Annotated in this window: 46 protein-coding genes and 1 tRNA gene (2 of these 47 cut by a window edge); 8 read left to right on the top strand and 39 right to left on the bottom strand. The window is 46.2% G+C overall.

Annotation, left to right across the window (positions count from 1 at the left end; translation table 11 throughout):
- Nucleotides 1-723 carry the beginning of a sodium-translocating pyrophosphatase gene (locus tag C0033_RS15625; protein WP_103228819.1) on the bottom strand. It extends 1,362 nt beyond the left edge of the window, so only the first 723 of its 2,085 coding nucleotides appear in the window; it begins with the start codon at nucleotides 721-723; its stop codon lies beyond the left edge, outside the window.
- Between the two features lie 240 nt (nucleotides 724-963).
- Complete coding sequence (locus tag C0033_RS15620) at nucleotides 964-1,386, bottom strand: hemerythrin family protein (RefSeq protein ID WP_103228818.1); 423 nt, start codon at nucleotides 1,384-1,386, stop codon at nucleotides 964-966.
- Between the two features lie 183 nt (nucleotides 1,387-1,569).
- Here C0033_RS15620 and C0033_RS15615 point away from each other — a divergent pair, with 183 nt between their 5' ends.
- The 3 genes from C0033_RS15615 (at nucleotide 1,570) to C0033_RS15605 (ending at nucleotide 5,805) form a co-directional block, all read left to right on the top strand.
- Nucleotides 1,570-2,946, top strand: coding sequence for a citrate transporter (locus C0033_RS15615; protein ID WP_103228817.1), 1,377 nt, complete (start codon nucleotides 1,570-1,572; stop codon nucleotides 2,944-2,946).
- A 64-nt stretch (nucleotides 2,947-3,010) separates the two neighbouring features.
- The gene (gene asnB, locus C0033_RS15610; protein ID WP_103228816.1) at nucleotides 3,011-4,864 is read left to right on the top strand and encodes an asparagine synthase (glutamine-hydrolyzing); all 1,854 of its coding nucleotides are present in this window, start codon (nucleotides 3,011-3,013) and stop codon (nucleotides 4,862-4,864) included.
- 107 nt (nucleotides 4,865-4,971) lie between these two features.
- Nucleotides 4,972-5,805 (top strand): undecaprenyl-diphosphate phosphatase, encoded by an 834-nt coding sequence (locus tag C0033_RS15605; RefSeq protein ID WP_103228815.1) that lies wholly within the window; start codon nucleotides 4,972-4,974, stop codon nucleotides 5,803-5,805.
- A gap of 101 nt (nucleotides 5,806-5,906) precedes the next feature.
- Here C0033_RS15605 and C0033_RS15600 read toward each other — a convergent pair whose 3' ends face one another.
- The 10 genes from C0033_RS15600 to uidA all read right to left on the bottom strand — a co-directional run bounded on the left by C0033_RS15600 (nucleotide 5,907) and on the right by uidA (nucleotide 20,761).
- Nucleotides 5,907-6,950: a ribonucleotide-diphosphate reductase subunit beta gene (locus C0033_RS15600; RefSeq protein WP_103228814.1), complete on the bottom strand. Its 1,044-nt coding sequence runs from the start codon at nucleotides 6,948-6,950 to the stop codon at nucleotides 5,907-5,909.
- Nucleotides 6,938-9,469, bottom strand: a complete 2,532-nt coding sequence (locus C0033_RS15595) for a ribonucleoside-diphosphate reductase subunit alpha (RefSeq protein ID WP_103228813.1) — start codon at nucleotides 9,467-9,469, stop codon at nucleotides 6,938-6,940. The genes C0033_RS15600 and C0033_RS15595 overlap by 13 nt, the downstream gene beginning before the upstream one ends.
- Nucleotides 9,470-9,789: 320 nt before the next feature.
- Complete coding sequence (locus C0033_RS15590; protein WP_103228812.1) at nucleotides 9,790-11,274, bottom strand: tripartite tricarboxylate transporter permease; 1,485 nt, start codon at nucleotides 11,272-11,274, stop codon at nucleotides 9,790-9,792.
- A gap of 13 nt (nucleotides 11,275-11,287) precedes the next feature.
- Nucleotides 11,288-11,752: a tripartite tricarboxylate transporter TctB family protein gene (locus tag C0033_RS15585; RefSeq protein ID WP_103228811.1), complete on the bottom strand. Its 465-nt coding sequence runs from the start codon at nucleotides 11,750-11,752 to the stop codon at nucleotides 11,288-11,290.
- Nucleotides 11,753-11,803: 51 nt separating this feature from the next.
- Nucleotides 11,804-12,817, bottom strand: a complete 1,014-nt coding sequence (locus C0033_RS15580) for a tripartite tricarboxylate transporter substrate binding protein (RefSeq protein WP_103228810.1) — start codon at nucleotides 12,815-12,817, stop codon at nucleotides 11,804-11,806.
- Between the two features lie 13 nt (nucleotides 12,818-12,830).
- Entirely contained in the window at nucleotides 12,831-13,652 is an 822-nt protein-coding gene (locus C0033_RS15575) for an MBL fold metallo-hydrolase (protein ID WP_180994761.1), read from the bottom strand.
- 353 nt (nucleotides 13,653-14,005) lie between these two features.
- A complete protein-coding gene (locus C0033_RS15565; protein WP_103228807.1) occupies nucleotides 14,006-15,064 on the bottom strand; it encodes a TRAP transporter substrate-binding protein in 1,059 nt (352 codons plus the stop codon).
- A 13-nt stretch (nucleotides 15,065-15,077) separates the two neighbouring features.
- Entirely contained in the window at nucleotides 15,078-17,300 is a 2,223-nt protein-coding gene (locus C0033_RS15560) for an AraC family transcriptional regulator (protein ID WP_103228806.1), read from the bottom strand.
- 219 nt (nucleotides 17,301-17,519) lie between these two features.
- Nucleotides 17,520-18,923 carry a glycoside-pentoside-hexuronide (GPH):cation symporter gene (locus C0033_RS15555; protein WP_103228805.1) on the bottom strand — a complete coding sequence of 468 codons (1,404 nt, stop codon included), beginning with the start codon at nucleotides 18,921-18,923 and terminating at the stop codon, nucleotides 17,520-17,522.
- A gap of 14 nt (nucleotides 18,924-18,937) precedes the next feature.
- Nucleotides 18,938-20,761 carry a beta-glucuronidase gene (gene uidA, locus C0033_RS15550; protein ID WP_103228804.1) on the bottom strand — a complete coding sequence of 608 codons (1,824 nt, stop codon included), beginning with the start codon at nucleotides 20,759-20,761 and terminating at the stop codon, nucleotides 18,938-18,940.
- A gap of 270 nt (nucleotides 20,762-21,031) precedes the next feature.
- On the opposite strand from uidA, the gene C0033_RS15545 reads away from it, so the two are divergent.
- Nucleotides 21,032-22,252, top strand: coding sequence for a helix-turn-helix domain-containing protein (locus C0033_RS15545; RefSeq protein ID WP_103228803.1), 1,221 nt, complete (start codon nucleotides 21,032-21,034; stop codon nucleotides 22,250-22,252).
- A gap of 58 nt (nucleotides 22,253-22,310) precedes the next feature.
- Here the strand turns inward: C0033_RS15545 and C0033_RS15540 are convergent, their stop codons facing one another.
- The 7 genes from C0033_RS15540 to C0033_RS15510 all read right to left on the bottom strand — a co-directional run bounded on the left by C0033_RS15540 (nucleotide 22,311) and on the right by C0033_RS15510 (nucleotide 33,296).
- Entirely contained in the window at nucleotides 22,311-23,918 is a 1,608-nt protein-coding gene (locus C0033_RS15540) for an extracellular solute-binding protein (protein WP_180994760.1), read from the bottom strand.
- Nucleotides 23,919-24,303: 385 nt separating this feature from the next.
- Nucleotides 24,304-28,053 carry a phosphoribosylformylglycinamidine synthase gene (locus tag C0033_RS15535; RefSeq protein ID WP_103228801.1) on the bottom strand — a complete coding sequence of 1,250 codons (3,750 nt, stop codon included), beginning with the start codon at nucleotides 28,051-28,053 and terminating at the stop codon, nucleotides 24,304-24,306.
- Between the two features lie 119 nt (nucleotides 28,054-28,172).
- The gene (locus C0033_RS15530; RefSeq protein ID WP_103228800.1) at nucleotides 28,173-29,417 is read right to left on the bottom strand and encodes a 6-phosphofructokinase; all 1,245 of its coding nucleotides are present in this window, start codon (nucleotides 29,415-29,417) and stop codon (nucleotides 28,173-28,175) included.
- 73 nt (nucleotides 29,418-29,490) lie between these two features.
- Nucleotides 29,491-30,729 (bottom strand): 6-phosphofructokinase, encoded by a 1,239-nt coding sequence (locus C0033_RS15525; RefSeq protein WP_103228799.1) that lies wholly within the window; start codon nucleotides 30,727-30,729, stop codon nucleotides 29,491-29,493.
- Between the two features lie 140 nt (nucleotides 30,730-30,869).
- Nucleotides 30,870-31,409: a sigma-70 domain-containing protein gene (locus C0033_RS15520; RefSeq protein WP_103228798.1), complete on the bottom strand. Its 540-nt coding sequence runs from the start codon at nucleotides 31,407-31,409 to the stop codon at nucleotides 30,870-30,872.
- 16 nt (nucleotides 31,410-31,425) lie between these two features.
- Nucleotides 31,426-32,361 (bottom strand): M14 family metallopeptidase, encoded by a 936-nt coding sequence (locus tag C0033_RS15515; RefSeq protein ID WP_103228797.1) that lies wholly within the window; start codon nucleotides 32,359-32,361, stop codon nucleotides 31,426-31,428.
- The gene (locus tag C0033_RS15510) at nucleotides 32,358-33,296 is read right to left on the bottom strand and encodes a M14 family metallopeptidase (protein WP_103228865.1); all 939 of its coding nucleotides are present in this window, start codon (nucleotides 33,294-33,296) and stop codon (nucleotides 32,358-32,360) included. Before C0033_RS15510 ends, C0033_RS15515 begins: the two co-directional genes overlap by 4 nt.
- 488 nt (nucleotides 33,297-33,784) lie before the next feature.
- Between C0033_RS15510 and C0033_RS15505 the strand changes: the two genes are divergently transcribed.
- On the top strand, nucleotides 33,785-34,660 hold the full coding sequence (locus C0033_RS15505; RefSeq protein ID WP_103228796.1) for a LysR family transcriptional regulator: 876 nt from the start codon (nucleotides 33,785-33,787) through the stop codon (nucleotides 34,658-34,660).
- Between the two features lie 959 nt (nucleotides 34,661-35,619).
- Here the strand turns inward: C0033_RS15505 and C0033_RS15500 are convergent.
- Both C0033_RS15500 and C0033_RS15495 read right to left on the bottom strand, forming a co-directional pair.
- Nucleotides 35,620-37,977, bottom strand: a complete 2,358-nt coding sequence (locus C0033_RS15500) for an ATP-dependent DNA helicase (protein ID WP_103228795.1) — start codon at nucleotides 37,975-37,977, stop codon at nucleotides 35,620-35,622.
- A 97-nt stretch (nucleotides 37,978-38,074) separates the two neighbouring features.
- Nucleotides 38,075-38,317, bottom strand: coding sequence for an HPr family phosphocarrier protein (locus tag C0033_RS15495; protein WP_103228794.1), 243 nt, complete (start codon nucleotides 38,315-38,317; stop codon nucleotides 38,075-38,077).
- A 391-nt stretch (nucleotides 38,318-38,708) separates the two neighbouring features.
- Between C0033_RS15495 and C0033_RS15490 the strand changes: the two genes are divergently transcribed.
- Nucleotides 38,709-38,779 (top strand) — tRNA-Trp (locus tag C0033_RS15490).
- A 236-nt stretch (nucleotides 38,780-39,015) separates the two neighbouring features.
- Here C0033_RS15490 and C0033_RS15485 read toward each other — a convergent pair.
- The 8 genes from C0033_RS15485 to C0033_RS15450 all read right to left on the bottom strand — a co-directional run bounded on the left by C0033_RS15485 (nucleotide 39,016) and on the right by C0033_RS15450 (nucleotide 47,399).
- A complete protein-coding gene (locus C0033_RS15485) occupies nucleotides 39,016-39,267 on the bottom strand; it encodes a hypothetical protein (protein ID WP_103228793.1) in 252 nt (83 codons plus the stop codon).
- Nucleotides 39,268-39,810: 543 nt separating this feature from the next.
- A complete protein-coding gene (radA, locus tag C0033_RS15480) occupies nucleotides 39,811-41,169 on the bottom strand; it encodes a DNA repair protein RadA (RefSeq protein ID WP_103228792.1) in 1,359 nt (452 codons plus the stop codon).
- An 86-nt stretch (nucleotides 41,170-41,255) separates the two neighbouring features.
- Entirely contained in the window at nucleotides 41,256-41,669 is a 414-nt protein-coding gene (locus C0033_RS15475) for an endosialidase (RefSeq protein WP_103228791.1), read from the bottom strand.
- Nucleotides 41,670-41,795: 126 nt separating this feature from the next.
- Entirely contained in the window at nucleotides 41,796-44,258 is a 2,463-nt protein-coding gene (locus tag C0033_RS15470; protein ID WP_103228790.1) for an ATP-dependent Clp protease ATP-binding subunit, read from the bottom strand.
- Nucleotides 44,259-44,273: 15 nt separating this feature from the next.
- Nucleotides 44,274-45,308: an ATP--guanido phosphotransferase gene (locus C0033_RS15465; protein ID WP_103228789.1), complete on the bottom strand. Its 1,035-nt coding sequence runs from the start codon at nucleotides 45,306-45,308 to the stop codon at nucleotides 44,274-44,276.
- Nucleotides 45,301-45,855, bottom strand: coding sequence for a UvrB/UvrC motif-containing protein (locus C0033_RS15460; RefSeq protein ID WP_103228788.1), 555 nt, complete (start codon nucleotides 45,853-45,855; stop codon nucleotides 45,301-45,303). Before C0033_RS15460 ends, C0033_RS15465 begins: the two co-directional genes overlap by 8 nt.
- A gap of 82 nt (nucleotides 45,856-45,937) precedes the next feature.
- On the bottom strand, nucleotides 45,938-46,321 hold the full coding sequence (locus C0033_RS15455) for a GntR family transcriptional regulator (RefSeq protein ID WP_103228787.1): 384 nt from the start codon (nucleotides 46,319-46,321) through the stop codon (nucleotides 45,938-45,940).
- Between the two features lie 337 nt (nucleotides 46,322-46,658).
- Complete coding sequence (locus tag C0033_RS15450; protein ID WP_103228786.1) at nucleotides 46,659-47,399, bottom strand: hypothetical protein; 741 nt, start codon at nucleotides 47,397-47,399, stop codon at nucleotides 46,659-46,661.
- Between the two features lie 153 nt (nucleotides 47,400-47,552).
- On the opposite strand from C0033_RS15450, the gene C0033_RS15445 reads away from it, so the two are divergent.
- On the top strand, nucleotides 47,553-47,867 hold the full coding sequence (locus C0033_RS15445) for a DUF6173 family protein (protein ID WP_103228785.1): 315 nt from the start codon (nucleotides 47,553-47,555) through the stop codon (nucleotides 47,865-47,867).
- Here C0033_RS15445 and C0033_RS15440 read toward each other — a convergent pair.
- On the bottom strand, nucleotides 47,864-48,706 hold the full coding sequence (locus tag C0033_RS15440; RefSeq protein ID WP_103228784.1) for a sugar phosphate isomerase/epimerase family protein: 843 nt from the start codon (nucleotides 48,704-48,706) through the stop codon (nucleotides 47,864-47,866). The genes C0033_RS15445 and C0033_RS15440 overlap by 4 nt on opposite strands.
- Before the next feature lie 15 nt (nucleotides 48,707-48,721).
- Entirely contained in the window at nucleotides 48,722-49,843 is a 1,122-nt protein-coding gene (locus C0033_RS15435; protein ID WP_103228864.1) for a glycoside hydrolase family 88 protein, read from the bottom strand.
- Between the two features lie 149 nt (nucleotides 49,844-49,992).
- Between C0033_RS15435 and C0033_RS15430 the strand changes: the two genes are divergently transcribed.
- Complete coding sequence (locus C0033_RS15430; RefSeq protein ID WP_103228783.1) at nucleotides 49,993-50,877, top strand: AraC family transcriptional regulator; 885 nt, start codon at nucleotides 49,993-49,995, stop codon at nucleotides 50,875-50,877.
- On the opposite strand, the gene C0033_RS15425 is transcribed toward C0033_RS15430, so the two are convergent.
- The 8 genes from C0033_RS15425 to C0033_RS15390 all read right to left on the bottom strand — a co-directional run.
- Nucleotides 50,874-52,181, bottom strand: a complete 1,308-nt coding sequence (locus C0033_RS15425) for a TRAP transporter large permease (protein WP_103228782.1) — start codon at nucleotides 52,179-52,181, stop codon at nucleotides 50,874-50,876. The genes C0033_RS15430 and C0033_RS15425 overlap by 4 nt on opposite strands.
- A complete protein-coding gene (locus C0033_RS15420) occupies nucleotides 52,182-52,649 on the bottom strand; it encodes a TRAP transporter small permease (protein ID WP_103228781.1) in 468 nt (155 codons plus the stop codon).
- A complete protein-coding gene (dctP, locus tag C0033_RS15415) occupies nucleotides 52,633-53,679 on the bottom strand; it encodes a TRAP transporter substrate-binding protein DctP (protein WP_103228780.1) in 1,047 nt (348 codons plus the stop codon). The genes C0033_RS15420 and dctP overlap by 17 nt, the downstream gene beginning before the upstream one ends.
- Nucleotides 53,680-53,959: 280 nt before the next feature.
- A complete protein-coding gene (locus C0033_RS15410; protein ID WP_103228779.1) occupies nucleotides 53,960-54,487 on the bottom strand; it encodes a chromate transporter in 528 nt (175 codons plus the stop codon).
- Nucleotides 54,474-55,049, bottom strand: a complete 576-nt coding sequence (locus C0033_RS15405; protein ID WP_103228863.1) for a chromate transporter — start codon at nucleotides 55,047-55,049, stop codon at nucleotides 54,474-54,476. Before C0033_RS15405 ends, C0033_RS15410 begins: the two co-directional genes overlap by 14 nt.
- A gap of 70 nt (nucleotides 55,050-55,119) precedes the next feature.
- Entirely contained in the window at nucleotides 55,120-55,926 is an 807-nt protein-coding gene (locus C0033_RS15400; RefSeq protein ID WP_103228778.1) for a MerR family transcriptional regulator, read from the bottom strand.
- Nucleotides 55,927-55,943: 17 nt separating this feature from the next.
- A complete protein-coding gene (locus C0033_RS15395; protein WP_103228777.1) occupies nucleotides 55,944-57,089 on the bottom strand; it encodes an amidohydrolase in 1,146 nt (381 codons plus the stop codon).
- 93 nt (nucleotides 57,090-57,182) lie between these two features.
- Nucleotides 57,183-57,671, bottom strand: the end of a protein-coding gene (locus C0033_RS15390) for a cadherin-like beta sandwich domain-containing protein (RefSeq protein WP_103228776.1). 1,110 nt of this gene lie beyond the right edge of the window; the window shows 489 of its 1,599 coding nt (coding positions 1,111-1,599); its start codon lies off the right edge, out of view; its stop codon occupies nucleotides 57,183-57,185.

The raw sequence follows: 57,671 nt of genomic DNA, 5'->3' as shown, positions 1-57,671 counted from the left end.
CTCATAAAGATCGGCTCCCATTCCGGCCACATCCCCTACGTTATCCCCCACATTATCCGCAATAACTGCCGGATTACGGGGATCATCTTCCGGGATTCCGGCTTCCACTTTCCCCACTAAGTCGGCGCCAACGTCGGCCGCCTTGGTAAAGATACCTCCGCCCACACGGGCGAATAAAGCCATGCTGGACGCGCCCATGCCAAAGGTCAGCATATTGGCCGTGATCTGTGCGATCCGGTCCGCTTCCGGCAGCGCGCGAAATACCGTATTCAGAATAAAATACCAGATAGTCAGGTCTAAAAGCCCCAGCCCGACCACAGTAAATCCCATCACAGATCCGGCCGAAAACGCCACTTTAAGCCCCCGGTTCAGGCTGTGGGACGCCCCTTCCGCGGTACGGCAGTTGGCCATGGTGGCCGTTTTCATCCCTATAAAGCCTGACAGTCCTGAGAAAAATCCACCTGTCAAAAAGGCAAAGGGCGTAAAAAAGCTTAAAAACCCGCCGGCAGCCATACACAGCAGTATCACAAATACCACGGCAAAGAAAATACCCACGCCCAGATACTGCCGCCTCAAATAGGCTCCGGCCCCCTTTCTCACCGCAGTGGAGATTTTGATCATCTCAGCGTTGCCTTCTGGCTGATGTTTCACCTTTATAAACATGCAGGCAGCGTAGATCAGAGCGGCTAATGAACCAGTTGCTACGACATACATAACATTCATGAAATCCCCTCCTCTTACCACCATTTGTATAATATAGTTACTTTCACTTCTATTATATTCTCTTTTCTGGGCAGATTCAACAAATGGAGGAGATTTATTTATTTGGTGAAGGATAAGCGTTACCGTTCACAGCCCTGGCGGCAGCGGCCGCCGGGAATATAAACAGCAACGGAGAAGCCGAGAAGAGGAAGCCGGCACTTTTTCTTGCCAGCTCCCTCTTCCGCCATAATATCATGAAATCTACAATCGGTCATTATTATCCCGCATATATTTATACTCCGCTACGGAACGGTCAAATCCCTGGATATGGCTGAGCAGCCACTCCAAAACCTTCTTTTTCACCTGCTCTACAAATGCATCCGTAGGGCCTTCCTGCTCTTCCAGCATATCGTAAAGCTCCTGTACCGACTGGCGCAGCTCCTCATGCTTCTTTAAATGTTCTGCCATTCCGGGATATCCGATTTCCTTCTGAAGGTTCTCTTCCTCCTTAAAATGAAACTCCGTATATTCCGCCAAATGGTCCAGCATCTTGATGGAATCCACTTTATCCGGCTTGTTCTCCGCCTTTATCAGCAGATTATTAATCCTCTCAATCAGCTCTTTATGCTGGGAATCTATCATCTTATTCCCCGTAATTAATGAATCATCAAAACTTGCATACATCAGACATTCCCCTTTCTGCTACTCCATTTTTCTTATTGCTATCTTATCATAGTCATCTCTTTTTTTCTGTGATATATGCAACACTGCTGGCATTTTTCGCAAAAAATACCGTTATTTTTACACGCAAAGTCCGGACCATGTCATATATATAAATTATATTCTTTCCAAACAGGAGTGACCGCCATGCTTGAAACCGCAACTGTGCTAACCCCACTTCACTATATCTATCTCGTTGGCGTTATCGTTATATTAGCTGTTATGATCTGCCGAAAAGATACGCCTTTAGTCTGCATCGCTTTTCTTTTTTTATTAGGATTAGTCGGGCTCGGAAGCGTCACCGGAGCCATTCAGGTGGTGTTTAATTCCATTCTCTATGCCGCAATTCAATTCATGGAGATTATCGCCACCATCGCTTTGGTGACCGCGCTTTCGAAATGCCTTGCCGATCTGGGAAGCGACTATCTGTTAATGAGGCCCATGTCAAAAATCATGAGCACTCCATCTGTGACCTGGTGGATTCTCGGAATCACCATGCTGCTGTTTTCCCTTTTTCTGTGGCCTTCCCCATCAGTCGCATTGGTGGGAGCAATTATGCTGCCGTTTGCCGTAAAGGCCGGATTAAAACCTTTGGCCGCCGCCATGGCCATGAACTTATTCGGCCATGGAATTGCGCTCAGCTATGATTTTGTCATTCAGGGTGCGCCGGCTGTTTCCGCCGGAGCTGCCGGCATCACGACCAGCAGCATTCTTTCTGAAGGAAGACCGCTTTTCATTGTCATGGGAGCCGCTACTGTGGCTTCTGCTTTTTTTCTGAACCAGAAATCCATGGCTGAACGCCCGGATGTAGTGGCGCTTTCAGGAAATGAAGTAAAACGCCATGCGCCTGTGCCGAAAGCCGCCGTCATTTTGGCAGTTCTCACGCCGGCCGCATTTATAGCCGATATCATTTTTATGCTGCTTCTGGACTTAAAGGGTGGAGACGCCACCAGCATTGTATCCGGAACCGCCGTTCTCTTAATGTGTGTGGGGGCGATTTTGGCATTCCGCAAACAGGCGCTGGAAAAAGTTACGGATTATGTTACGGATGGATTTCTCTTCGCAATCCGCATCTTCGCGCCAGTTATTGTCATCGGCGCTTTCTTCTTTTTAGGAGGGGAAGGCATCTCAACCATTATGGGCGGACAGTTTAAAACCGGCATTATGAATGACTGGGCAATTTGGCTTGCCAACAACGCTCCGTTAAATAAATATATGACTGCCTTCATACAAATGATTGTAGGCGGTCTTACAGGGCTTGACGGCTCCGGCTTCTCAGGGCTTCCGCTGACCGGTTCCCTGGCTCACACCTTTGGTTCGGCCATGGGCGTTTCCGTTCCGGTTTTAGCCGCTTTAGGGCAGATCACAGCCATCTTTGTCGGCGGCGGAACCATCGTTCCCTGGGGGCTGATTCCGGTAGCAGCCATCTGCAATGTCAATCCCCTTGACCTGGCGCGAAAAAATCTGCTGCCGGTTATGATAGGCTTTGCCTGTACGTTTTTAACTGCCTGTTTCTTGTTGTAAAAGCCCTGTGACAAAAAGCTGCAGGGACCACGACGCCGCAGTGCGGCGGGAACGGAGGTATTATATGTGTGGAATCGGAGGTTTTTACCACCCGCATACCGATTATGATAAACACCCGGAGTACTATAGGACAATATTGGAAAACATGAACAAGGTCCAGCGCCACAGAGGGCCTGATGACAGCGGAATCAGTCTGACCGCCCATTTCGGCCTGAGCCATGCCCGCCTTTCCATCATCGATCTCACCACAGGCCACCAGCCCATGTTCAAACGGGCCGGCGACTATCTTTACGGGATTGTATACAATGGAGAACTGTACAATACAGCCGAGCTGAAGCAGGATCTGATGGGAAAAGGATGGCATTTCACCACCACCAGCGATACGGAAGTCATTTTAACGGGATTTATTGAATATGGACCTAATTTTGTAAAACGGATGAACGGGATTTTCGCATTCGCTGTTACTGATCCCATCCATCAGTCCCTGTATCTGTTCCGGGACCGGAGCGGGGTAAAACCGCTTTATTACACTCACAGAGGCGAGGAAACCATCTTTGCTTCAGAGTTAAAGGGCCTGTTCGCCCATCCGGATATCAAACCGGTCATAGACCGCAGAGGCCTCAATGAAGTTTTCAGCATCGGCCCGGCAAAAACTTACGGCTGCGGAGTATTTAAAGGAATCGACGAACTTCTGCCCGGACACTATCTGCTGTGCACTCCAGAGGGAAATCATCTGACCCGTTACTGGCAGCTGAGCAGCCATCCCCACGAGGACAGTTATGATACCACAATTGAAAAAACAGCTTCTCTGATCTACGATTCCGTCAGCAGGCAGATGGTTTCCGATGTGCCCATCTGTACATTTCTTTCCGGCGGGGTGGATTCCAGTCTGGTATCCGCCATCTGCGCAAAAGAGCTGAAAAAGCAGGGAAAGCAGCTGAACACATTTTCCTTTGACTTCACCGGCAATGATAAGAATTTTAAAGCCAGCTCCTTCCAGCCGTCCCAGGACCGGCCCTATGTGGATAAGATGGTGGAATTTTTAGGTTCCAACCACAACTATCTGGAATGCCAAAGCGAAACCCAGGCCGATCTTTTATACGATTCCGTCAAAGCCCACGATCTGCCCCCAATGGCCGATGTGGATTCTTCCATGCTGTACTTCTGCTCTCTCGTGAAAAACTACAACAAGGTAGCCCTGACCGGAGAATGTGCGGACGAAATCTTCGGCGGCTACCCTTGGTTTCATAAAAAAGAATGTTTTGAAGCCAATACATTTCCATGGACCATGGATTTAAACGCCAGAAAAGTCCTTTTGAATGACGATTTTCTGGATCTGCTCCAAATGGATGACTACGTGGCCGCCACCTATGCCAAATCAGTGGCCGAAACGCCACGCTGCGCAGACGATACTCCGGAAGAAGCCAGACGCAGGGAAATCTCCTATCTGAACCTTAAATGGTTCATGCAGACGCTTCTCACCCGAATGGACCGCACCAGCATGTATTCCGGCTTAGAGGCCAGAGTGCCCTTTGCGGACCATCAAATCATTGAGTACGTGTGGAATGTGCCCTGGGATATTAAAACAAAAGACGGTGTGGTAAAACACCTTTTAAGAGAATCGGGAAGAGGTTTGGTTCCGGATGAAATACTGTTCCGCAGAAAATCGCCTTACCCCAAAACCTATGACCGCAATTATGAAGCTCTTCTGGTTCAGAGAATAAAAGAGATGATGCACGACGGTTCTTCACCTGTTATGCAGTTTTTAAGTAAACGGAAAATTCAGGAATTTTTGAATTCGCCTTCCGATTACGGAAAACCATGGTATGGACAGCTGATGGCCGGGCCGCAGATGCTGGCCTATATACTGCAGGTTAATTATTGGTTAAAAGAATATAAAATTGATGTGCAGTGTTGAGTAATTAAAGTAAAGGGTGAAGGCATTTTCGAAAATGCCTTCACCCTTGATGTAAATTAATAATAACGGTTACTTCATAAAATTTATCTTAAAGGAGGATTTACTTAATGTCATTTGATATAATCGAAATACTAAAAGTGATTTTTTTAGGAATCATAGAAGGAATTACCGAATGGCTCCCCATCAGCAGCACCGGACATATGCTTCTTGTCGACCAGTTCATTCACCTAAATATGAGCGGCTCCTTCAAAGAAATGTTTTTCGTATTCATCCAGCTCGGCGCAATCCTGGCCGTTGTATCTCTGTTCTGGGAAAAAATGTTTCCTTTTCAATTCCACAATAAAACGCAGCCCATCATTAACGCAGAAATCTTCTCCCTCTGGTTTAAAGTCGCCGCCGCCTGCATTCCCGGAGCCGTTGTAACGATCCTTTTCGACGATTACATAGAAGCCCGGCTTCACACCCCGGCCGTGATTTCAGCCGCTCTGATCGTCTACGGAATCGCCTTCATCGTTATAGAAAACTGGAACAGATCCCGGCAGGCATCGGTCGATACCTTAACCGGCATCACCTATCCTATCGCCCTTACCATCGGCCTGTTTCAGGTTCTGTCCATTATCCCGGGCACCTCCCGATCCGGAGCAACCATAATCGGCGCCCTGTTAATCGGAGTATCCAGAACTGCCGCAGCTGAATTCACCTTTTTCCTGGCCGTCCCCGTCATGTTCGGTCTGAGCTTCATCAAGCTGATCAAATTCGGCTTTTCCTTCACCAGCGCAGAGCTGCTCACCCTTGCCCTCGGTATGGCTGTAGCCTATGCCGTATCCGTGCTGGTTATAAAATTCCTGATGGCCTATATCCAAAAACACAATTTCAAACTCTTCGGATGGTACCGCATCATTCTGGGCCTTATCGTCCTGTTATACTTCACATTGATATAGTTTTACATGACCTCTGCACTTCTTTTTTCATCGGCCAAAAATCACGAAAAGGGGAGCCGCCCGTCGGAAATAAACTCAGGCAGTTCCCCTTCATTAAGACCTTACAAGTCGTCCACCAAAGCGCTGCTCTTGGCGTAAGCCGTACTCCTGGCCTCAAAGAAATCCGTTTTTATCATATTTGCATTGCTGTACTGACTCACCCAGCTCATAGACGCCGGTTCCTCTTCGTGGCCTTCATAGATCGGATCAAACCCGAGATTCTGGCATCTCAAATTGCCCAAGTACTGAATATAATCCGTAATCATCTGTTTATTAAGTCCCGGAACTCCGTCTCCAATGGCATAATGCCCCCAGCTTATCTCCTGCTCACAGCCCTGTTTTATCATATCCCGGTAAACATTTATCAGATCATCCGTAAACAACTCCGGCTCCTCCTTTTTCAGTTCCAGAATTATGCTTCGAAACAGCCACAGATGGGTGTTTTCATCCCGGTTAATGTATCTGATTTCCTGGGCGGAACCCGGCATTTTATGGTTTCGTCCAAGATTATAGAAAAACATAAAGCCGCTGTAGAAATAAACGCCTTCCAAAATGTAGTTGGCCACCACGGTCTTCATAAATGTGACCGGGCTTTTATCTTTCTGAAATTCATTGTACAGGTTTCCGATGAATGTATTCCGTTCCAGCAGATACGGATCATTTTTCCACTGATACAGTACCTCCATCCTCTTCTGAGGCTCGCAGATCGTGTCCAGCATGTAACTGTAGCTCTGGCTGTGAACCGCCTCCTGGAATGTCTGGATGGACAGGCAGAGGTTGATCTCATTGGCAGTCACATATTCTCCGATGGCAGGCAGATTGGCAGTCTGAATGCTGTCCAAAAAGACCAGAAAAGAGAGAATCTTGTCAAATGCCCTCCGCTCCTCCTCCCTGAGGCCGGGATAATCCTTAACATCCGTGCCCAGATTGATCTCTTCCGGCACCCAGAAATTGTTCATGGCCTGGCGGTACCAATCGCTGACCCAGCTGTATTTCATATTGTTGAAGTCATTGAGATTGGTGGTATTTCCATTGATCATTCTCCTGTTTCTCACATCGATGTCTCCATCCGGATTAAACAGCGGTTTTTTCTTTAACTCGAGCATACTTCACATTCCTCCACCTCCAGGCTCTTAGACCTGATATAATAAATCGTTTTTACCCCGCATTCCCAGGCCAGAATATAGAGATTCAGCACCTGACGGAACGTGTATTCATTGGTAATATATAAATTCATACTCTGCGCCTGGTCCACATGGCGCTGGCGCACTCCGCCTGCCCGGACCGACCATTCCTGGTTGATATAATGGGCATTTTTATACTTCCAGAACGTAGACGGCGATAAATCCGGCGCCACTCTTGGCATCAGGCCGTTTTTCTTTTCTTCCAGGAAATAGCGTTTCATAATCGGGTCCAGCCCCGCGGTGGTTCCGGCGATGATGCTGGTGCTGCTGGTGGGAGCAACTGCCATCAGATAGCCGTTTCTCATGCCCCAGCGGATCACCTTTTCCCGCAGACCGTTCCATTTTCCATCCGTATATCCACGGTCTTCAAAATATTCTCCTGTCTGCCAGGCGCTGCCCGGAAACAGGCTGTAGCTCCCTTTCTCCTTGGCATTCTCACAGCTGGCCGATATGGCCGCATAGTTGATGGCTTCAAAGACTTTGTCCACAAATTTTAAATGCTCATCCGACTCCCAGGAAATCCTGTTTTTAGCCAGCATATGATGATAACCGCTGACTCCCAGCCCAATGGGACGATAGCTTTTATTGGTCACTTCCGCATAGGGAACCGGAAAGAAATTCAGATCGATTACATTGTCCAAAGCCCGGACCGCGCTGGCTGTAATCTCAGCGATTTCCCGTTCGTCTGTCACATCAATTCTTCCAAGAGAAAGGCTGGCTAAGTTGCACACCACAAAATCTCCCGGCTTCGTGACGGTAACCACTACCTTTTCCCCGTCCACAGTTTCCACCCGCTGCTCCACCGAACTGATCGGGCTCATATTCTGCGCAATTTCCGTGCAGAGATTGCTGCAGTAGATCATGCCTTTATGTTTATTGGGATTCGCCCGGTTCACAAGATCCCTGTTAAATGTAAACGGAGTTCCCGTCTCCACCGCGCTTTTAATGACAAGCCGTATAATATCCTTAATCGGAATCACCCGCTTATGAATTCTGTGGTCTGCCACGCAGTCCAGATATCTCTGCTCCCATTCCTGTCCATAGCAGTCTTCCAGCGCATAGCCCTTCACGCTTTCGATCTCATGAGGGCACATCAGATACCAGCTGCCTTCGATATTATCCTTAGCCTGTTTCCAGAAGTAATCCGGGTAACAGACTGCCGGAAATACATCGTGGGCTTTCATCCGGTCGTCCCCGTTATTCGTCCGAATAGCCAGAAATTCAGGCAGATCCTTATGCCATACGTCCAGATAAACAGCCACCGCGCCCTGGCGGACTCCAAGCTGATCCACAGCCACAGCAGTATCATTGGCCAGCTTAATCCAGCGGATCACCCCGCCTGCCGCCCCTTTAAATCCCCGGATGGTGCTTCCTGCCGCCCGCACCTTGCCAAAGTAAAGCCCCATTCCGCCTCCGAATTTGCTGACTCTTGCAAAATTATCGATGCTGCGGTAAATTCCGTCCAAGCTGTCCGGCACCGTGTCGATAAAGCAGGAAGAAAGCTGGTGATAAGGCTTTCTGGCATTGGAAAGGGTTGGAGTTGCCATGGTTACTTTAAGGGAACTGAGCATTTGGTAGAAACGCAAAACCCACTGATCTCTATCCGCCTTTTCCTTCATCGCCAAATGCATGGCAATTCCCAAAAACATCTCCTGTGGTGTTTCTAAAGGCACATTTGCATGATCCCGGATCACATATCTCCCAAGCAAAAGCTCCAGTCCTGAATAATTAAACAGATTGTTATTTTCTTCATTCAAATATCCTTCGTACCGATCGATTTCCTGTTTTGTATAATTTTCCAGAATATAATTTCCATAAAGTCCTTCTCCGGTCAGGTAAACGATCTTATCATAAAACTTCCTGATCTGATACAGGTCCAGCTGGGGCTTCAGATTGAGTTTAAACTGAAACATTAAAAATCTGGCCGCGATCATCTCCCAGGCAGGAGCTTCCTGAGTTGTCAGCTCCACCGACGCCTGGATTAAAATCCCCAGATTTTCTTTGCTGGTCATTCCCTCTTTGTGAAACGCACATACCTTTGTCAAAAGATGTTCCAAATGATAGGTAAGATCCGTAAATTCTTTCTGAATCTCCTTAAAAATCGTATTCAGCTGCTCCATTCCCGGAAAATATCCCATCAGCTTCTGACGGACATCCCGTTCCTTACTCCGCTCATTGCGGTATAAAATAAAGCTTTTTACCGCCTCATAATAATTCATCTCGATCAAGGTTTTCTCCACCTGATCCTGAATCATCTCCACCTGGAGAGGCACCCCTTTTTCCATCAGCGCCGCAACTTTGGATTCGGCCGCCGATGTGATCCGGTCCATCTCCTCCTTCGCGCATTCCTGATTAACGCTGGCAAACGCAAGGGAGATCACCCTCCGTATCTTCTCCGGCATGTAAGGTTCCGTCTGGCCATTTCTCTTAACAATTTCCATTCTATATTACCATCCTGCATCATTATATTGATATTAGTTATCGTTATTAATCAATATACCACAAGATATAGTGTCACGCAACTATAATTTGTAGATATTGGTATGTTTTTTGACAATATACATATGCGAAAGATGGGATCGGAGAATTGGCCGGGGCCGGAAGGACTCACTCACTTGTCCTTCCAGCCCGGTCAATTCCCTGATCCCATCTTTCATGTTGGTTTTTAAACCTGTTTAAAACCAATCAGTCTCTCTGAAGTCATCAGTTATATTTATAGTATCGTCATTTCTATTTTTATCATTCTGCATCAATAAAGGATTTATGCCTTTTTATTTTTCAAGAAAAATGCCTTAACATACGGCATTACCACGCTGAGGACCGCAACCACGATGAACATGCAGGAAACCGGTCTCGTAAAGAAAGACATCCATCCGTTTGTGGAATAGCTCAGCGCCCGGCGCAGGTTCGTTTCCAACGTTTCTCCCAGCACATAGGCCAGAATAAACGGTGTCGGCGGAAGATCCGCCCAGGACATAAATACTCCCACAAAAGCCATTGCAACCGTACAGACCACTGCAAAAATATTGCCGGTGCTGATATAAGCTCCCAGGAATACGAGAACCAGAATGGCCGGATACAGATAGTGATACGGAATTTTTAAAATACTTGGGAAAATAGGCATGCCCACTATTTCAAAAATCAATACGCATGTTGCCGCAAAAATACAGGCCAGATAGATCATATATACGATATTCGTATAGTTTTTCAGCATCAGAGGGCCGGCCACCACGCCTTGAACGGTCAGCGCTCCCAAAAGCAATGCGGTGCTTCCGTCACCTGGAATGCCGAGAGCGATCATGGGCACTAAAGCCCCGCCTATGGACGCATTATTGGCAACTTCAGGAGCAATTACGCCGTCAATACACCCTTTGCCAAATTCTTCCGGATGTTTTGATGACCCTTTCGCCTTCGCATATGCCACCACATTTGACAAAGCCGAGCCCATGCCGGGCAGAAAGCCGATAACTGCGCCGATTCCCCAGGACTGGAGAATCGTCCCCACATTGTTCATCAGATCGCGGCCGGGCCAGCGGAATCTGGAAACCTTTACCAGTTCTGAAGCCGCCGCTTTTTCATCTCTCGCATATTCCATAAGGATTGTGCTGCCTGCAAATATTCCCAGCATCACGCAGGACAGTCCGATTCCTCCGGTCAGATAATAGCTTCCGCCTGCGAAGCGCTGTGTTCCGCAGATTGGAGCGGTTCCGATGCATTTTACAATCAGCCCCAGTCCTGCTGCCATCAGGCCTTTACACATGTTCTTTTTAGACAGGCTGATAATCAGCGTGATCGCACAGAAACCCAAGCCGAAATACTCCCAAGGCCCTAATTTAACGGCCACATTGGCAAGGAGGGGACAGCATACCATGGCAAGAATCAGGCTTGGAACCGTACCTATGTAATTTGCCACCACACAGGCGCTTAATGGCCTTACGGGATCACCTTGTTTTGTGAATTGGTAGCCGTCGTAAACCGTGGCTACGGAGCACACATCTCCCGGAATTCCCATCAGAACCGAACCAATAAAGGAACCGGAAGTTCCACCAACATAGATCGAACATAAAAACGCAATGGCCACAACCGAATTCATGGTATAAGTCAGCGGCAGCACCAAAGTCACGGCCAGACCTCCGCCCAGGCCCGGAATCGCTCCCATCACCACCCCAATGGCAATTCCCAGAAATACTAATGCCAGGCATGACGGGGAAAACAATGTTTGAAAGACGGAAAAAAATACGCTCATGACAGATTCCTCCTTACCATAATTTTCGAATCAGCCCTTTTGGCAGCCCCAGAGCCAGAACTTTATAAAACACAAAATAAATCGCTGCAGTTATTGCGATGCAGTAAACAAGCTTGATCCAAAGAGGCAGCTTTTTCTTCCCTGCAAACATTGTCATACTGACAAACAGCATGACCGGCGTTGCAATTATAAATCCGGCCAGGTATAAAGCCGCCGCATACAACACGAACAGTCCTGCAAGAAATACGAGACGCTTCGCCTGTTCCCGGTTCATAAAAGGAGCTGCCGGTTCCGCCTTTTGAACCAAAAGACCGATACTGCTCACCAATATAAGCAGGGTTCCAATCATAGGAAACAGCCTGGGCCCCGGTTCTCCGATATTAATGCTGCTCGCCGGTATCTTTATCATCAAAGTTGCAGCCAGCAGAAAGGCACCCAGAATCAACATGGAAACGCCGATTTTTTTATCCTTTTTCATTTCTCTTCACCTTCCTCCGCCTACAGCGGTGCATACAGATCGACAAAACGGCTATTTACTGCTCACGTCATAGCCCGCAAGCCGGCACATCTCCTTAATGATTTCGGAATCTGATTTCCAGTCGTTTGCAGAATCTTCCACATTTTTCCAGGTGTAGCCGTTCGCCAGATTCTCTCTGAGTCCTATGCATTCCTCGTCGTCCTGCATTCCCTTCAATGCAGCGTTAATGTTTTCTGTCAGCGTTTCATCCATGCCGGCCGGTCCGAATAAGTACATTCTGGTCTGCAGCGCCACATCATAGCCATTTTCTATAAAAGTTTCTATATCCGGATAATAGGCACTCCGTTCCTGATTACAGATTGCCAGAACCTTCATATCCCCTGATTTCACATACTGGTCCGCTGCCGAGGCCTGGATAAAGGAACATTGGATGTTGCCGCCTAACAATGCCACGATGGTGTCCGCCTGTGCTCCTGAGTCCACAAATTTAATGTCGATTCCGGCTTTGTCTGCAAACAGCAGTGTTTCCAGCTGTCCAAACCCTCCGTTTTGATTGCCGAAAACAACGCCCGGGTTACTCTTGCAATACTCCACAAGCTCTTCCAATGTGCTGTACGGAGCTTTTGAAGAAACCACCAGCACATCCCCGTCTCCTCCATTTTCCAGTTCTCCGATCACGGTGAAGTTAGCCGGATCTGCCGGATTTTTGTCATAAATTCCCTGATAATATTGTATCAGCATCGTGCAGTGGTACTGCATCAGCGTATTTCCGTCCGGTTCCGCCTTCCTCACCGTTTCATATGCAACGGTGCCGTTTCCGGTAATATCGTTTACTACGGTAAATGCCTGTCCTGTCGTTTTCTGCAGATAATTAGTGGTAATACGGGTAAAGTTGTCCGTACCGCCTCCCGCCGATGCCGGAACTTCCACAGTGACCGTGCTGTTTGGCCAGCTTCCCTGCTGCTTCGCATCTTTTTTATCATTTGTTCCTGCCCCCGCACTGCCGCATGCTGCCAGCGCTGCTGCCATCAATCCTGCTGCTGCCGCTACTACTATCTTCTTCATATTAATTTCCTCCCTATTCTTCTTCCAATAAGCTTACTTTTGTAACAATCTGATACCATTTTCCTTTTTCCGGGCGGATTACCATGGTGTCCGGCGCTCTCTGCCTCGTCTTTTCCACAACTTCTTCGATCCGAAGCAGTCCCTCTTCTCCCATCTCTAAAAAGGTATCATGATGGTGGGGAAAGATCGCTCTGCCTCCGATCGCCGCATATAAGCAGGCTATTTCATCTGTGCTCTCTCTGGGCAGCTGCGCAATTGAGATGTCGGGCCGGTACTCTTTTGCGTGCATAGCCGCATCCACATCGGCTCCGCCTCCCCAAACCAGAATGCGGAAACCGGAGGGCAGGGTTATAAGATAGGACAGATATTCATAACTCCCCGCAAGGTTCATCGCCATAGCATCCGGTTTTAAGTTCTCCTTCTGCAGATTCTCCGGCCAATTGGACGGCCGGTCAAACTCGCCCAGCTTCGTATGTTTTCCACGAAAACATTCCATTTTAAAATCTTCGGTAAAAATCGTATCCCCGGAACCGCACAGATTCATCCGGTATCCCGGAATGTCAAAGTATTTTGCCAGCTCAATTCCCGATAAATTTCCTGCAAATATCTTAGAATCAAACCTCCTGCTCACCTTCCCCAGGTCCATCACGTGATCAAAATGCGTATGCGATATTAATATGTAATCCGCAGCTTCCACATCATCGGAACTTTTTACCCGAAACTTGCTATCATCGATAAACGGGTCGATCAAAATCCCCTTTCCGTTTGGAAGCTTTATTTCATAACAAGCATCATTAAACCAGCGTATCCTGAGATTTTCTAATTGGTGTTCCATTTGTTTCCCCCTTTCGTTTTGCTGTGATGCCATTGTAAACGCAAGGAAACGGTACTGTAAATTTGCAATTCTTTCATTCAGGAACATATCTTTCATTTCCAAAAAGATGTTCATGATTAAAATTTGGGTTCATTCAGGCTGCAATTTGCGAAAGATATGCGCGGAGCCGGGAGGCAGAGCCAAAAGGCAAAGGTCTGAGGAAGCAGCCGGAAATAAGAAAAAAGCCCAGGCGGGCGGCAGAAGTAATCTGCGAATTCTGAATCTCATTTCGCTGATTGCTTCTGCCGTCCGTCCGGGCTTCCCCTTCTTTCCGGCCTGACTTAGTCCTCTGAATAAAATTTATTACAGACCTCTTATTGGCTTTTTCTAAGACTTTTGAACACTTCGATATTTTCTTCGATTCCTCTTCCGGCTATATACTCGCGGTTTGTCCGGTCAATTATGGCTTCAGCGCGTTTCCGTTCTTCCGCTCCCAATCGGCGGAATACTACGCCCTGTTCTTTGAGAAATTCGATATTGGCTTCCTGGTGCTCTTTGTATAACTGCTTTGCATAATCCCCGGCCTCTTTGGAGCTTCTTCTTAATATCTCCTGCTCTTCCTCATTTAAAGCATCCATAGCTTTTTGGGTGATCATAAAATTGCAGTCGGAAAACAGGTGCCTTGTTTCCGTGCAATAGGGAGCCGCATTATAAATTCTGTTGTTTACAATGCTTTCCATGTCATTTTCAACGGCATCGATGGCTCCGGCCTGAAGGGACGGATAGACCTCGTTCCAGGCGAGGGGTACCGGCTGGGCTCCCAGCCTTGAAAATGTTTGAAACAGCAGATCGCTTTCCGGCACACGGATTTTCAAACCTTTTAAATCGGAAATGTCTTCTATCGGCTCTTTTGACCAGATATTGCGGTATCCTTCGTAGACTTCTGCCAGACTGATCAGACCCGTCTTTTCTTCCAGCTTTTTCAATATCTTTTTGCCTGTTTCGCTTTCATAGATGGCCGTGGCATGTTCTTCGTCCTCAATAACAAAGACCGGACCTAACATGGAAAAATAGGGATCAAAATCTTCCAGAGTTCCCATGCTGACCAGACACATTTCCACCGTACCAAGCTCCATTCCTCTGAGGAACTGGGTCTGATCCCCTAAACTGCTGTCGGGGTAGATCTCGATCAGAATTCTGCCGTCCGTTTCCTCAAATACCAGGCTGCTCAGTTTATTTGCGGCTTTTACCATATCGCTGTCTTCATTTTTTGTCATCGCCAGCTTTAAAACCTTTTCCGGGCGTTTGTCCTCACTTCCATCATCAGAAGTCGCCTGAGGCTCTTCTTTCGGCACTGTCTCTGTCTTATTGCAGCTGCACATAACTAACAGCACTGCTGCAATCCATAAAAACTTTATCCATCTTCTGTTCATTTTTGTTTCCCCATCACTGCTTTTTCTTATCTCTGTACTGAGTGGGCGTACAGCCCATATACTTTTTAAATACCCGGTTAAAATTCTGAATCGTATTAAAGCCTGTTTTATAGCCGATTTCCTTAATAATAATATTGGTCTCTTCCAGAAGCTCCATAGCCCGGCCAATCCGGTAGGAATTTAAGTAATCCGTTATGCCGGTTTTCACGTATTCATTAAACAAGGTGCTCAGATAGGCCGCATTAATGCCCACCGCCTCTGCGATTCTGTTTAAGGACAAGCTGCTGTCGCTGTAATTGTCCTCCAGATATTCCTTTGCTTTTAAAACAATCTGATACTGTCTCCTGTCATACTGCTGCCTCAGATGGGCGAGGACACTCTCTTTTAAATTCATGAGATACGATTTTATCTCATTTTTATCCGTTAAGAGGGCCATTTTTGTATAAACATCCTCTTCTTCCGCCCCGAATACCTGGCTGGTTTCCATCTTAAATTCCAGGACTTCTTCCACAAACAGATCTAATATCTGAGAGCACCATCCATATACCACTTCTTTGTCTTCATCCGGTTCACAGATATCCGCGATCATCCGGTTCAGCAGTTCCGAAGCCGCCTCGAATTCCCCGGATGAAATATGTTTTGCCACATGGCGCAGTTTTCTATATAAATCCGCCTTGTTTTCCTCCGGCATAAGATTATTCTGTCCTTCTTCTTCCGGTTCTCCCTCCGAGTAATAGAGCTGATACTGAACTTCTTCATTCGCATCTTTATAGGAATAAAACAGATCGCTGATATGGTTGTACAGCTTTCCGCATCCGGTTACGCCTTCCAAAGACATTTTTCGTATATACCCGGACAATTCCTCTCTCAAACCCGAGATAAAGGACTTAATCTGAACGACTGATTTATCTTCACTGAATTCCATTACAATGACTCCGCTTCTTTCCCTCACCAGAAACATGGCGGTTCCATATCCGCTAAAGTCTTTTTGGCTGATCAGCCGCTGCATTTCCTTAAAGAAGATGCCGTACTCCAGATCGCCTTTCATCATCTGTTCCGGCCCCGTCACGCGGCATACCACTGCCATATAGTTACCCCTGACGGTAAACGGGCTCGATATATCGGCGAGCGTTCTCTCGATCCCGGCTTCTTCGATCTGCTGTCCATCCATAATCTCATTCATCAGACGTTCCGTAATTTCACCGCTTACATTTTTAATCACCTGTTTCATCTGGGCCGAATCTTTTTCCATAAATTCAAACGCATGGCTCACGTAGTCAATCTCATTTTCACGTTCTCCGTTTTCCTCCAGACCGGAGATCCTTCCTGAAATATTGGATACCATACGGCTGATGGGCTGATATAGCTTTGAGACTATGAAAAAGGAACAAATGACTGCGATCACCACGAATATGAGAAAAGAGGGAAAGATCCTATTCATCATATCCCTTACCGGAATTCCCGCCTGAGGCGATCTGCCGTACCGGTAGTTCCATCCGGTATAATCGGATGTCAGACTGATAACTTCCGATTTTCCATCGGGTTCAAACCCATTCCAGACCATTTTTCCGTTCTGGCCGGATATATTTACCATGACGGCACGGTTCAAATGATCGTAAAGCAGGGAATTGACAAGATTGCCGCTGTTTATCTTTATCACAAGTGTGGCCATCGGCTCATCCAAACGGTAAAATACATGTTGATACAAACAGAGGTCCTTCTCATCTGCCATCAGATAATTTCCGTGAATGGTCTTCTCTTCCTTGAGCGGGTGAGCCGTTTGGAAACAGTTTTCCAGTAATTCCGCCTGGCCGAACTGATCCCAGCTGTTCATCTCTCCATCCGCTGCGTAAACCAGCCCGCCTGTTCTTTCATAGAAATAAATATTATCAATTAAGTCCGATTTGGACGCCGTTTCTTTTAGCAGCTGTAATACTTTGGTATTCCTCTCATACTGTTCCTCGCCCGGAACAACCGCTGCATCCACAATCACGCCTTCCGATGCGATATCGTCCAGTTCCTGAGCCAACTGTTTCAGGGTCAGATCAACTGCCATTATCATCTTATCCAAGGTATTATAATCCGACTCTTCCAGCTGCTTTTCAAAATTTTCGCAGGTGCTTCTATAAGAAAAGATAAAGAAAGCACTGATCAAAATCAGTACCAAAAGCAGAATCCAAAGCGAAAATTGATAAAAAATACTTCCAATTCTATATTTAAACCGTTTTTTATTCATTTCTTCCCCTTTACGTTCACTCCACACGACCTAAAGATAATTTTATGTTTATTTTGGATATCTGTCAACAAAAGGTGGAATCGGTTTGATCCCATAGCCAGCAAAGTTGGTATAGAAGGGCTTTTTTATATCATAGGAGCACCTTCCTATAATATAAAAAACAGGTGAGAACTCAGATCACCGATCCGGTTCCTCACCTGTTTGTCTCTTAACTGTCCGTCAGCTGTTCCGACGTTTTTTCAGTTCCTGTACATTTAATTCCACTTTCGACTTATTCAGAGGATATACAACCCACAAAAAGAACGCCACAATCAGAAAACCAATGGCAGGCACAAGGGTTGAAGTAGTATAGATTCCATTAATAACCGCTTCAGTCTGAACTTTAGCTGCTGATTCATAGCCGATAAAATCCAGTGCCCAGCCTCCGATGCCTCCTGCCAGCGCCTGTCCCACTTTCCTGGCAAAAGAATATACGGCATATACGGTTCCGTCTTCACGGACACCGGTCTTAACTTCCTGGTCATCGATAACATCTGTGATATTGGCCCAAATGACCGTATTAAAATATCCAAGCCCCAGATATCCGATGCAGGTTATCAATAAAAATATCCACATATTTTTTATGCGAAGAAAATAAAGTGCTAAAAAGATGATTCCCGATGCCAGAACCCCTGTTGCAGCGGATTCCTTTTTTCCGAACCTGCTGCTGATTTTTACACTTAAAGGAGAGATAATCAGCAGAACGCCGCCTGTGCTCAGCATCGTAAAACTGGAAATACCGGCGGCATTTTTAAAATATTCCGGGTAAAGGAAATTGTTCATGGAGCTGATCAGCAATTGGCTCAGCATCAGGAAGATTGCCGCACCGATAATCCCAAGCAATGCCCGGCTTTTAAAAATCGCAGCAAAGGTTTCTATAAGTGTAATCTGTTTTTTATCCTTATCATGTTCAATATGCACCCGTTCAGTAGTCATCTTATAACAGATGAAATAACACAATACCGCGCAGATGGCAAATACGCCTGCGATCACGGTAAATGTACTTCCTCCGCGCACGATCTGATTTCCCTCCGCATCCGTTGTATAGATTAAAAGAGGGGTAGCCACGCCGATTACCAGTGAAGCAAGGGTTGCTCCTATGTTGCGGAACGTGGAAAGCGCGGTCCTCTCATCCGGGTCTGATGTTATGGCTGAGGCCATGGAACCGTATGGTATATTGATGGATGTATAAAATATGCTTCCCCATAAAAGATACGTAACATACATATACACCATCTTAATCCCCATTGGAGCTCCGGCCATGGCAGACTGGTACATCAGGAAGCTGGCTAAAGCCACGGGTCCGGCCATTCTTCTGAGCCAACAGCGGAATCTGCCGTCTTTGGCCTCTTTCACCGAATCCACAATGCGTCCCATGGTTACATCCGTAAATGCGTCCACGAACCGCGCCACCAAAAACAGGGTTCCCACCGCGCCTCCGTTAATTCCCAAAACCTTTGTATAGAATACCATCAAAAATGAACTGGCAAAAATAAACGTAAAGTCATTGCCAAAATCCCCGAACATGTATCCGATCTTATCCCGTAAACCAAATGCCCGTTCTGTGTTTTTATTTTTATCCATATGGCCGCTCCCTTCTAACAACCGCTTTTATAATTCAGCGGCAGGCTCTCCCAACGCTTTTTGTAAAAGAAAGCCGCTTCCTTTGGCTGGCGCTGGCGGGTAAAGATCCCTTTCTTATTACCATTTACCCTCATAATCCCTTCTGTTGTCTGAAAATCTGCAAAGTTCCATACCTGCTCTCCTCTGACAAACTCATAGGAATCGAATACGCGGTGGCACATCTCAAGATATTCTGTCTGGTATTCCTGGCTCCACATAACAGAAGGAAGCTTATGCTCCGCCACGTAAGTATCCGCTCCGTACTCGGTGAAAATAAATGGTTTGTTCAGGTTCTTCGCCTGCCACTGGTCCATTTCCCTGCGGAATGCTTCCTCCGCATCACTTATTTCATATCCTCCCATCTGATACCAGCCATAATACCGGTTCAGGGCGATCATATCCGCAAATTGATAGCATTTACATGTATCCGGCAAAGAATTCATGATCATAGCAAATGTACGCGGGCGTTTCTGCACATCCAGTTCATGTGCGGCCGCAAACACTTTTTCAAAATAAGGCACCGCCGACGCATCCGTTGTTTCAGGCTCATTTAAAAGGCTCCAGGCGATGACGCAGGCATGATTTTTATCGCGGGCGATCATCTCTTCCACCGCTTTAAGATGGTTTTCCAGCAGCAAAGGCGTGGTGTCTTTTTGGAAAAACGCGGTCTTTTTACCTGTGGACGCTTCCATAAAGTTCATCAGACTTTCAAACAGCCCCACAGCAGGCACTTCATCAATGATTAAAAAGCCTTCCCTGTCGGCCATTTCATAGATCTCATCGCTGTACGGATAATGGGACGTCCGGAAAGAATTGGCTCCAATCCATTTCATGCACTCAAAATCCCGTTTCATTACCCCTATATTGAATCCTCTGCCCACAATGTCACTGTCCTCGTGCTTGCCGAAGCCTTTCAGGTAAACAGGTTTTCCATTAATTAAAATATCCCTGCCTCTGACTTCCACGGTGCGGATTCCAATTTCTTCCCTGTACTCATCCACGATTCCCTCTTCATTCCGGATTCTTACAACAAAGGTGTACAGATATGCATCTCTCACCTGCCACAGGCGCACATTCCGGATATTCAGAATCCCGTCTTTGCCGGAAGCGCTTGCCGCCTCATTGCCCTCCTCATCATAGACCGTTACCGTGACGTCATTTGTGCCGGTTGTAACCGTTTTATAGGAAACCTCCGCGTCCGACCCCACAAGCTTATGATTTACTGTAAAATCGAAAATATATTCTTTCGGATATGCAGTCAGCTTTACCGGACGCTGAAGACCGGAATAATTGTAAAAATCGAAATACGGTTTGTTCATCTTTACACCGTTTTTCAACGTCACGGTCTGTCCGCACGGAATATTAGTTTCGCTCAATTCATTATTGACTAAAACCACAACCCGGTTCATCTCCCGATACCTGGCAGCCTCAGTTATATCTGCCGTAAACGGCAGAAAGCCGCCAATGTGGGAAGCCACATGAATTCCATTAACGAATACTTCCGCTTTGTGCGTCGCACATCCAAACCGGATTCCCACCATTTTTCCCTTGTATTCTTCCGGAATAAATACTTCTGTCTCATACCACATATCGCCTGCATATTCCCTAATTGTCTTATCCGTGTAAAAGTCCTGGAAGCTGGCCGGAACTGGAATCCGCTCTTTTCCCGGGATTCCCTCTGTCCACCCCTTTTCTTTTCCCTCTCCTTTTGGGTCAAGGCAAAATTTCCACATACCGTCAAGGCTTAACACACTCCTGGAAACCGTCTGTCTCGGATACAGCATCGAATACTTTAACATAATTTTCCTCCTGTTCTCTGTTTTGGCTTGGTTTGGGATTTCCTCGTTTGGAATTCCCTTGTTTTGCATATATTTGCTTTATCTGAATCAGAGATTACCATATTACACGTTAAACAATTCGTATTTTTTTCATCACAATTCGTATTTTTTTACTATTAACTTGATTTTAGCTAAATATTATACGATAATTGCAGAAGATAAATAAAAACCTGCCTGTGAGCTGCCGTTCCGGTCAGGCAGCTCACAGGCAGGAAAACTCAGGGGTACATTATGGCATCTTACGATTCGGTTTTATCATTTACCAGAAAAATATTGGACAACTTTAAAATTCCTTCTTATATATCCGACGGTGATTCCCTGCAAAATCTGCCCTTGGACGGCCATCTCAGAGAACAGCTGTTTCATGGATATGACTACAAAAACGCAAGCAGAAATACGATCAATTTATGCGGGGAACATATGGTTTGTTTTTCTCAGGATATGTTTTTCTGCCGGTATACCATTATGAGGCTTCCCAATCAGGAAAAACCGGTCTTTTTTCTGGCCGGCCCCTATATCTTTCAGACAGTGGACCAGCATTTTCTGCTGAATATCCAGCAGACCCTGGCAATTCCGTCAAGCCATATGAAATATTTACAGCGTTACTATTTATCCGTACCTTTCATTGAATTTGAGGATTATCTCCGTTCCACGTTACTTCTCTTAGCAGCCGAATTATACGGAGGCGCCGGACAGTTTGATATCAATTACTGCAAAGGATTTCTGGATGATGCGGAGACCTTTCACTATTCTCTTACTGCAGCCAATCCGGATGCTCTGGATCTTCTGGAAAAGCGGTATCAGGAAGAAAACCGCCTGTTAAAAGCGGTGACCGCAGGTAATTTTAACGAGGCCCAGCAGATGTTATCCCAAACGTCCCTTCTCCAGTACGAAAAACGCCTTCCGAATCATCTTCGCGACCATAAGAACCATCTGATTATTTTTAATACGCTCATGCGCAAATCTGCCGAGATAGGAGGGGTTCATCCCCTTTATTTGGATGATATTTCCTCCCAGTTTGCCCGAAAGATCGAACGGATCTCCAGCGATGCCCAATACTGCATGCTCATGCGGGAAATGCTTCGCAAATACTGTATGCTGGTCCGCTCCTATTCCACAAAAGGTTATTCTCCCATCATCCAAAAAGTGATGAACCATATTCCTTTAAACCTTGCGGAGGATCTCAGTCTCAAAACATTGGCCTCACTTTTTACGGTAAGCCCTTCTTATCTCTCTTCTCTTTTCAAGAAAGAGACCGGCAGCACGCTGACTGAATATGTTAATCATAAAAGGATAGAGCAGGCTTTGTTTTTATTAAATTCCACTGACCTTTACATTCAGACCATCGCTGTTTCCTGCGGAATTCCTGATCTTAATTATTTTACAAAGGTATTCAAAAAACAGACGGGAAAAACGCCCAGTGAATACCGGGCGCTGATTCATGAAAAATAAAGGGAGGACGCACGGAATTGGGCGGCGGGACTGGTTAAAAGCAATGTGCTATTTGCAGTTATTTTTTAACAGCCGCAACCTTTTCGGCATAAGCTTTCTGCACGGCTTTCTCAGCCACCTCTCCGCCGGCTTCCTTAAATTCTTCCACGTAGGTATCGAAATAATCGATAGGCTTAACTCCGGTAATAATATCGTAATAAGCCTGCTCTGTTAATGTATCCAGCGTTGCGATTACATTTGAAAATTCTTCTACAGGCGGCGCATTGAAACGGTAATAGCCGTTTCCGGTTACATCATGACCGAATTTTGTTTTCTGAGGTGTGATGTTTTCCGCCACTGTAACCGTGCTGCCGAATCCAACCTGCAAAACGCCTTCTTTTCTCAGTTCGGTACCGTTCATCAGACGGATCGGTCCGTGTTCAGACATCTCGTAATGCTTTCCTTCAATTCCGTAGTTTACTAACATTACATAATCCATATCGGCATAGTAAGCGTCCAGCATAGCTAAGAATGCATCCACTTTACGAGGGTCAGACACACCCTTTGTAGTTAAACAGGTTAAACGGCCTGTCAGGTTCCATCCTTCTGTACCTGATTTTCCCTCCGGCCCTACAGGAGGCGGCCCGATCACGATATCGGCGTCAGGATTAAGGCTTTTTAATTCCTTCATGCAAACGCTCCAGTTGCTTTCATCAGAGGTATCCGTGCTGGCCTGCAGGTAATGCGAAGGCTGGGCGGAAGTCAGGCCGATTCTGCCGTTCATAAAGGAATGGGACAGCCAAGTATAACCGCCATGATTTTCACCTGTGATAAATTCTTTATCCAAAATGCCTTTTTCATACCATTCATTTAATTTTGCCAATGCTTTTTTTGCATCTGGATGAATATATGGGAAGAACGGGACATTGTCGTCGCCAAGCTGCATCTCTTCCACTTTAAATCCAGGGCTCCCGCCGGTTACGCAGCGAAGTCCGTAAGCGCCGAACACTGCTCCAAAGGTACGTTCAGCCATACCCGCCGTATCCTTCCTTCCGTTCCCATCCGGGTCGTCCTCTACAAAAGCGGTGAGAACTTTTTCATAATCTTCAAGTGTTTCCGGCACTTCCAGCCCCAGCCGGTCCAGCCAGTCTTTTCTCCAGAACATAGCCATGGGAACTGCATCCATCGGGTTGGTTACTCCATAGTTTTTTCCTTTGTAAATCATAGTGCTCCATAACGTTCCGTCATCGTGTTCATCCGCCACAGCCGCATAATGGGGCGCTTTTTCGCGGATTAATTCAATCGGGATTTCACCAATAATGCCGCCGTCTACATAGGTAGGAAGCAGCGATAAATCATTTACCACCAGCACGTCCGGCATTTCTCCGCCGGCAAAACGCACATTCAGATTCTCCTGAAACTTATTGGCATCCACATACCATGTCTTCAGATCAATATTAAAACGTTCTTCTATCATTTTAACGACTTCCGCATCATCATCCACCTCTGCCGAAGTCTCTCCAACCAGCCATTCCATCTGAACCGGTTCTTCTTTTACATCTGCTTCTGTTACTTTTGCTGTAGTTGATGCCGCTTCCTTACCAGAAGATCCGCACCCTGCCAATGATGTAACCGCAATCGCCGATACCATGACGCCAGCCATAATCTGCTTTAATGACTTTCTCATACTTTCTTCTCCTTCTGCCACATAACAGCTAATAAGTCTGATAACCATCCCTCTGTTAAGGCCGTTGGCGCCTTCCCCTGCCTTACCACCCGGGTGATTACTCTGAATTCATGGTATCATACAGATTTTGCATTAGCAATTAGGAACATTTTGTGAAATACCACTTTTTTTAGCGTTGAAATTGCAAGGTTTTTCAAAGTATTTATAATACTATTTTGTAAAACTATGGTATTTTTCAAAATATTGTCATTAAACCAGTGATTTGTGCCTCTCCTTCTGTTTTTGTATATTCTGTCCGTTTATCCAACCGGTAACAGTCAAACAGGGCGCGGTAATCGCCCGCGCCCTGTTTGACTTCTCTGTACTCCCCGTTTCCGATGAGCCTTTATTTAAAATATTTTACGCCTGATTCGAAGATCTTCAAATCCTGCTCTCCATAGATATTCATGGCAACCGCTTCCCCTCTTCGTTCTGAGTGAGCCATCTTGCCGAGAATACGTCCGTCCGGACTGGTAATTCCTTCGATTGCCATGTAGGAACCGTTCGGATTCCAGAATTCATCCATCGTGGCATTTCCCAGATCATCCACATACTGAGTTGCCACCTGGCCGTTCTCAAACAGGGTCTTCAACCACTGTTCATTCGCCACAAAGCGTCCTTCTCCGTGGGATGCAGGGTTGCAGTACACTCCGCCCAGCTCTGCCCCGGAAAGCCATGGGGATTTATTGGAAACAACTTTTGTATAAACCATCTTGGAGATATGGCGTCCGATGGTGTTCATGGCCAGCGTAGGCGAATCCTTATGCTGTTCCACAATGGTTCCCTCCGGAACAAGCCCCAGTTTAATCAACGCCTGGAAACCGTTGCAGATGCCTAACATCAGGCCGTCTCTTTCATTTAACAGCTTTTCTATCTCTTCTTTGATCACTCCGTTTCGGAATACTGCGGCAAAGAATTTAGCGGAACCTTCCGGCTCGTCACCTGCGGAAAATCCTCCCGGGAACATGACGATCTGAGCCTTTTTAATTTCTTCTTTATACGCTTCCACAGAATCACGGATGTCCTGGGCACTCAGGTTCTTAAATACCTTTGTCACCACATTGGCGCCTGCCCGTTCAAATGCTTTGGTGCTGTCGTATTCACAGTTGGTTCCCGGGAATACAGGTATGAACACATTTGGCTTAGCCACTTTATTTTTGCAGACATAGATCTCTTTTGCATCGTAAAGCGTTTCGGATACCGGTGTCTGTTTTACGTCCGACTGGGTAGGGAACACATCTTCCAGTGTCTCTGTCCATGCCTTTAACGCTTCTTCCATAGAAATCACCGTATTGCCGTATTCAAATACGCCCTTATCGGTCACTTCACCGATTACGGTATAGCTGATAGCCAGCTCGCCCACTTTGCCGTCCGGAACTTCACATACGATATCGCCCCAGCCTGCCGCAAAGAAATCTCTCGGGTCCACGTTATGCTCAATCTTAACGCCCATCTTGTTGCCGAAGGCCATCTTGCTCACAGATTCTGCCATACCGTGACCTTCCACAGCATAAGCGGAAATGATTCTGCCCGCCTTAATATCTTCAAATAACTTTCCGTATCCATCCATCATCTGACTGTATACAGGAAGGTCATATTCATCCTTTTCAATCTTAAATACCACAATCTTGCTTCCGGCTTTCTTAAACTCCGGAGTGATAACATGTTTATGGCTGGCAATGTCAACCGCAAATGATACCAGTGTCGGAGGAACGTCGACATCGTTAAATGTTCCCGACATGCTGTCCTTGCCGCCGATGGATGGAAGGCCAAATCCGATCTGAGCGTTGTATGCGCCTAAAAGGGCTGCAAACGGCTGGCTCCAGCGGGTTGGATCTTCTGTCATTCTGCGGAAATACTCCTGGAATGTAAAACGGATCTTCTTATAATCGCCGCCTGCTGCCACAATCTTGGCAACAGAAGAAACGACTGCATAAACAGCGCCGTGATACGGGCTCCAGCTGGACAGATACGGATCAAATCCATAGCTCATCATGGTTACGGTATCCGTTTTTCCTTCCAGAACCGGAAGTTTTGCAACCATGGACTGCGTCTCGGTCAGCTGATATTTACCGCCGTAAGGCATGAAAACGCTGCCCGCTCCGATGGAACCGTCAAACATCTCCACAAGCCCCTTCTGAGAGCACACATTCAGCCCCTTTAACAGGCTGATCCAGGTTTCTTTCACGTCGGAAACTTCTTTGCGGTCAAACAGATTTCCTTCCCGTCCCGGAACCTCTAAAACGACTTTCGCCTCCTGATGGGCTCCGTTGGTATCCAAAAATGCCCGGCTGATATCAACGATTGTTTTTCCTCTCCAGCTCATCACAAGTCTTGGCTCTTTTGTTACTACGGCCACAGGAATCGCTTCCAGGTTCTCTTCTTTTGCATAGTCTAAAAACTGCTCCACATCCTTAGGATCGATGACAACTGCCATTCTCTCCTGGGATTCAGAGATTGCGATCTCAGTTCCGTCCAGTCCCGCATATTTTTTCGGAACCTTATCCAGATCGATCTGAAGGCCGTCCGCCAGTTCGCCGATGGCTACGGAAACGCCGCCTGCGCCGAAATCATTACATTTTTTGATGATTTTGCTCACCTCTGCACGGCGGAATAATCTCTGGATCTTGCGCTCAGTAGGAGCATTACCCTTCTGCACTTCTGCGCCGCAGGTTTCGATGGACGCTTCCGTATGTACTTTGGAAGATCCGGTTGCGCCGCCGCAGCCGTCGCGTCCGGTACGTCCTCCCAACAGGATGATGATATCGCCCGGGTCTGAAGTTTCACGGATTACATTTTTCCTCGGAGCCGCGCCCATCACCGCGCCGATCTCCATTCTCTTAGCCACATAGTTGGGATGATAAATCTCTTTTACATAACCGGTTGCAAGGCCGATCTGGTTGCCGTAAGAGCTGTATCCGCTGGCCGCTCCTGTTACGATCTTTCTCTGAGGCAGCTTGCCGTGAAGCGTTTCAGCCAGGGATTTCGTCGGGTCTGCGGCTCCGGTCACGCGCATCGCCTGATATACATAAGTACGTCCGGAAAGCGGATCGCGGATTGCGCCGCCAAGACAGGTGGCCGCGCCGCCGAACGGTTCAATTTCCGTAGGATGGTTATGGGTCTCATTTTTAAAGTTTACAAGCCATTCCTCTTCCACACCGTCGATCTCAACCGGAACCACAATGCTGCAGGCGTTGATCTCATCAGAAACCTCTAAATCCTCCAGTTTGCCTTCCATACGGAGTTTTTTCATAGCCATGAGCGCCAGATCCATCAGGCAGACAAATTTGCCGCTCTTTCCGCGCAGCACAACCTCGCGGTCGGCCAGATACTGATGATAGGTGTCTTCGATCGGCTTTTTATAGTCGCCGTCTGTAAACGTCACATCCTTTAATTCGGTCTGGAACGTGGTATGGCGGCAGTGGTCAGACCAGTAAGTATCCAGCACCCGGATCTCTGTCATGGACGGATCTCTGTGCTCTTCTGTTTTATAATAATTCTGGATATGAAGAAAATCTTTAAATGTCATGGCCAGGTTTAAAGAATCATAAAGTTCTTTTAACTGTTCCTCGGCAAAATCGGAAAATCCCCGGAATACAATCACGTCATCCGGTGTCTCAAATACGGTAACCAATGTCTCCGGCTTCTTTTCATCCGTTTCCCTGGAATCCACAGGGTTGATGCAGAAGGATTTGATCGCCTGAACCTGTTCCTCAGATAAGGAACCTGAGATCACATAGGTGGATGCGGAACGGATCACCGGCTCTTCATCCTCTTTCAAAAGCTTCACGCACTGCTCAGCGGAATCGGCTCTCTGGTCAAACTGCCCCGGCAGATATTCTACGGAAAATACCAGATCCCCCGCTTCTTTTGGAAATTCTTCCTCATATACAAAGTCTACAGGAGGTTCTGAAAAAATAGTAACCAGCGACTGTTTATAAACCTCTTCTGATAAGTTCTCAATATCGTAACGGATTAATACACGCACGCCGGTCACCGTGTCAATGCCGAGATAGCTGGCTATCTCCTCTCTCAATTCCCCGGCTTTTACTGCAAAATCCGGTTTTTTCTCTACATACACTCGTTTTACGCTCATTGTATCCTCCTTAGTTTGTGACACTTTAACAAATTTACCTGAATATAATAATACCATAAGATATATAAATAAGAGAAATTAATATATCTTATGGTATTGATTAGCTTGATTAATATATTCTATTTTTCTTTATCCGTGTAATACAGATGTCTCGGCAGGCCGTCCACCATCATCGGCGTCAATTCCGCCTGAATTAAAGGCCTCACATAATTCACAAACTCAGAAGTCACGAAATCGCCGGTTTCATTAATCCACTCTCTCGGAACTTTCTTTTCCACATTGGCTACTTTATGTACATCATAAATATCGGTTACGCAGATATACGGATCATCGGAAACACGTTTCAGAATAATCATCTTTCCCGTCTCTCCCTCAAACGCCGCCTTTACCGCAGCACCGCCTACCTGAAATGCCTCTGTAATGTCCACTCTGGACACGATATGGGATGCGCATCTCTGAAGAGAATTGAATTCAATGGCCCTTGTCTTGCATCCGACTTCACGCGAAATCTTCTCAGACAGATATCTGGCCGTTCCGGTCAGCTGCCTGTGCCCAAATGCGTCCACATAATCGATTCCTTCCCGCATCTCGCACACATAGCGCCCATCTGCCAGCTTCACGCCTTCTGAAATAGCCACCACAACGGATTTCTTCACCTTGTGGAGGTTGGATACCTTCTTCATAAATTCATCCACATCAAAGACTACCTCAGGAAGGAAAATCAAATCCGGCCCCTCACAGTCCTCTCCCTTAGCCAGCGCCGCCGCTCCGGTCAGCCATCCGGCGTTGCGTCCCATAATCTCCAATAAGGTCACGTTCTGCTGGTCATACACCAGCCCGTCCCGGATCACTTCTTTTGTAATGGAGCCGATGTACTTGGCCGCGCTTCCGAATCCCGGCGTATGGTCCGTGGCCGCCAGGTCATTGTCAATGGTCTTTGGAACACCCATGAAACGGATCTTGCTACCGTTTAAAATCGAGTAATCGGACAATTTTTTAATGGTATCCATGGAGTCATTTCCCCCGATATAAAAGAAATACTCAACTCCAAGTTTGTCCAGTATCGCAAAAATCTTGTCATAAATAGCCGTATCGTCTTTGATCTCCGGCAGTTTATAACGGCAGGAGCCAAGATAGGCGGAGGGAGTTCGTTTCAGCAGATCGATATCCAGATCGCTGGTAATATGGGTTGACAAGTCAACCACCCGTTCCTCCAAAAGCCCTTGGATTCCGTGGAGCATGCCGTAAACGGTCTTCGCTCCCCTGTCTTTAGCCGTCTTATACACGCCTGCAAGACTGGAATTAATTACTGCGGTCGGTCCACCTGACTGACCTACGATTACATTACCTCTGATATCACTCATAACTACTACCTCCTGAATATTATTCTTCCCCGAACTATGCCTTTGCCAGCATTCCCTGGAGGTTTTTCAGCAGTTATTTCTTCTTTGTATGATAAAGGTGGCGTGGTATTCCACCAACCATAACCGATGGATAGTCACCCTGAATTAAAGGCCTTACATAATCGATAAATTCTTCAGTCACATAAGTCCCCTCTTCGTTAATCCAGGATCTTGGAACCAGCTTTTCCCCATTCGCAATCTTATGTACATCATAAATTCCGGTAGCGCTTTGATAAGGATCATCCGAAACCCGGTCTATTACAACCATGCGCCCCGTATCCCCTTCATCTGCTGCCTTAACCGCGGCGCCGCCAACCATATAAGCTTCATTGATATCCACACGGGAAGCCAGATGAGAGGCGCTTCTCTGCAGCGTGCTGAATTCTACAGCCCGTGTCTTACAGCCAATACTGCCGCTGATAACATTAGCCAGATAATGTGCAGAGCCGGTCAGCTGCTTATGTCCAAATGCATCCACATAATCCGCATTGCCCGACAGCCCGCTTACATATTGTCCGTCAGCCAGCCGGATACCTTCAGATACCGCCACCACAACCGTGTCCTGCTGTTCCAAAAGGGAGTTCACCTTCTCCATGAACTTATCCATGTCAAAAGGAATTTCCGGAAGGTAGATCAAATCCGGCCCGTCGCAGTCCTCACCGGCGCTAAGGGCTGCCGCCCCAGTCAGCCAGCCGGCATTTCTTCCCATAATCTCAATAATTGTCACTAATTTCTTCTTATAAGAGAAACCCAGGCCGTCCCTGATCACTTCCTTGGTCGAAGTAGCGATATACTTAGCCGCGCTTCCATAACCGGGGGTGTGGTCGGTAAGAGCCAAGTCATTGTCAATGGTCTTGGGAACACCCACAAACTTCTGCGTCTGGCCGGTTAAAATCGCATAATCGGACAGTTTTTTTATGGTGTCCATCGAATCATTGCCCCCGATATAGATAAAGCTCTCTATCTCCAATCGGTTTAATATATCGAAAATCTTAACGTAGATTTCCTGGTTTTCATGAATGGCCGGCAGCTTATAACGGCATGTTCCCAGAAATGCAGACGGGGTTCGTTTTAAAATCTCGATATCCAATTCATTCTTAATGTGTTCAGATAAATCTATATACTGTTCATCCAGAAATCCCTGAATACCAAACAGCATTCCATATACCTTTGGTGCACCGCGGTCAATGGCCGTCTTATAAACACCAGCCAGACTGGAGTTGATAACCGCCGTTGGACCTCCTGACTGGCCTACAATAACATTACCTTTCACGCCAACTACCTCCCTAATTTAATTTTCCTTATACATCCCCTTTTTACTCTTTCGCAGCTAAAAATTGCCATGTATCTATTATATCCCAGATACATGGCAAACGCAACTTGATATTCATTCCATACGGCTATTGAATGCGGCTATTCCTGTTCTTCCGTCAAGTCCCCTGCGGACTGCATCACATTGACCGCGTCCAATGTTATTTTCATAATCTCCCTGATTTCATCCTCAGTCATCCTCATCCTGGCGGCCAATTCCGCCAGCGTAGCCTCCCGGCCAAGCTCCTCAGCCATGACCTGAGAGACCTTTTGAAGCACATTTACACGGGCCGCTATCTCTTCCTCGGTCCTGTTTTCCGCCATCTGCTCTTCAATAGCCATTTCCAGCGCCTTTTTGATCTCCTGTTCCAGATAATCCTGAAAATTACCGGTTTCAAAACTGCCCGCAGCCATGGTTAACGCCATGCTGGCTTCCTGTACCAAATCCCCCATGGGAAGTCCCTTGTTCTCATATTCTTTGGCATACTCCAACGCCTGTTTTAAATTTCCTTCAATCAACCGGGCTTTTGCGTCTTCCCTGCCTTGGCGGAGCTGATCTAAAAGAAGAATTTCCTCCTGTTTTGTACAGGGAATAATCTGCTCCAGCTCTTCCAGATACATTTGATAAAAATCGTGTTCCATTTTATTTTCCTCTCTTCTATTCGTGAAGGCGTCTGATTATTTTAAAAATCACTGCGCCTTCCATCACTAATGGGGCATTGTGGGAAAAAAATATGATTCCGTCTGTAGGCGACAGGATCTGGCTCAGAATCTCCCCCTCGTAGGGGTCCAGAATCTCCGCCAAAACGTCTCCCCGGCGCACTTCCTTTCCCGGCGCCGCCATGCTCTTGTATATTCCGGCCATATCGGTTTTCACGCTCATCAGGTCCTCTTCCCTGATCACGCTGGCGATATAGCCGCTGTGGCTGGTATACCTTAAAATTCCCATACGGGTCAAAAAACGCAGTACAGAAGCCACAGCCTGTCTGGCGGAAGCTTCATCAATATGATCCGTGGCGCTGGTATAAAGGGAAAATGCATTGGTATCCCAAATCTGCCAATTATAATTCAACGTAGCCGTATCATAAGGCCTTGGTTTTCGTATTACCACATAAGGGAGTCCGAATAAATTAGCCAGGCTCGCGCTTTGAAATCCTGTTTCCATCATCCTCACATGGGGAATAAAATCTCCTTTCATGTAAAAGCTGGTAAACTGGATGCCATAGCTGTATTTCTGAACCACGTCAAACACGCCTGCAGCGATCCTTTGGGTAGTCTCGCCCTGTGCCTGCCCCGGAAACATCCGGTTGATATCCGAATTATCCACGGTCCAGAACCGTTTCCCAATATTCATGGATGAATGATTCACGGAAGGAATCACCAGAATCTCGTTATTGGAGACAATGGCCCCCTTTTCTTCCAGTTCCTTGAGCGCTTTTACCAATTGGGAGCAAACGTAAAGCTGCTGTATCTCATTTCCCCGGATCGCCCCAACCACGCAGGCCGAAGGCTCCCCCTTACCAAAATGATACCCATAAACGTTCAAATCATCACGATAAGAACCCTTTAAACTGTAAATGATCTCTTTTCTCATCTGTAATCACCCCCTAAAATCCGGGCAATTAAAGATCCCGAGTTTACCACCGGATACTCCCTGAGCGTAAACACCATTCCGTCAAATGGAGCGTACAGAGTTTCCGCCACCGTACCCTGCAGAGGATTCAAAATCACACCGATAGCATCCCCTTTTTTTATATTATCCCAATGCTCCACATGGGGCATAAATATCCCCGGCTCATTAGCATTGATAATGCCAACCTGACCGTCGGTGGAAATGATAGGCTTCTTAGGTTCAATTACCTCCCCATCCCAGATTCCCATCTTCTTCATCACGCAAAAGATCCCGTCCGTCAGCTGATGGCAGTAATCTTCCGTAATCCTCATTCCAACCCCCATTTCCACAACAAGGGTGGGAACCCCTATGGTATTCAGACTGTGAGCCAGCGTCGCCTCCAAAACAGTGGCCGCCGCATAAACCCAGACATAATCAATATTCAGAACTTTTGCATATGGAAGCAGCTTCTCAGCCGTTCCCTCGCTCATGCGGACCTGGGGAATCTCCCTCAGAAAAATGTTGCTGGCATGGATATCGATGCACAAATCCGCCCCCGCAATGTCCTCAACAATCTTGGAAGCCACATATTCCGGCACCGACCCGCTCTCACTTCCCGGAAAAATCCGGTTCATATCCAGATCAAACATAGGAATTCCTCTGGTGACCGAATCAATCCCCAGAGGATTCAATGCGGGAAATATATCGACAATGCCTTTTAAATGCTCCTTGTTCTCATTAATTCTCCGGATCAGTTCATAGCAGACATACTGCCCTTCCAGTTCATCACCATGAGTTCCCGTCACAACACATATTCTTTTTTCATGTCCTGTCAGCGATTCCGGCATCAAGGAATTTTTTTTAACCTTCAGCTTCTCATCCACCGGAAGGCCTACTGAAACCACTGTTTTAACCATGGCAATCTTCCACCTTTTCTCTATATTTACTTCTGCCGGTCTGCCGATCCATGAAAGCAGGTCCTGTTTCAGACCCCTTTCCCAGTTCAGGTAATATTTTATCATATGAGATACAAAATAGTAAATACCCATTCACCGTCTTCCGGTTCCGCATCTATTTACTGCATAGTATCTTTACAATATAATAAAAAGGCACCCAAATGATCTTCGGGCACCTTTACCTTGTTTTGACTATAATGCATCCTTTCAATTTTGTCAATTCCTGCTATCATATCCAAACTGCCATTTCTGCAATTTTATCCAAACTGCCTCTGTAAAGCGTGGCGGAACCTCCTCAGCACAGATCCTCAGAAGTTACTATTCAGAGACCACCGGAGCTGTGAATCGTAACCCTTAGACGGCAAATATCAAAAGTCAAGTACGTTTGGGTATTTACAATTCATCGTTTTTCTGATAAAATGGCCTTGTTTTTATAAGGAGGACTAATAATGGACATTAACTACGAATTATATAAAGTTTTCTACCATGTTGCCATCACTTTAAGCTTTTCCGAGGCATCCAAACAGCTCTTTATCTCCCAGTCCGCAGTCAGCCAATCCATCAAAGTATTAGAAAAAAAGCTGAATCAGACCTTGTTCATCCGAAGCACCAAACGGGTCCAGCTGACGCCGGAGGGGGAAATCCTTTTAAAGCATATTGAACCAGCCATGAATCTGATCAAAAAAGGGGAGAATCAGCTGTTAGAAGCCAATACCCTGAACGGAGGCCAGCTCAGAATCGGCGCCAGTGACACGATCTGCCGCTATTACCTGATTCCGCATTTAAATCAATTTCATAAGATGTACCCCAACGTTCATATTAAAGTTATGAACCAGACCTCTATCGAATGCGCAAAACTGTTAGACAACGGCCAGGTTGATTTCATCATTACCAACTTTCCCAACTCCGCCTTGTCCAACAGCCTGAATACAAGGATCATCAATGAATTCTGTGATGTGTTTGTGGCACATAAAGACTATTTCCCTCTCCAGAGCAAAAAAGTGAGCCTGAGGGAGCTCCAGACATATCCGATTCTGATGCTGGACCGCAAAAGCACCACCAGCGAATTTCTGCATCACATGTTCCAAAAATACCAGTTGGATCTCGTCCCTGAAATCGAGCTCAGCAGCAACGATCTCCTGATCGATTTGGCCCGTATCGGACTTGGAATCGCATTCGTTCCCGATTTTTGCATTCCCGACAATGATAAAGATCTATTTGTCGTCAAACTGGACGAAAAACTTCCCGGACGCCAAATGGTTGTGGCTTTCAACGAAAATCTCCCAATCTCCCAAGCCGCAAAACAATTTATGGATATGCTCTAAAATTGTTATTTAACGGGGTTGCGAGAGGTACGCAGGGAATGGGGAGGCGGGGCCGGAAGGAAACGGTCTGAGAGGGAATCCGGGCCGGGGAAGGAAGATACAGCCAATTGGGATTCGGGATTCGCCCCTAAGAACTACTAAGGCCCGTAAGGACAGAACGAGGCAGGCCAGCGCCATTCGCAGTGAACTCTTGATGACTTCGCTGCTCAGCGGCGCTTTAAAAACTGAGACGGAAATCAGTTTTTACCTGCCTCGTTCTGTCCTTACGGGCCTAAGTAGTTCTAAAGGGGTTCCATACGATCCCAATTGGCTGTATCTTCCTTCCCCGGCCCGGATTCCCTCTCAGACCGTTTCCTTCCGGCCCCGCCTCCCCATTCCCTGCTGGTTTTCGCTAGCCTGGTTAAAAACAATATTTGTGCTTAGGTACTTACGTAGAGCCACATTTATATAGATCGTCAAATATAGATCGTCAAAGGTTTTTCAAAAATGCCTTCATGTTTTACTTTAAACGTCAAAGCTTTTCGCAAAAAGACCTCACCCTTTACATTAAATCCTCAAGGCTTTTCCGAAAATGCCTTCATCCTTGATGTAAAAACTTACTTACAATCCCCCCAAATCTTTTTTTCCTCAGCCAGCCAAGCAACAGCCGGAAAGAAGGGGAAACCTGGGCGGGCGGCGGAACTAGAGAAAGACAGGGGATCGTGTGCAGACCCTTAGTGATACTTGGTCGGCAAGAGCGGAAAAAGGCAGACAAATACTGAATTCCGAATCAGTATTTGAGGCGCCCTTGAACGATGAAGTCATAAAGAGTTCATCGTTCAAGGGCGCCGCGCTGCCTTTTTCCGCTCTTGGCGGCCTAGTATTACTTAGGGTCGAAACCCGAATCCCCTGCCTTTCTCTAGTTCCGCCGCCCGCCCAGGTTTCCCCTTCTTTCCGGCGTTTCTTAGTTAACTAAAGATTTACGTTTTCCAAAATTCTTTTACGGTGGATTCTACTTGGTTTAGGCGGACTACCTGATAGTGATCCCATTCTCTTGGAAATAGCTGTTGGTAATCCCTTTGGAGAAAGCGTTCGTCTAGGAGAGCGATCACCCCGCGGTCATTTACAGTGCGGATCACTCTGCCTGCTGCCTGCATTACTTTATTCATGCCGGGGTATTGATAAGCAAAGTCAAAGCCTTTTTTCTCATGTTCCTCAAAATATCCTTTTAAAATTTCCTGTTCGGTGCAGACCATTGGCAGTCCTGTGCCGACGATTATCGCCCCGATCAGCAGATCTTCCTTTAAATCGATACCCTCGGAAAAGATACCTCCCATCACGCAGAGTGCGGCCAAAGACTTTTCACGGCCTGATTCAAAAGAACTTAAAAATGTATCCCTTTCCGCTTCTCCCATATTGGTTTCCTGCACAATGTATTCAAATTCGTCCGATAATCCCGGCATCTGTTCCATGATCGATTCCACCGCATGCAGGTATTGGTAGGAAGGAAAAAACACCATGTAATTGCCGGGTTTGCCGGACACAATTTTTCTGATATATTCTACGATTTTCATGTATTCCGGCGCATTCCGGCGCTTATAGCGGCTGCTGACATCGGATGCAATCATTAAAAGCCTGTTTTCACGAGGAAATGGAGACATTGCATATACTGCATACTCTTCCAGATTTCCGCTTAAAAGCTCTTTGTAGTACAGAACCGGAAGAAGGGTTGCGGAAAAAAATACGGTGCTGTTTCCCTTATCCAGACAGTTCTTTAAATTATTCGCCGGATTGATGCAGAACAGCTTCAGCTTAAACTTTCCATCCGGCAGATATTCGGTATAAATCCGGTAAGAATCGTCCACACCTTCAAATAAGTTCAAAAAATCACGAATCTGAAAATAGAAGTCCAGCACTAGATCCCTGTCCTCAAATTCCGGATTATCTTCCATAAATTTTTCCAGCTCACCAAACATTGTCATAACCGCCATGACAAAATGATTAATTTCCGGTAAAATCACATAAGAGGGGCATTCCCGCTTCATCTCAAGAAGAATCGCATTGCACCGATCTAAAAGCTTAGAAAGTTTGGACGAACGCTCTTTGATAATACGTTTCACCAACAGCACATCTTCTTTTACAATTTCCGCACTGTACATCTCCCTGGCTCTGGATACGAGGTTATGGGCCTCATCCACCAAAAACAGATACTCCCCTGAAATTCCTTCTGAAAAATAGCGTTTTAACTTCACATTCGGATCGAAAACATAGTTGTAATCACATATAATTCCATCCACCCAGTTACTGATATCCAGGCAGAATTCGAATGGACACACCCGGTATTTTTCTGCATATTCCAATATTACTTCCCTGTTTATCCCTGTTTCCTGGTGTATAATATCGTATACAGCGTCATTTACACGGTCAAAATGTCCTTTGGCGTAAGGGCATGCATCCGGATTACATTCCGCTTTTTCCAGAAAGCACAGTTTGTCCTTTGCGGTGATCGTAACAGTTGAAAAACAGAGGTTTTTATTCCGAAGAATAGAAAAAGTTTCCTCTGCCACACTTCTCGTAATTGTCTTAGCGGTAAGATAAAACAGCTTATCCCCTTTTCCTTCTCCAATGGCTTTTAAAGCTGGAAAAACCGTGGACAATGTTTTCCCAATTCCAGTTGGCGCCTGGATGTAAAGATTCCGCTTCTGGCTGATTGCACGGTAAACGGATACCGCCAGGTCCTTCTGTCCTTCTCTGTATTCAAATGGAAATTCCAGGTCGTGTATGGATTCATCCCGCCAGACTCCATGCTGGTATAAAAATCTGGCCCATTTCACATATTCGTGAATCAGTCCATCAAACCACTGGGATAATTCATCAAAACCTTTCTCTTCCTGAAAGCGTTTAATCTCCTCTGTTTCAATATTACAGTAGGTCATCTGTATTTTAATAGAAGACAGCTGATGGTCATGGCACCAGATATAGCCGTAACACATAGCCTGGGCCATGTGCACAGGAACCGGCTCGGTCAAATACTGCAGATCCATATAAACGCCTTTAATTTCATCTATGATCACACCTGACGGCCGTTGAATCACTCCGTCAGCCCGCCCTTCCAATACAATCTCATATTCATCTTCATCGACCGTATGGCGCAGCGCCACTTCCGCTTTATAATCCGCGCCCATACGCTTTTGTATCTTTCGGTGCAGCTTGCTGCCAGCCTGCATCGCATCTTTTTGTGCTCCGGCTAAACGCCGGTTATCCAAATCTCCGCCTCGGAGGACAAATTCAACCAGGTTGCGGACAGATAATTTAATACTCTTTTTCTCTTTATTCATCCCATTTTCTCCTCCGATTATTTTACACTAAAAAAGCAGGAATTGTAACCCTCTGTTTACAATCCCTGCTCTCTTTTCACTTATGCTTTTCTAATTTCTATGCGGCTGTCTCTTTACCAGCTGACTTTTCATTTAAAAACTCTTCAAACGCTTCATTATCTCCGCTAAACTCTACAGTCAAAACCCGGGTTAAATCCAAGCTCAATACGCCCAAGATGGATTTTGCATCAATTACTACTCTATTATAGTATACATCAATATCAAAATCACATTTGGAGGCAGCTGCAACAAATTCCTTTGCATCTTTAATCGTTGGCAACATAATTTTTCTTTGTTTCATAAACAGGACTCCTTTATTAAAATAAATGCGATTTAAAAGTGTTGGCTTATTTATATCATGATTGGCAAATCTTGTCAAATTTCATTTCTTCGTCATTATTTTTAAACTTATTAGTCATTTTTTCTCATATATGGATTGTATATCAATTGTCATTGTGCATTTTGTTCTTCAACCGTGATATTGGTAAAAAAATATTAACTTTTTCGTTTTATTTCGTGACACTTTTCTACAAATGGCAAATGGTAAATTTATGTAAAATTTCTATTAGATTCTCGATAAATCTCCGTATGACAAGATTTTAAAATTTTTTTTAAAAAATATTTTAAAACAATTGACAATACTTTCAGAATATGATATTATTACCAAGCGTTGTTAATGACGCATCGCTCTTAGGGGAATAGTTCAATGGTAGAGCAACGGTCTCCAAAACCGTAAATGGGGGTTCGAGCCCCTCTTCCCCTGCTTCCTTTATGGGAATAGATGTAGCAATCTAAAAGTGTGGAAGATGCCTGTAAGCCTTTATTTATAAAGGGTTGCAGGCATTTTTGTTTTGTCTCTGTTTTATCTGCTTCCGTCAAATCAATTTCTCTGTTTTTGATTACCTTTTTATAAATCCTATTCTGTTAAAATTTCAAACAATATAAAGCACCAGCATCCTTAGCTCCGGTCTGCTCCCATAATTTTACTAAAAAAGGCATTTATAAGAATAATCTGCTCTGATTTTCCAAAATAAAATCTTGTCTTCTCAATCCCAGAGACTCCATCTCATTCAGACCTGTATTTCTTTTTCTTTCAATTCCCGCTTGTTTTAATAATCTTTTTAACTGAACAGATGTTATCTGAAACGTCTTCCTGACAAGTTCAAAATTCCCGCCGCTTCTTTGATAGACCCTCACCACTTCAGATGCAGTCCAGTCACAGATTATAATATCATCGAATTCTCTCATCATCCTATCAACTCCTGCTCATTCTATATAATATGGACTGTAGATCTTAGCCGCAGTCTCCAAGCTGATTTCCGCGTCACATGATCTCCCATCGTATCGGAATAGATCTAAGGGATTCTCATACCCTTCCGATCTGTTTTGACTGGCTTTAACCTTTATATACTCCTTTAGCGTCCTCATAAACTCCTTATCACCGTCTTATGCGATTTTTATTTCCTGATTGTGCCTGCTTTCTCTTATGCTTTCCGCATTCTCAAAACCATAAACTACAGTTTTCTATGGCTTTATTTTTTAATTAATCAATATTTTCAGAACATACGTTCGTCTATTTCTTATTTAATAGTAACACCACCTGCTTTTTCTGTCAAGAACATTTGTTCGCTCGTTTTTTCAAATTAAAAAAATACTGCTTCCAGCGCCAGTGCGAATATCTACGCAGAATCTGACACGCTGAAACCAGTATTTCTCTAGTCTGGCAACAATCTATTTGCATGATTTTTTACATCAATCCTCAAGGCATTTTTCAAAATGCCTTCACGTTTTACTTTAAAACAGCTCCATGGCCTCTCTCACGCTGCTGACCCCCAGCAAATTAATCTTGCCTTTTTTCTTCATCTTATCCAAGCACACCTGAGGCAGGATACAGGTCTCAAATCCCAGCTTGACGGCTTCATTCACCCTCTGTTCCGCCATGGACACCGCCCTCACTTCTCCTGACAGCCCTACCTCTCCAAAAACAATGGTTTTGCTGTCTAACGGTCTGTCCTTATAGCTTGAAACAAGAGCCATGACGATGGCTAAGTCGATTGCAGGCTCATTCATCTTCATGCCGCCTGCTATGTTGATATAAGCGTCCATATGGCCCATCTGGTAGTGACACCGTTTTTCCAGCACAGCCATCAGCAGGTTCACCCGGTTGTAATCCGTACCAGCTGCGGTTCTTCTCGGCATATTAAAGCTGGTTTCTGTCACCAGCGCCTGCACTTCCAAAAGAATGGGCCTGGTGCCTTCTAAGGAGCAGGCTACTACAGCGCCGGAAGCGCCCTGGGGGCGTCCGTTCAGCATGAATTCCGACGGATTCTCTACCTCAGCCAAACCGCTTTCCTGCATTTCAAAAACACCGATTTCATTGGTGGAGCCAAAACGGTTTTTAACCCCTCTTAAAATGCGGTAGGATGCGTTTCTTTCCCCTTCAAAGTACAACACCGTATCCACCATATGCTCCAGCACTCTCGGCCCTGCTACAACGCCTTCTTTGGTCACATGGCCTACGATAAAAATTGCAATTCCCATGCTTTTTCCGATCTGCATCAGCAAATTGGTGGATTCCCTTACCTGGCTTACGCTTCCGGGGGCGGCCGTGACCGCTTCGCTGAACATCGTCTGGATAGAGTCGATGACAACCACATCCGGCTTTACTTCCTTTATCGTCTCTTCTATGTTTTCCAGGTTTGTCTCACACTGGAACAGCAGCTCTCCCGTAATTCCGCCGATTCTGGCCGCTCTCATCTTGATCTGCTTTAAGGATTCCTCGCCGGATATGTATAAAATCTTATTGTTTGAAGCAGCCAGATTTCTGCACACCTGCAGCAAAAGAGTGGATTTTCCGATTCCGGGATCGCCGCCCACCAGCACCAGGGAGCCTGCGACAATTCCGTCCCCGAGCACACGGTCCAGTTCTTTGAATCCGGTGGGAATCCGGTCCTTTTCTTCCAGAGATATCTCATCTATCAGAACCGGCTTTGTTTTAAGCAGGCCTTTGCTTCTGGAAGCGGTTTCCTTTTTTGCAACCGGTTCTTCCACCAACGTATTCCATTCTTTACAGGCCGGACACTGACCCATCCATTTGCTTGATTCATAGCCGCATTCTTTGCAGAAAAAAGCGGTTATCTTCGCTTTTGCCATAATTTCCTCCTGATCTTCCGCTCAAAAAAGCATCATCTACTTTAAAAGGGGCCGCTGCAATGCAGCGCCCCCTGTCCTATCACAAACTAACGTTTTACAATCTTAACACTGGCCGCGATTCCCTCTTCCAGTTCTACGCTGGCAACCAGCTTACCGCTCATATTGGTTTTCATTCCGCCAACAATCACATCATCTACGTAAACTTCATATTCCGTATCGTCATCCAGCTGAACCGTTAACTGGGCGTCTTTGTTGCCTTCCACTTTAAATGTAACGCCGTCGTCGGTCACTTCAAAATCTTCCACTGTGGTTCCCGGCACTGATTCATATACAAATATTCCATTACGTTCCAGTTTGGTTATCTCATAGAAAGTTTTTACTTTATATAAATCACCATGAAAATCATAATCCTCAACTTTGGTCTTTTTCTCCAGCTTGTAGTTTCCAAAACTGATCGTTCCGTTTTCTCCTGTACGGATTAATTCTTCGATTACTGGCATGTGTTTGCCCTCCTGGTATTCTTTTCTATTACTTATCTTCCTCTTTTTAGCGGCCGGAATGAAAATCCCAGCCGCTGTCAACACCCATCGGCGTATCTATAGTATACATCATACGCCTTCTCTTGGCTAGTGATTTATCAAGACCTGAGTCGAAAATTTCAATCCGTTTTCCTCATCCTTATCTACCAGAACCGTATCCCCTGCTTTAACATTTCCATCCAGAATCTCTTCTGCCAGTTTATCCTCTAACTGGTTCTGAATCGTCCTGCGCAGAGGCCTTGCGCCGTATTTCTCATCATAACCTTTATCGATTAGGAATTCCTTAGCCTGATCCGTAACTTGTAATTCGATGCTCATCTGCTGCTTTGTCCGCTTCATGATGCTTCCCAGCATGATGGATACGATCTCCTTCATGTGATCCTTATTTAATGGATGGAATACGATAATATCATCAATTCTGTTTAAAAATTCCGGTTTGAAGATCCTCTTCACCTCTTCCATAACCCGGTCTTTCATAAACTTATACTTTTCATTCTCATCGGAAGCGGAACCGAATCCCAGCCGCTTCGGTGAGATGATGTTTTCAGCCCCGGCGTTGGAGGTCATGATCAGGATCGTGTTTTTGAAATCAATTTTGCGTCCCTGTGCGTCCGTGATATGGCCGTCGTCCAGGACCTGCAAAAGGATGTTAAATACATCCGGATGGGCTTTTTCCACCTCGTCGAACAGAATTACGGAATACGGGTTTCTGCGGACGCGTTCGCTTAATTGTCCGCCCTCTTCATATCCCACATATCCTGGCGGGGAGCCGATCATCTTGGAAACGCTGTGCTTTTCCATATATTCGGACATATCCACCCGGATCAGGGAGTTCTCCGTGCCGAACATGGCCTCTGCAAGCGCTTTTGTAAGCTCTGTTTTGCCCACTCCCGTAGGTCCTAAGAACAGGAAGGAACCAATAGGGCGTTTCGGATCTTTCAAGCCCACACGGCCTCTTCTGATGGCCTTTGATATGGCGGTGACCGCCTCTTCCTGTCCCACGACCCTCTGATGGAGAATGGATTCCAGTTTTTTCAGGCGCTCCGACTCTTCCTCTTCCAGTTTTCTTACGGGAATCTTCGTCCAGCCGGATACGACGTCAGCAATCTCGTTCTCACCTACTGTCAGGGTTCTGGTGGTCTTTTCCTTCTGCCATTTGGCGCGGAGCTTTTCGATCTTTTCCCTCTTTTTCTCCTGCTTTTTCTTAATATCACCTGCTTTTTCATAGGCTTCGGCCTTGATGGCTTCTTCCTTCTGCTTTTCTAAGACTTCAATGTCCTTTTCCAACGCTTTAATATCTTCCGGTTCGATAAAATTGGTCAATCGGATCTTTGAAGACGCCTCATCGATCAAATCGATCGCCTTATCCGGAAGGAAACGGTCGTTGATATAGCGGGCCGACAGCTTCACTGCGGCCTGGAGGGCCTCATCCGTAATCTTTACCTTATGGTGGTCTTCATAGCGGCCTCTCAAGCCTTTCAGAATCTCAAATGTCTGTTCTTCCGTCGGTTCTTCTACGGTTACCGGCTGGAAACGGCGTTCTAGCGCTGCATCTTTTTCAATGTATTTTCTGTATTCTTCAATGGTTGTGGCGCCGATCAGCTGGATCTCTCCTCTCGCCAGGGACGGTTTCAAAATGTTGGACGCGTCAATGGCGCCTTCCGCCCCGCCGGCCCCGATGATCGTATGAATCTCATCGATAAATAAAAGCACCCGGCCGTCTTCCGTCACTTCACTCAATACTTTCTTGATTCTCTCTTCAAATTCACCACGGTACTTGGAACCGGCCACCATTCCTGATAAATCCAGGGTAACCACCCGCTTATCGGCAATGGTTTCCGGAACGTCTCCTCCGGCAATCATCTGTGCCAGACCTTCCACCACGGCAGTCTTACCTACTCCAGGTTCTCCGATCAGACAAGGATTGTTCTTAGTACGGCGGCTTAGTATCTGCACCACCCTCTGAATCTCCGGTTCCCGTCCGATCACAGGGTCCAGTTTTCCTTCTCTGGCAAGCTCAGTTAAATCTCTGCTGTAGCTGTTGAGCACAGGCGTGCTGGACTTGCCTTTCGCGCTTCTGCTGCTTTGAAGCTCTTCTTTATTGGCCGGGGCATCTTCTCCCATGGCGGACAATACGTCAATATAGATCTTCTGGATATTCACGCCCATGGTGTTTAAAAGTCTGGAAGCCACGCAGTCATTCTCACGGATCATGGCGATCAGAAGATGTTCGGTTCCGATTAAAGGCGCTTTAAAGCGTACCGCCTCCCTATAGCTGTTTTCAATCACCCGTCTTGCGCTGGGCGTATATCCATTCTGCTCTTCCATGCGCACCATATTGTTGGGTGCGATCAGCTGGCTGACCAGTTCGATTACTTTCTCTTCTTTTACGTTGTTTGATTCCAGTACTTTGGCCGCCACTCCGCTGCCTTCCTGCATCAGGCCGATCAGCAGGTGCTCGGTTCCAATATAACTATGCCCCAGCTCTTCTGCAGCATCGACCGCAAGGGTGATTGCTTCCCTTGCTTTCGCTGTAAAACGGTCTATCATAATTTGTGTCCTCCTTTATAGAATGTCAGGTAATTCTCTTCGCAGATAGGCAGCTCTTGCCACATCTAATTCCTGCTTATCCAGCGGTCTGTCTGACAGCTTCTGTAAATTAGCCGGCTGGATTCCCAGCATCAGCCGGTAAATCGAGCACTCTTCATTGGTTTTAATCAGGCCGTCCGCAATTCCGGCCAGCAGCTGAGACAGAAATGTCATGGCATCCCGTCCTGACAGCCTTCTGGCATATTTTAACACTCCATAGGATTTATATGCCTCGTCTTCCCGCTCTAAGCGGTGATTTTTTAGCGCCATCTGCCTTACCTGGGTTTCCTGGTTATTCAGCTGTACCGCAGCTTTGCCGACCAGGTCAACGATCTCCTTTTCCGTAAGGCCCAAGGTCTTCTGATTGGAAATCTCAAACAGAGCACCGTAATTCTCCCTGCCTTCTCCGTAAACGCCTTTAATGCTGACGCCAAACCGGCTCAGATCGCTGATTAACGCCTGGAATTTTTTGCCCATGGACAGGGTCGGCAGATGGATGATTACAGAAGCCCTCATTCCTGTGCCCACATTGGTAGGGAAGGAAGTGAGATAGCCGTACTTTTCATCAAATGCATAATGAAACCTGGAGTTGATGTAGTCGTCCGCCTGATCCGCCTCTTTCCAGGCTTCTTCCAGGTGAAGTCCCGGCTTCAGCACTTGAAGGCGGATGTGGTCATCGCCGTTTAAGATCAGGCAGATATCCTCTTCCTGCGATATTATGATCCCCACCGGCTCTTTTTTAGACACCACTGAGGAATTCAGCACGCGGCGTTCCCTAAGGGCCCGCCGATCCAATTCGCTGAGCTCTTCCAGATCGCTGTATTCATAAGTTTTCCCATTTAATTCGCTTAAATCTCTAAGGCCGTATTCCAAACGCCGGATCATCTCCTGGCTCTGTTTTGCGGAAAGTTTCTGGGGAAATGCATATTCATCCCAGTTTCTTGCAAGCCTGACACGGCTGCTGACAACGTTGGGTTTTGCCTTATCCACTTCTTCAAACCATTTAGCCATCTGCGTTCCCTTCTCTCAATTCCTTTATTTTATCACGGCACTGGGCCGCAAATTCGTATTCTTCTGTTTTAAGCGCTTCCTGAAGCCTTGCATTCCAGGCCTGAATCTCTTCTTCCAGGCTGTCATATTCCACATCCGTCTGTCCGGCTGTGTTCTCATCCTTTTGAGACTGGTAAAGGGGACGCTTGCCGATATGGGTATCGCTTCCCTGAAGCTGTTTAATGCTGTCATTGATCAAAAGATCAAAAACTCCATAACAGTCAGCGCATCCAAAACGGCTGTTTTTCACAAACTCATCATAGCTGGTGCCGCAGGTGGGGCAGACAATCTGATGAAGCTTTTCTTCCTCCGGACTGCTCTGTTCATTCCCCAAAAGCCCTGACAAGAGCTTTGCAAGAGGAAATTCTCCGTCAAAAATGGCGGAATACTGTCCAAAATCCATCTCTTTCGCGCACTGGGTGCAAAAATTATGCTGTGTTTTCACTCCGCCTATCACTTCTGTATATTGAATGCTGGCTTCTCTGATTTTACATCTTTCACATAACATATTAACCTCGATTCCGCCGCTTGCCGCGGCATAAGTTTAATTGACAGGCAGCTTTAAAATACTGGTACGGCTGCTCTCAGGCTCACTCCTTGGAACTGTTGGAAAACAGGTCATATAATTCGTCGACCAGTTGATGAACCTCGTTCCGGCTGACATTTTTACAGATTCCTCTGGCTAAAACAACCGCCATATCATCCCGCATCTCACTGATCGCCTGCATCTTATCAATGTCCAGCGATATAACAGCGCCCTTGCGGCGGTCCAGCTTCACAAAGCCCTCCTGCCTCAATACAGAATATGCTTTGTTGACCGTATGCATGTTGATTCCTATATTGTCTGCCAGCTGGCGCACCGACGGAAGGGGGTCTCCTTCCCGAATCCGCTCTGTTGCTATCCCGATAATAATCTGATTGCGAAGCTGGATATAGATTGCCTCATCGCTGTTAAAATCAATATTTAATAGCATAGTTTCACCATCTTTCGTTATATCTGTTATAGTTATATTAGCACACCGTATTCTTTTTGGCAATATCTAAATTTTTCAAATTCCACAACTCCGCCGTTTTCCGTTGATACAGAAAAGAATTCCCCTCGTGGGATTCTCCTCCTGCGGCGGGTTGCCTCAGCAGCATTATACCTGATCGCCGCAGTATGAACCCGACCGGAGGGCTTTTTCTATCATAAGAGCGCTTTCTTATAACAGAAAAAACTCCGCCCCCAATCAGATATATAATTCTGCATTCTGATTGGGCGCGAAGCCTTTTTCCTATGTATAACTGCTTCTAAAACCATCACGGTTTCCTCTATCTGGATTTGCAAATCTCCCGGTAAAGCCCGGCCACTTCCTGATACTGGTACAACGCGTCATAATCCTTTCCGTTATAGCTGATTCTGCGCGTCGTTACTGCTCTCGGATTGCGTTTCGAGATTTCCCGGACAATCTCATTTCCCACATTTTCTTTCATAGAAACTGTCATTCCGTCGCCGCGGCTGTCCACTACAAACAGAGTGGGATTCAGACGCTCCCCGTTGACTATCGGTTTTGCCTCAAAAAAAATTGCGGCCACATCAACGATCCTATAAAGACCGCTGTATTTAATCGGCATCATAAGAGGCAGTTTAAACCAGTTGTTCGTGATTATACCGCTGTCAAACTTGGACTGTTTTGTCAGCTTTTTATCAAGACATGCGACATATGCTTCGCCGTTCAGAAATTCTCTGTCAAATTCATTCAGTTCCGCTTCCGTATAACCGCTTTTTTTCATATAATACTTCATATATCCTGCTGTATGCCTCTTATCCAGAAACACACCGGGAACGATGAAAACTGCGCCCAGCACCAAGCCCCCTGCCAGTAAAACGGCTACCGCTGACAGACCTAAAATCGTATATAATGCTGCCGCTAGTATAATCGCAATTACAATAAAGCAAACTCCCGCCGCAATCAGGCCGGCTCCTGCCCCGCCTCTTGACCGGGTGTATTTTAAATGGCTTCCCTCCCGGCTCATTTCCTTTTTCAACTTCTCATCCATCTGAACTATCATTCAAAGGCCCTCCGTGTGTGTATTTTCCTCTTGTATTGTATCAGATGGTTTCCAAAATTACAATTACGAGTTATACTTGAAGTATCAAACCGGAGGCCGCACATAGACCGAAAGGCTGGACGGTTACATAAATTCGCCAAGGAGGGATTGGATATGGGACTTACATTTGCAAGGCAGGCTTTTTCCAACATTATGGCACAGATTGACGCATTCCAGGAGAATCTGGACGATGATAAGGAAGTTGCGGTTCTCCTCGCATCCTTCGGTTCATCGCTTTTAATGACGGTAACCGGTATCGGCTTCCAGAATCCGGAACTGGTCTATTTCTATGGCTACGTGGACGGAAAACCGTCGCAGCTGATCCAGCATGTCACCCAGATTAACTTTCTGCTCACTTCCGTAGATAAGGAAGACCCGGAAAAACCGCCCCGCCGGATCGGTTTCATCGCACCTTCCGATGAAGCTTAACGTACCAAGTTCAGATATTGTTTTTCCAGAAATTCTCTGGCCGCAGCCGCATTGTCCGGAGTGGTATCTTCAAGAGTTGCATGGATATATGGCTTTTTCTCTTTCAAAAAGCCAAGGATTCTGTCGTAATTCATCACTCCGGTTCCGGCTGCCACAGAAACTACCTTACCGTCTTCAAATCGGAAATCCTTCATGTGCATCACTTCCACATAACTTCCCAGATCTTCTACCGCCTCTTCGATCACCTTATCATAATCCATATAATTTTCGCCGGAAAGGAGGTTGACCGGATCTAATATGACTCTCAGGTTCGGAGAATTGATCTCCTCCAAAACGCGCAGCGCCCGCTTAGAATTATACACAATATGGCACCATACCGGCTCAATTGCCACCAGAACGCCCATCTTCTCGGCACACTCCACCACAGGGCGCAGGTTTTTGATGAAAACAGCCAGCGCTTCTTCACTTTTACATGCCTCTTCATAGGTATATGTGGTATTGGGAGCTCCTGTTTCCGTTCCTACCACTCCGCATCCCAACTGGGCCGCAAAGCGCACGTGGGCCAGATAGGTTTCCTGGATCTTCTTTAACGCCTCTTCGTCCGGATTGGCCAGGTTTAAATAACATCCCAGCACGGCGATGTCCATATCATGTTTGGAAAATATCTTTTTCAAATGCATGGCAAGGCCGGGAGTGAGGGCTTCCGGCTCCACGGAATGCTGGGTTATGGTTTTGCCAAGGGCCAGATGGACGCAGGTAAATCCCTGTTCCTTAGCCATCACCAGGCGTTCTTCCAAAGTTCCCGGATTTGTATCATGTAAACGGATTCCTAACTGCATAGTTTTATTCTCCTCTCAAATCTCTAATGCCTGGGACAGTGCCAGAATTGTAAGGGACTGGCCGTAAGCCATAGGCGCGATCAGTATGTTCTTATAATGCTCTTTATTGTATCCCATTCCAGTTCCGCCGGATACATTTAAAACCGTTCCGTCCTCATCAATGTTTTTAAGGATGGCATTTACCGCCCGGGAAGCGCAGTCCAGGTAAGCGTCGTCCAGAATGCCCATCTTGATTCCCTTTAAAATTCCTGCCGTAATGGCTGCGGAGCCGGAAACCTCCTCATAGCTGGTCGGATCATCCAGAACGGTGTGCCATAAGCCACTCTTGCTCTGGAGTTTCTTTAAAGCTTTTACCTGCGCCTTATAGGTGTCCACGATATACTGCTTTAAGCCGGCGTTCATAGTGCCTTTGAACATCTCCACATATTCCAGAATTCCTGCTGTAAACCAGCTGTTTCCTCTGCACCAGAACACGCCGCCGAAGTTATTTCTTTCGTTAAATGTCCAGCCGTGATAGAATAAGCCGGTATTCTTATCATACAGGTATTTGATATGCATGAGAACCTGATGGCAGGCCTCTTCCACCCAGTCTTCCCTCTGGTATTTCAGTCCCATTTTGTTCAGGAACAGCACGGTCATGAACAGGGTGTCGATCCACATCTCATTTTCATTTAAACGCACGCCCTGGCGGTCGCCGTTGGCGCTGGTCACATGCTGGAAGCCGCCCTCTTCGGTTCTCGGAAGGCAGTTCATCAGCCATTCGGCCCAGCTGATGCAGAGTTTTTCAAATTCTTTGTCCTGATAGCTTTCGTTTAACTCCACCAGCGTGAGCAATGGGGTCGTGGTATTGATATTTTTAGAAGGAAGTCCCAGCTCCATGTTTTCTCTGTACCACTGGCAGAGAAATTCCTTGTATTCTTCACTTTTTTTCGCTCTCATCAGTTTCATGAGGCCGTACAGTCCTACGCCCTGAGGCCAGTCCCATTCCCTGATTCCAAAATCGCGTTTAAAGAAGCCGATCGCCTCTCCGCCGCCTTCTTCCAGTTCTTTTTCATTATCCGGTCCTTCCAGATTCAACAATTTATCCACTACCAGATTTAATTTCTTCTGAATTTCTTCACGGTTTAATTCCTGCATTTTTCTTTCCTTTCTGCCGGATGAGCGGCACCCTTTTCCTTTATTCCCTGAATTTATGGCATATAAAGCCAAATGTTTTATGCTATAGAAAAATAGTTCTGTTTCCTATATAATAGTCCTATCCACTACAGACAGGAGGACCTTACTTTATGGAGGCCGTTATTTATTTTGCTGAAACCGAAGGCATTGGCTTAGAGCGGATGATCCGCAAGGGCAAATTCAACATGCATGTCAAACATTTTCATAACCAGTACGAGATTTTTTACCTGATTGAGGGGGAACGCCGTTTTTTCTTCGATAACCGGTCTTATCTGGTAAAAGGGGGAACTCTGATCCTGGTGGATGAAAATGCCATCCATATGACCATGGCTAATTCCGATCAGGAATTCGGCCATGACAGGATTATCCTTTATGTAGACAGGGATAAGATGAAGGAGTATGACCAGATGTTCTCCAATCTGAACCTGGTAAAGTTCCTCCATCAAAACTACGGCGTGTTTCCGCTGAACAAAAAACAGCAGCAGGACTTCATCGATCTCTATCTGAAACTGCAGTATGAATTTGACAACAAAAACCGCAATTATAAGGCCATGATCGATATGGAGATCATCAAGTACTTCATTCAGTTCATGAGGGAAAACCACACTCCCGCCCTTCAGGATGAGGATATGGTCAGTTCCTCCAAATATAAAAATATCTACGCGGTAGCCGATTACATATCGGAAAATTTTGACAGGCAGCTGACCTTAGACGCCCTTGCCGGCCAATTTTATATCAGCAAATACTATCTCAGCCGGACGTTTAAAGAGATCACCGGCTATGGAATCAATGAATATATTAATATTCACCGCATCCAGCGGGCGAAACGGCTTTTAGAGGAAACGGACATGAGCATCTCTGAAATCTCAATCGCCCTGGGCTATGAGAGCATGACCTATTTTGAAAAGATATTCAAAACCTACATGACGCTGTCTCCACTGAAATACCGCAAAACGCTGAATACGGTGACTTATACCAACAATCTGCCCGGTTAGTCAAGCAGTCCCAGAACCCCAGGCAGCCACAGGCTGAAGGCCGGAATATATGTGATGAACATGAGCGCTGCAAAGATCACCAGGAAGAATGGAACGATTCGTTTTAACACGTCTTCCACTTCCAGCTTTGCCACACTGCAGCCGATAAAGAGCACGTTTCCTACCGGAGGTGTTATGGTTCCTACGGAAAGATTCATAACGATCATAACGCCGAACTGAACCGGTGTCATTCCAAGGGCCTGAACGATGGGCAGAAAGATCGGTGTAAAGATCAGAAGCGCCGGCGCCATGTCCATGAAAGTTCCCACGATCAGAAGGAAAATATTTAATATAAGGAGAATTACGTATTTGTTATTGGAAATTCCAAGGATCATTTGACTGATCGCTTCCGGAAGTCCTGTAAATGACATAACAAAGGACAGTACTGAGGAAGCTCCGATAATCAGCATGACGATGGTTGTCATAAGGCCTGCTTCCATCAGGATTCCCGGGATTTCTTTTAACTTAATTGATTTATACAATACTACCGACAGGAAGAACGCATAAGCAACGGCGACGCCGGAAGCTTCGGTTGGTGTAAAGTAACCGGATAAGATACCTCCGATAATAATAACGATCAAAAATAAGCTTGGAATGGCATCCCAGATAGTTTTTAACACAATCTGTCTTGTCAGAGTTTCCGTCTGGTAGATATAATTGTGCTTCTTTCCGTAGATAAATGCCACCACCATGCACAGCGCTGCCCATAAAAGTCCTGGAATCCAGCCAGCCATGAATAAGACGGCAACGGATGTTCCGCCGCTGGCAGCAGAATATACGATAAATGCAGTGGTTGGAGGGATCAGCTGGCCTACCGGAGCAGTTGCCACGTTAACGGCCGCAGCGAAACCGGGATCATATCCGTTTTCTTTCTCAAGCGGGTTGAGAACGCCGCCCATTGCCGTCGCTGCCGCCACACCGGAACCTGAGATGGAACCGAACATGGCATTTCCCGCAATATTGGTAAGAGCCAAAGAACCGGGAACTTTTCCCATCACCAGCATTGCCAGATTGATCAGCCTTTTGGCGATACCGCCGTTGCTCATCAGAAGGCCTGCCAGAATGAAGAACGGAACCGCTAACAGGGTAAAACTATCCATACCGCCTACAATTTTCTGAGCGGAAACAAACATTCCAAAATTCGGTGTTAAAAATGCCACAATCGTAATCAATGCGGAAGCGATAATACTGTAAGAAACAGGTATGGAATACGCCAGCATCAGGAAGAATACGATTATCAGCATGAGAGCTGCCTGAATTTCCATTTATTCTACCTCCTTTAATTTCTTAATAAATCCAATCATGCGGTTTGCACTGTAGATCAGAGTCAGGAACCCGCAGATCGGAAGCCCTACATAATAAAGAGGCATAGGCATCTGAAGGGCCGGTGAAATCTGTCCCATGGAATTGACTGTTACCATAATTCCTCCTGCGATAAATACGGTAAGGCATAAGAGGATGACGATGATTTCAATCACAATCTTGGTGAATATGGAACCTTTCTGTGTAAATCCCTTTGTTATGATGTTGATGGAGATATGGCGTTCCTGTCCATAAGCATAAGGAACTCCCAGCATCGTCATCCAAATCAGGGCGTATCTTAAAAATTCTTCTGAATATTTACTCGGGCTGTTCAGAATAAAACGGGTGATGACCTGCCAGCAGCAGCCAAGCACCATAATTCCCACCAAAGCGGCAATGGCATATCCTAATATTTTATTTACTGTCTTCATGGCTGTCCTCCCCTGCATATTTCTGAATATCATCATACAGTTCTTTGTAAAACTCTCCCTTTTGTGTATATTCCTGGTGAAGAGGCTGTACGGCTTCGATAAATGCGGTCTTATCGATATCGTAGTAGATGTTCATTCCCATTCCCTTCGCTTCTTCAATCGCTTCTTCCATCATATTTCTGTATAAGCTTTTGAAATTTTCATTGCTCCGGTTCAGACATTCCACCAAAAATTCCTGCTGCTCTTTTGACAGCTTATTCCAGGTCTTTGTGCTGATAATATATACGTCAGGCGTATACTGGTGCTCGGTGTATGTATAGGATTTCGCCACCTCTGCATGTTTATCCACAGTGAGGGCCAATTCCGTATTTTCCGCACCGTCTACAATTCCCTGCTGAAGGGCCGTATAAGTCTCGCTGGCCGCCATCGGTGTGGGAGATGCCCCCATCAGTTCCAGCATTCTCATGGATGTGCTGCTCGTCATGGAACGGATCTTCTTTCCCTTTAACACGGAAGGATTATCCGCTTTCACATCTTCTTTTAAGTAAATATTTCTGGAACCGTTGGCATAATAACCGATTACCAAAAATCCGTCTTCTTCGTTCATTTTAAATAATTCTTTTACTTTTTCGCTTTTTTCCATCGCTTCATAATAATGTTCCTCGCTGGTGAACAGATAAGGAAGGGAGAATATGGAATAGCAGTCGTTAAACTGTCCGATCATACTGGAACTGACTTTTGCCATATCCAGCACCCCCGCTTTTACCATCTCCACTGCGGACTGCTCGGTTCCCAGCACACCGCTTGCATAGATATCCACTTCCAGGTTCATGGAAGGGTCTTCTGCTGCAAACTCGGCTACTTTTGCAATACAATCTGCAATTTCAGAATCCTTCGACTGGTTATGAGACATTTTCAGCTGAATTTTATCACTTCTCGTTACTCCTGACACGGATACAAATATCGATCCCGCTACTGCTATGGCTGCCACCGTCACGACAATTCCAAGCGTTTTTTTGACATTCTTCATAACTATTTCTCCTTGATTTTGGAATCGTAATTTACAGGTAATTTTATAAATTACACACATATTGTACAACATTAAACTCGAGTTTTTTGTAATATATGCACTTCTCTTACGTTTTTTATTGTAACATAAAAAGAAAAAAGCATGTTGCTCAATATTGCTCAGAACATGCTTTTTTCGAAATATATTGCGGTTTTGGATAACCGAATCACTGAATTTATAGTTACTATTTACAAACCCGGCACGGACGGCAGAGACCACCGGGGCTGTGAATCGTAATAATTTATATCAAAATAACTCCTAAAAGTGCACTAACTAACAAAACTTTTGGTATGCTCACCTTACATTTCACCAATAAAAATAAATCCAACACCCCGATACCAACCGCCACATAGTTCACTGCCGAATCAATATAATAATTGGTCATGGACAGGGAAACCATCACCGCTAAGATCAGACCGATGCAGACCGGCCGCACTCCAACCATGATCTGCCCCATCCTCCGGCCGTTTTTAAACCGTTCAAAACAGGCGGCGGCGAATAAACACACCGTAAACGTGGGCATCAGAACTCCCAAATTTGCGGCGACGGCTCCGGCGATTCCGGCCGTTTTGATTCCTGCAAAGGTGGCGCAGTTAAGGCCTAACGGCCCGGGCGTCATCTCGGCTATTGCCACAATATCCGATACCTCTCCGGCATTCATCCATCCGTGGGATACCATCTCGCTTGAGATCAATGGAATCATGGAAAGCCCGCCAAAACTGGTAAACCCTATTTTAAGAAAGCTCCAGAACAGCTCAAGCAATACCATCTTTGGACACTTCCTTTCTCTCATAGACTTCGCAGATTACAATCCCGGCAGCCATCCCGATTACGACAAGGGCCACACAACTGATTCCGGCAAATAAATACAGCAGGAAGCCTATCAATGTCAGGCCGTAGCAGACAGGATAACGAAATGCCCCTTTCCTAAGCCCCAGCACAGCGCTCCCTATGATGGGCACTACAGCAGCCCTGACGCCTGTCATGGCGCTCATGACCCACACCTGATCCATCACCAGGCTGTAAAAATAAGTGATCACCGTCAAAACCAGCATTGGCGGCATGATCATTCCGATCACACATGCGATTCCGCCGAGGACGCGTGCCTCATGATACCCGAACAGAAATGCCACATTTCCTATCATTGTGCCCGGGAGGCTTCTTCCCACGCTGGTCATATCCAGCAGATCTTCACTGGTTAAACGGCCTTCTTTTTCCACATACCGTTTCTGCATCTGTGCTACAATGCTCCAGCCGCCTCCGAAGGTAAAACATCCTAATTTAAAAAACTGCCCGAATAATTTTACGGACCTCTTAACTGAAGATTCCATTTTTTTCACTTTATCACCTCGGAATAATAATAAACCCTCAACCTTATGTAAGGTCAAGGGTTTTCTGCCACTATCCTTCCACCGGAAGCCAGATTTGGCGGTATCTGGTATAATTTTCCCGCTTGTTCATGGATAAAAACGTACGGGCAATGGGATCTCCTGCAACTTGAATCCTGTTTTCCTCCACATATTTCTTCAAATGTTTCAGATACTCCGTAGCCTGGACCTCTTCTCCCGCGATTTTCACAACTGTGTACAGGCAGTCACAGGAAGGGTATCTGACAATTCTCTCATTTTCCTCAATTCCGAAAAATTCCGCATCCTTTTCAAAGATCCCCAGGGCTGAAATGCTGTGATCCTTTCCGCTTAACACTGCCTCCCACTCATTTCTCTGTGCCGGAAACGCAAATGGCGCCAGATTCACCCATTTTTGAAATTCTCCGTATTCCTCCGGTTCTATGATTAAACAGTCTCCGTCCATGAATTCAAACCGGTACATATCAGGCCGTTTTTCCCTCCTGATGCACCACAAATCCCCTTCCAGGCGCTCGGAAAGGCCGTTGACTTCTTTCATATATTCCAGCATTCTCTGCTTTACGGCGATCTCACGTTCCAAATCCTCCAAACGTTTCTGATAGCATCCCAGCACGCCTTCCATATTGTCGGAATTGATCAGATACTCCGTTTCCTTTAAGGAAAAACCATAATTATGGTAAGATCTGGCCCTCATCAATGCGGTGATATCCAGATGGCCGTAAAGGCGGTAACCGCCGCCTTCTTCCCGCCTGGAATTTAAAATCCCTTCTCGTTCATACAGTCTCAAGCCCTCGGCCGATATCCCGAGCAGTTTTGAAACCACTCCAATTCTATACTCCATTTCCCTAACTCCGGTTCTTATTTGATCCGCTCCCCATCGATGAAAACATGGTGTACGGTCGTTGCCACTTCAAAAGGAGAACCGTCCGTAATCACCAGGTCCGCATCCTTACCGCATTCGATGGAGCCCACCCGGTCCTCCACGCCGATGTGTCTGGCCGCATTGATGGTAATCGCTTTCAGCGCATCAAACGGTTCCATTCCCGCTTTTACCGCAAGACCTGCACAGAGCGGCAGATACTGCTGCGGAATCACAGGGGAATCCGTAATAATGGATACTTGGCAGCCTGCAGATGCCAGAACTCCAGGCGTGGTAAAGGACTTATTCTGAAGTTCAAACTTGGTCGCATGGGTTAAGGACGGGCCTACCGCCATCGGATAATCTTCCTTCACCAATTCTTCCACGATCATATGGCCTTCCGTGCAGTGTTCCAATGTAAGTTTTACGTCAAATTCTTTGGCAATCCTGATAGCCGTAAAGATATCGTTGGCCTGATGGGCATGTGCCTTCAGAGGTATCTCCCGGTTAAGCACCGGAATCAAAGCTTCCAGCTTCATGTCATAGGCCGGCCTTTTTAACACGTCATCACCGGCCGCATCTTTGCGTTCTTTATAATCTTGGGCCTTTAAAAGCATCTCTCTCAGCTTGGAAGCGGTGGACATTCGCGCATAATTATTCTTTTCTTTATATCTGCGCTTAGGATTTTCACCAAACGCACACTTCATGGCCACAGGGTCCTTGATAATCATATCATCCACACGTTTTCCGGCAGTTTTTACGGCGATAAAGGTTCCGCCCAGCACATTGGAACTTCCCGGACCTGTCGCAACGCAGGTTACACCGGCTTCCGCCGCCATTTTTACGGAAGGGTCCATAGGATTAAAACTGTCGATTCCTCTAAGCTGCGGAGATAAAATATCGTTCATCTCATTATAATCCTGGCCTTCAAAACCAATTCCATATCCATCCAGCCCCAGATGGCAGTGGGCTTCCACAAATCCCGGATAGATCTCAAGTCCCTCTGCATCCAGCACCTCAGTCCCCTCCGGAAGATCAAATCCATTACCAATTCTCACAATTTTTCCGCTGTCAATAAATAGATCCGCCTGAAAAGGCTCTTCCTTTACCGCGTCATGAATCAAACCATTTTTAATACAAAGCATAAAAACTTCCTCCTTCTTTTCTTAGTCCAAACCAACAAAAACGGAATCCAGCGGCCCAAGGCTCTGAAATCCGTTTTTGTTAATTGCATTTATTTAGATGTCCAGAACTTCAAAATCATCATCATCGTCCTCCACAACCGGTTCAGGAACCGATTTTCTCACCGGAGCGCTCTTTGCCGCCGCCTTAGCAGTTGGTGCCGGTTTTGCGGCAGGCGCTGCCTTAGGCGGTTGTGCCGCTTTAGCTGCCGGAGCCGCTTTCGGTGACGGAGCTGCCTTTGTTTCCGGCTCCATCCGATCCGGATATGAAGCTGCAGTCTCAGCCTGTGCCAGCTTGGCGGCAGACGCCGTCTTTTTCTGACCGCGGCTCTTATGGGCAGGAACACTTGATGAATGTTCAAACCCATCTTCCTCTTCTGCCTCTAGCCCTCTCAGATAGCGTTCCTCTTTCGTTGTCCGTTTTTTGAAAAGGTCGTCCTCATCATCTTCTCTGAAATCCTCATCGTCATATGGTTCATCATGTCCGCCTTTTCTGAACAGCAGAACCAGAATAATGATAAATAATACGACGCAGACAGCAATCAG

Origin of the sequence: Clostridium sp. chh4-2 (assembly GCF_002899675.1) — a bacterium.
In the GTDB taxonomy this organism is placed as follows: domain Bacteria; phylum Bacillota; class Clostridia; order Lachnospirales; family Lachnospiraceae; genus CHH4-2.
Note: the sequence above shows the minus strand (reverse complement) of the source record. Positions and strands in the feature narration are given on the sequence as shown.

Bases quoted from the DNA above. Each gene is read 5' to 3' on its own strand.
- C0033_RS15425 (WP_103228782.1), bottom strand. From the start codon at position 52,181: ATGGAAATTCAGGCAGCTCTCATGCTGATAATCGTATTCTTCCTGATG.
- radA (WP_103228792.1), bottom strand. From the start codon at position 41,169: ATGGCAAAAGCGAAGATAACCGCTTTTTTCTGCAAAGAATGCGGCTAT.
- C0033_RS15600 (WP_103228814.1), bottom strand. From the start codon at position 6,950: ATGCTCGAGTTAAAGAAAAAACCGCTGTTTAATCCGGATGGAGACATC.
- C0033_RS15450 (WP_103228786.1), bottom strand. From the start codon at position 47,399: ATGATAGTTCAGATGGATGAGAAGTTGAAAAAGGAAATGAGCCGGGAG.
- C0033_RS15515 (WP_103228797.1), bottom strand. From the start codon at position 32,361: ATGAGAAAAGAGATCATTTACAGTTTAAAGGGTTCTTATCGTGATGAT.
- C0033_RS15475 (WP_103228791.1), bottom strand. From the start codon at position 41,669: ATGCCAGTAATCGAAGAATTAATCCGTACAGGAGAAAACGGAACGATC.
- C0033_RS15445 (WP_103228785.1), top strand. From the start codon at position 47,553: ATGGGACTTACATTTGCAAGGCAGGCTTTTTCCAACATTATGGCACAG.
- C0033_RS15535 (WP_103228801.1), bottom strand. From the start codon at position 28,053: ATGAGCGTAAAACGAGTGTATGTAGAGAAAAAACCGGATTTTGCAGTA.
- C0033_RS15605 (WP_103228815.1), top strand. From the start codon at position 4,972: ATGTCATTTGATATAATCGAAATACTAAAAGTGATTTTTTTAGGAATC.
- C0033_RS15485 (WP_103228793.1), bottom strand. From the start codon at position 39,267: ATGATGAGAGAATTCGATGATATTATAATCTGTGACTGGACTGCATCT.
- C0033_RS15460 (WP_103228788.1), bottom strand. From the start codon at position 45,855: ATGTTATGTGAAAGATGTAAAATCAGAGAAGCCAGCATTCAATATACA.
- C0033_RS15455 (WP_103228787.1), bottom strand. From the start codon at position 46,321: ATGCTATTAAATATTGATTTTAACAGCGATGAGGCAATCTATATCCAG.
- C0033_RS15440 (WP_103228784.1), bottom strand. From the start codon at position 48,706: ATGCAGTTAGGAATCCGTTTACATGATACAAATCCGGGAACTTTGGAA.
- dctP (WP_103228780.1), bottom strand. From the start codon at position 53,679: ATGAAGAATGTCAAAAAAACGCTTGGAATTGTCGTGACGGTGGCAGCC.
- C0033_RS15420 (WP_103228781.1), bottom strand. From the start codon at position 52,649: ATGAAGACAGTAAATAAAATATTAGGATATGCCATTGCCGCTTTGGTG.
- asnB (WP_103228816.1), top strand. From the start codon at position 3,011: ATGTGTGGAATCGGAGGTTTTTACCACCCGCATACCGATTATGATAAA.
- C0033_RS15405 (WP_103228863.1), bottom strand. From the start codon at position 55,049: ATGGAATCTTCAGTTAAGAGGTCCGTAAAATTATTCGGGCAGTTTTTT.
- C0033_RS15590 (WP_103228812.1), bottom strand. From the start codon at position 11,274: ATGAGCGTATTTTTTTCCGTCTTTCAAACATTGTTTTCCCCGTCATGC.
- C0033_RS15500 (WP_103228795.1), bottom strand. From the start codon at position 37,977: ATGAATAAAGAGAAAAAGAGTATTAAATTATCTGTCCGCAACCTGGTT.
- C0033_RS15395 (WP_103228777.1), bottom strand. From the start codon at position 57,089: ATGCTTTGTATTAAAAATGGTTTGATTCATGACGCGGTAAAGGAAGAG.
- C0033_RS15565 (WP_103228807.1), bottom strand. From the start codon at position 15,064: ATGAACAGAAGATGGATAAAGTTTTTATGGATTGCAGCAGTGCTGTTA.
- uidA (WP_103228804.1), bottom strand. From the start codon at position 20,761: ATGTTAAAGTATTCGATGCTGTATCCGAGACAGACGGTTTCCAGGAGT.
- C0033_RS15510 (WP_103228865.1), bottom strand. From the start codon at position 33,296: ATGGTTAAAACAGTGGTTTCAGTAGGCCTTCCGGTGGATGAGAAGCTG.
- C0033_RS15575 (WP_180994761.1), bottom strand. From the start codon at position 13,652: ATGGAACACCAATTAGAAAATCTCAGGATACGCTGGTTTAATGATGCT.
- C0033_RS15505 (WP_103228796.1), top strand. From the start codon at position 33,785: ATGGACATTAACTACGAATTATATAAAGTTTTCTACCATGTTGCCATC.
- C0033_RS15410 (WP_103228779.1), bottom strand. From the start codon at position 54,487: ATGGTATTGCTTGAGCTGTTCTGGAGCTTTCTTAAAATAGGGTTTACC.
- C0033_RS15620 (WP_103228818.1), bottom strand. From the start codon at position 1,386: ATGTATGCAAGTTTTGATGATTCATTAATTACGGGGAATAAGATGATA.
- C0033_RS15495 (WP_103228794.1), bottom strand. From the start codon at position 38,317: ATGAAACAAAGAAAAATTATGTTGCCAACGATTAAAGATGCAAAGGAA.
- C0033_RS15560 (WP_103228806.1), bottom strand. From the start codon at position 17,300: ATGAATAAAAAACGGTTTAAATATAGAATTGGAAGTATTTTTTATCAA.
- C0033_RS15520 (WP_103228798.1), bottom strand. From the start codon at position 31,409: ATGGAACACGATTTTTATCAAATGTATCTGGAAGAGCTGGAGCAGATT.
- C0033_RS15580 (WP_103228810.1), bottom strand. From the start codon at position 12,817: ATGAAGAAGATAGTAGTAGCGGCAGCAGCAGGATTGATGGCAGCAGCG.
- C0033_RS15430 (WP_103228783.1), top strand. From the start codon at position 49,993: ATGGAGGCCGTTATTTATTTTGCTGAAACCGAAGGCATTGGCTTAGAG.
- C0033_RS15615 (WP_103228817.1), top strand. From the start codon at position 1,570: ATGCTTGAAACCGCAACTGTGCTAACCCCACTTCACTATATCTATCTC.
- C0033_RS15435 (WP_103228864.1), bottom strand. From the start codon at position 49,843: ATGCAGGAATTAAACCGTGAAGAAATTCAGAAGAAATTAAATCTGGTA.
- C0033_RS15555 (WP_103228805.1), bottom strand. From the start codon at position 18,923: ATGGATAAAAATAAAAACACAGAACGGGCATTTGGTTTACGGGATAAG.
- C0033_RS15530 (WP_103228800.1), bottom strand. From the start codon at position 29,417: ATGAGTGATATCAGAGGTAATGTAATCGTAGGTCAGTCAGGTGGACCG.
- C0033_RS15545 (WP_103228803.1), top strand. From the start codon at position 21,032: ATGGCATCTTACGATTCGGTTTTATCATTTACCAGAAAAATATTGGAC.
- C0033_RS15470 (WP_103228790.1), bottom strand. From the start codon at position 44,258: ATGATAGACCGTTTTACAGCGAAAGCAAGGGAAGCAATCACCCTTGCG.
- C0033_RS15585 (WP_103228811.1), bottom strand. From the start codon at position 11,752: ATGAAAAAGGATAAAAAAATCGGCGTTTCCATGTTGATTCTGGGTGCC.
- C0033_RS15465 (WP_103228789.1), bottom strand. From the start codon at position 45,308: ATGGCTAAATGGTTTGAAGAAGTGGATAAGGCAAAACCCAACGTTGTC.
- C0033_RS15540 (WP_180994760.1), bottom strand. From the start codon at position 23,918: ATGAGAAAGTCATTAAAGCAGATTATGGCTGGCGTCATGGTATCGGCG.
- C0033_RS15595 (WP_103228813.1), bottom strand. From the start codon at position 9,469: ATGGAAATTGTTAAGAGAAATGGCCAGACGGAACCTTACATGCCGGAG.
- C0033_RS15400 (WP_103228778.1), bottom strand. From the start codon at position 55,926: ATGGAGTATAGAATTGGAGTGGTTTCAAAACTGCTCGGGATATCGGCC.